Origin of the sequence: Massilia sp. TWR1-2-2, from assembly GCF_049897565.1 — a bacterium.
GTDB lineage: Bacteria > Pseudomonadota > Gammaproteobacteria > Burkholderiales > Burkholderiaceae_D > JAFCUW01.
In genome coordinates this window covers 115,343-173,013 of the sequence record NZ_JAFCWM010000010.1, presented here as the reverse complement: position 1 = coordinate 173,013, position 57,671 = coordinate 115,343, and the positions used below count along the sequence as shown (strand labels likewise).

Genomic DNA, 57,671 nt, shown 5'->3' with positions numbered 1-57,671 from the left:
TCTACGGCACGTTGCCCCTGCGACGCGACGGAGGACACAGCTGGCCATCGCCCTCGCGCTCGCCGACGACGGGAAAATACGGGAGAGTCACGCTGCGATAGTTGAAACCCTTGTCTTCACAACGGCATCACCTAATTTCTTGAGGTTATTACTACCTATTGGTGCACTTATTCTTAGGATGGACTTCAATCCAGTGGGCAATTGCTCAGCAACTACCATCCAACCTGGTCTGCCGGTGGGCGGAAAGGGGTTCCATTCTTCTCCGAGGCGGCGTGCAGTCGTATACGTATCCAAAAGATGTCCATATCGATTTTGTTCGAAGTTGAGGAAATTTCGATGAGCCTTAACGGCTGCGCTAACTCGCTGCAGAATATCGTCGCATGGGCGTTGCGCTGGGAGTCCAAACGTCTCCCGCTTCTGACGTTCACCGGTATAGTCATCTTTTCGAGCAAGCGTTTCGGCTGCGATGTGACAGTTGTCAATGGCGTCGATAAGCCAAAGCATTTCATTCAGCGACGGCCCATCGTCAGTCAAGCTAAACACGACATTAACGTCGTATATGGCATAAATGCTACCTTCGAATTCGATTTTAGAGCGTACCTCTTGCCAATCAATTAGCCAAGGAAGCAGGATGGCACGAATGGCTTGTGCGTCAGCTGAGCATTCACCGCGAAATTTGAAGAGGTCGTTAATTTTCATTGTGTTCCTTGTAGATACATTGGATGCATTAAATGCGTATTGGAGGTCGAGCCAACCGGAAACCCGGTTACCGGCCACTAACCGGCCACTAAATAGGTCGTCAGCCCAGCACTAATCTTGTGCCCGACAAATCGAACAGCCTCATTTGCGCGGAATTCGTCGCTTTCAGACAAGCGTAGCTCGAGAGCTGAAGTTAAGTTCGCGTACGAATCGAGATGGGTAAATGAGGCTCGCTACAAGGAGAGAATGTCGAGCGAATAGGCGCACATGGAGCGCCGCTCAATGAGAAAGATAGAGTGTTAAAAAATTTTATTGGCAACAGTGAATGCATGATGGCTCCTCGAAAAGACGTTATTAACTCCAAAATTGGAGTGGAATAACGTCGAGGAGCATGCGTTGCCAAGACGGTGGTTCGTTTAGTACAGGACCTAGAAAAATTCTTTCACCATAAGAGTTGGTACTCTTTGCAGCGGCAGGTCATTTAGTGTGAGCACTTAATGCCTTCAGTCCATAAGTTGAATCTTATCATCTTTTTTTAGTTGCCGTCAATCAACTTATAGAAGTTTTCTGGTTTTCTTTGATTTCTGATGAAAAAACATCAGAAACACTCCGAAATACTCATTCTTTTAATCGCCATGTAGTTACGCATTTCGACTTTAACTTTTTACTATCACTACCTACACATGACGAGGACAACCTAATTTCAGGTTCGTATCAATATCAGAGGACTGTAAATGAGTATCACAAAAGAAACCAATATTGGTCAAGACAACCTTAGTGAAGTAAGCAAATCGCTGAGACCGGACTACTCGACGCAATTTAAGCCGTGTGATTTGCTTGACGCATTAATCAACGAGCTTGGCCTGAAAAATGACGCCGCGCTCTCCCGCGCACTCGAACTAACGGCACCGTTGATAAGCAAACTGCGCAGCCAAGCGGCGCCTGTGAGTGCGTTCGTTCTGATTCGCATGCATGAAGTCTCGGGCCTGGGCATTGCCGAGTTGCGCGGGCTCATGGGAGACCACCGCAAGAAATTCGGCGTAAGCGGCGACGAGGCTAAAACGTCCGATTGCGGACGTGGGAAGCTCAAGCCTCAACAGGACATTTGCCGATAATTGCGATAATTTACCGAGCCGCCGCTCACGTATGGGTCGGCGGCTCTTTCTATACCTCTTCCGCTGGCGCCGAGGCGTCCCTTACTGACATTCAGGATTTTTAGTGCAGATGAAATGTCGAACGATTGGGCGCAAAACTGCCCGGAGGCCGCGGTATCGTATCGCTACGCCATGGCTCGTTTGTATTCCTGCCAGCGTCTTCAAGGGGCGGACCTACGGGCATGCCCGCGCCCCAGGCAACGCTACAAATGCCTAGGACACAGGTGGCAAGGGTCTGCATTCGCTAGCACCTCGGCAAGGCCGACGCCGACTACCTATTCCATGCTGCCCAAACATGCGTGAGACGAGGTGGACGAATGTGTAACGCGGCCGACGGTCGCGAGGTGCTCCGGCTCGGACACAACGCATTGCCAGACACGCCTGGTACGCCCTGCCCGGCAACGCACCCCGATGACCACGCGCACCCTGGTGTCACACCTCGCGATGGCTCGTCGAACATACAACTGCGAACGGCATGGCCCGAAGTCGAAGTGCGCAAAAGAGCACCTTGGCCAACCGTCATCTAAAAATGTATGCCGAGTGTACCGGTGGTGGACTGCCGGATGAAAAGAGAACCTCTCAGCAGTCATCTTCGCACGAGAGAAAAAGAGAAAATGCCGCTGACAGCGTTCACGACTCACACTCTTTGAATCAATAACGCCAGTTATTTATGATTTATATCGTTTATGCCATTGATTCCGCTATATTGCGTTGCATCTCATCGTCACCGTTGTAGCGAGTGCGCAGTTTTTTTTGCTTTAAGAGCTGCGCATTCTTCTACATCAGGAATCGACCCCCGCATGAGAATAACAACTATCTAGTGGTGCCGAGAAGCAACCACACAAGCTTTCCGAGCGAAAAAAAGCCCCCAAGTAGTTGGGGGCCGGAATTAAAACGAACGGTACTATCGATGCTTATCGTCATTACGCCCTCTTCGGTTACGGAGCGTTTCTTTGAAGATGGCCAGACTGTCCACCATGAAATCTATGGCGCCGAGCAACGCGAAAATAGCGATTATCAGGTATGCCATAATCATAAGTGCTTGCAGCACAGACATTGAATTGCTCCTTTCTCGTCTCACTCGACTTCTGACGTCCGAACTCCTCAAATTAATCAGCAGTAAGGGAAATAAACATAACGATTCCGATTCCGCAACTCTTTTTTGAATCCCTTCGGTGCCGGTGATAACGGAGCGATTCGGACAAGTGCCTCGTCCATGTGAAAAATTGCGGTGCGCAAGTGCAGGTCCGCCTGGTCGTCGAACGGCAAGGGGTGCAAAAAATCAAACCTGGAAAATGTTGCAAAACCACTCATGAAATCGGCTTGGTCCTGATTGCTCAGTAGCGACGCCAGCGCGACCAAATCCTCCGTTTTAATCGGAAACGTAAATTCCGCTTCACCCTTCTCGGATTTGAAAACTAACGTACACCCTTCCATTGCAAAAATTGAGGCAGCAATAGTCGCTGGATGAGTTGTCGCGAGTACTCTTTCCTTTCCATCTCTTACAAAAAGGTTCCCGATAACGGCATTACGGCTATTTTTGTAGAGCGAAAGTACAATTTTGTTGTCCATGATTTTCCTGTGATTTTATTGGCCTGAGCGGCGTGTGCGATTGACCTATGCGGAGAGATTTATCTGCTCCCCTTCCTCGTATAGGTACAAATTCGAATTCTTGTGGTGCAAGTCAAAAAAAGTTTTGCCCTCTCGCATGGATTGCGAAAATTAGAAGTAATCCCCCGTGCTCTTTACTGATTCTGCGTTTAATTCCGCAAATTCATTGATGCGAGAGTCAGATGTATGGCGGACGGAGCCGCTGCGCGAACGAGAATTCAATTGGCCATAAGTCACCGTGCCGATTTTTCTAGTTCTATTTTCCAGTGTTGCTCTTCCATGGAAGCACTTTCAGCGACACAAGCTGGGCTCTTCGGTTGCCGAAGTAGCGGGCAAATTGAAGGTAAAACAAAATGGTCCATTTCCCGCGCCGGGTCTGTAAACCTATTGCGCGTGGCTATCCATTCGCCTGGTTTTTAAAGAGCAAAAGCCACCGCATAAAAAAACGTGGACGAAAAAAAACCTCTATTGCGTTAGCAATAAAGGTTCTTTTCCCCAAACCCTATTGCACATGGCAATAGGACCTGGAAAAGTCCACGTCCGCTTTATGGGGGGACGCCGCATCGTTGTGATGCGATAAATGAAGTATTCCATGCGGCAACTTTATTGTCAAGTGTCGTTAGTTCCTTTCCCAACTCGTCGCTTGCTCTATGGACGTCGGCTCACCGCAGCACGGGCTGCCTCGCAACTTGGCATCACCTGTAGGTCGGCACATGGCGCTCGGCGCACGAAGAGCGCCATGAACATCCGGCTTCAGAGTTGGCCAGTACCAATTGCCGCCTGCCGTGGCGGCCGAGCCCGCATATAAATTCATTCCTTATACCGCTCAACAGTACTGCACGTACTGGCACGTAGGGCCTACACCATACCAATGCAGGCCTATACATCCACCGTCGCCAATGGGAGTTGCATGAACAACGCACTATTAGATTTGAACGAACTAGGCGCCTTACTTGGCCGCAGCCCGGAAACCATTAAGAAAGACATGAAGCGTAATCGGCTTGCTGTGCCGCCGCGGCTTCACATCCCGGGAACAAGGTTGCTGCGCTGGCGGCAAATCGATGTAGACCACTGGCTCGCCAGCCACGTTGAAAGCCGCCAGGGAGCCCTGGAATGAAGAAGATAATTCCGTTGGGAATACGCGCCGCCCTTAGCGCCAACGCACCCACACTCGACTTCGTTCTCCCCGGGTTAACAGCCGGGTCCGTCGGCACTGTGGTCGGTGCAGGGGGAGTAGGGAAAACGATGTTGCTCACCCAACTGGGGATGGCGGTGGCGACCGGTTCGCCGGCTTTCGACAATCCTCTGACGCCGCGCAGCACGCCGGCGCGCGTAGTGCTCATTGCGGCCGAAGAATCGTCCGACATCCTTCGAATTCGCCTACACGCGATTAAAAAATGGATGGACCTCCAACGTGAAAAGTCTTCGGCCTCGACTGTGGCTACCGAAAGCGAATTCACTGCTCTGCTAGAAAAGAATCTGCTGCTCGTGCCGGCGGCAGGACAGTCGGTTTCTTTGGTTAACAATGGCGCCACGACAGAATTTTTTGAGACCCTTTGTAAATTCTGCACAGGAGCGCGATTAGTCCTCATCGACCCTTTACGGCGATTGCATGACGGCGACGAGAACAGCTCTTCGTCGATGACCCACATCGTGCAGGTGCTTGAGGCGCTGGCGAGACACACCGGTGCCGCCGTGATTGTGGCGCATCACGTCAGCAAAGCCTCAATGTTCAACGCCGTCACCGACTCCGCCGCCGCTTCGCGCGGCTCCAGTGCGCTCACTGATGCGGTTCGTTGGCAGGCCAATCTGTCGGGCATGTCCGAAACCATAGCGCGAAAACACGGGCTAACGGGGCAGCACAAATCATACGTTTGCCTCGACTTCGCCAAGGCAAACTACATTGCGCCAGAATTGCCGTTGTGGCTCAAGCGGTTGGAAGGCGGAGTACTGACTCAAACGACTTCGAAGGGGGTATCGGCTGCCAAACAACATGACGGAACGGTAAGCAATATTGAGGGAACACGCGCTACAAAGGAGAGAAACTATGGCTGGTGAAATGCGTTTTGAGTTTGCCATTCAGGAGCCGGCATTGGCCATTGCTCCGGTGTTTTTGGTGCTGCAAAAAATCAAAATGCCGCGTGCAAAGCTGGACGTTACCCGCACGTTTGGCGACGCCACGCTGCAGTGGCGTGGCCCCGACGCATTAGGCATTCCGGAGCAATCAGCACTTCTAGCACTGCTGTCCATTGCGGGGCAACAGACGTTTTCCATTGACCCGAATAGTGCGGCAGGCGACAAGGCGAAGCTGTTAAATCAACTATCGTGCGAGGGGCCGCAATCTCATGTCGCCGTCGTAATAGCACAGTGGCGAAGAATTGAAATCGCAGCTGGCTACCGTTCCCACAGCGGAAAGAACATCACAAACATTAAACTCGCTGTCAAACGGCTGGCGGAAACCACTATTTGGGAATGCCGTGGCGGAATCCAGTATGAGTCGAGACTTCTGTCATGGATTCGCGGCAACGACAATGGTGTGATTATTGCGCTAAATCGACGAGCGACAGATGCTATCTGCGGCGGGCAGTTCATAAAAATCTCGCTGGACGAACGCAACGCGCTGCCGGACGAATCGACCAAGGCTTTGCACGCGTACCTCAGCGGTTCCATGCGTGCTGGCTCAACGCGGCGCCTGATTATTAGCAAGCTCCAGGCGCATATCTGGAGGGGCGAAGTGACGGGAAGCTCACGCCGCAGCAGGGAAGAGAAACTGCGGGCCGGGCTAAGCGCAATCGACCAATTGCCCGCTTGGCGTTGCATTCTGCTACCTCGCGGCCAGGTCGACATCCGGCGCATCAACGAGAGCACTATCGAGCGCAAAACGGCTGAGAATGACCGCGCGCCAAAAAGGCTTGGCAAGCGCGAAACGGCTCCGGTGCAATTGGTAACTGATGCTCTTTGATGACGCGCTGCGGCGGCGATTTCAGCCCGTGCCTTAAAAATGCCGCAGCTATCGCTGCGCCCTCCACCTGCGCGCGGACCGTAGTTAGCGCGGAGTGCCCGCAAGCCGAGCAAGGAGAGGCGGGTTCGCCTCTCCTCTTCAAACACAGTAGCTGTCGAAAAATATTATGCCGCCGGCGGCCGGACAGAACGAGCTTGTTGGGTCCGACGGGGCACTTACGCTGCGGAGCGAGCGCCGAGCTTTCGCCGCACGTGCCCGGCGAGCGCCTCCACCACGGTCAACCGCGGGTTGCCGGACGCCGGCGATAAAGCGCATCGTTGACTGGCCCGCGCGTAGCGGTCGTGGCGGGTGTGGCGCCGGTGTCAAGCCCACTGGGCGCCACTTATGTCCCTACCTTGCTTCGCCGCCGAGCGCCGCAGCTCCGCGCCAAGAGACGTGGTGCGTCGGGGTGCGCGAGCAACGCCTCGGTCAACTCGACCCTGAACACCCTTCACACCGACGTGCTCTTTCCACCGGTTCCATCGCCCACGCCTTGGCCAACCGCTCCCACTACCGGCTTCCGTCAAAGCCCCATCTAGCGACGCGGTGCTGCAGGCGTCGTCGTACAAAACGCGACCTCCAGCGAAGAGCAATAAAGGGGTGGGAACTATCGACGACAAAGCCGGAACTATCGCCGCGCCGGGAACTATCGAAGACGGCAAAAAAACCACGAAACACAAGAAAAACCACCCCGAAATAACGGCTGCGGGGCCGCTGCCGGGGCCTCACTAGGAATGACTAGGGATGACGCTTCGGTCCGCGCCTATTGGCGCTGCCCTCGCTGAAAAAACCGGCTTGCCTGACAACGAGACCCGTACTCAGAATGCTTCTTAAAAAACTTATCTTAAAAAATTATGAAAGTGGCGCTGGCGCTCAGTTGCCCAATGTGCCGCGTGCTGCAATTCCGCGTCCCGGCGCCGCTGCGGCATTCGCCCATAGATGACCGCTTGCGTACCTGACGGAACTGCGCGGCCTTCCTCGAAGTGGGATGCTGGACGCCGAGAAAAACGGGAACTATCGACGACAAAACCGGGAACTATCGCCGCGCGTCGGGAACTATCGACGACGGCAAAAAACCGCACGAAACACAGGAACCCCCCCCCAAAAAATTACGGCAGCAGGGCTACTGCCGGGCGTCCACTAGGAATGACTATGGTGACGCTTCGGTCCGCGCCTACGTCGCGCCGTCCTCGCTTCGAAAAACGGGCTTGCCTGGCAATGAAAGACGGGCCGGGACTTTCTTCTTATAAAACTTGTTCTGAAAAAAAAGTGCCTTAAATGCAGTTGGCCAGGTGCGTCCGGCACGCAAAGGAAGCCATCCGCAATCGATACCGCGACGCGCCAACGGGGGACTCAGGCCAGGGACCGAGAGATGCAGTGCGCCAATGCAGCACACGATTCCAGCGCCACCCACCTGCATCTGCCGCCCCTTGGCCAACGGAAGTGGCCTCCCCGTCGCACTGTAGCCTTGGCGCTACGGCGTGCCTCTCCCCCCACTCTTATCCCACATATTACTTCCACAGCCCTCAACCAACGATGCCGGGTGTCGTTCCGCAGCGCCCGTCCTAGAGTGCACGCGCGGCTCCACGGCGGGCTGACATCGCACAGAATCCCACACATGATTACCGGCGCCCATCGCTCCGGCGCTGACCAGTCAATGACACTGAATTGGCAAACACACTTAGGATTTTGAAATTATCATACAAACCATTGATATCGTTTATATTATTTATTCCATAAAAATAGTTCCATCCTGTCGCCGGGGTTGTATCGCAATAGATTGTTGCGTGTTGCTCCACTTCTGGCCGAGCCAATACCGTCTCTCAACTGTCATCGCTGCCACCTCCAGAAGTCAACTGTACATGGCCAGCCATTCGCAGCGTTATCCCTCTGCCCAAAATTTTATATTGCCAACGCTGTTTCCACAGCGCGTTCGCTATACATGCATAGGCCCCAAACGCGAACAGGATTTGTAACAAATCGGTATGCGCGCCATCGCGTTCTGTCATTGCCTTCCGCAGTCCCCCGGTTCGCTCCGAAGACAGTACCAGCTTGGGCCGCGTTCCACCGCCTATATAAATCCATTCGCTACATGTCAGTAGAACGAATACCTCCGTTCCAACCGTAAGCATCGTCAATAAAAGGAAAACTATATGCACAAACAAGCGTGGCTTATTGCCTTATGTCACCCCAAGGGAGGCGTCGGCAAAACAACCAGCACGATGGTCCTCTCGGGCGAACTCGCTGAGCGGGGGTACCGTGTTCTCGTGGCGGATTGTGATGCGCAGGCATCAGCGTCCGCCTGGGCAAATGCCGCACCGGAGGGCAAGCCGTTTCCAGCAGCAGTGGTCAACCTATCGGCGTACGCTGGAAAAGTGCATCGCGAGATTCAAAAGCATCTCGATAACTACGATTTCATCATCGTCGATTGTCCGCCGGGATTGGATTCGTTAAGCCCTCAGTCGGCGATTCTCGTAGCCGACCTGGTCATCGTGCCGTTGCCGCCCTCACCTGCAGACTTATGGGCGGCTCGTGGAGTCAAACGTTTGATTGAACGGGGGACAGATTTCAATCCAGCGTTGAAAGCAGTCATTTTGCCTAACAGGGTCGTAAGGACCTCGCTATCAAACGCCATCATGCAAGAATTGAGTGAGTTCGGCATCCCGCTAATGTCGTCGCGGCTGACGAATCGAACTGCCTATCAGGAAGCGGTCGTTAGCGGCGTATCGGTTTCGGCCCTAGGCCGGGACGCAAAGGCGGCGAAAGATGAGGTCAGCGCATTGGCCGACGAGGTGTTGGCGTTACTGGGAGAATGCAAATGACGAAGAAAATGTTCGATAATGTCAAGGTTCGCTCAACAGTCGCGCAACAGGATGTAGCCTTGGAGGACCGATTCGACAAGGCAGATTCTATCCTGCTAAAAGCTCCGGAACCCGCTTCGGCGCCGGCACCAACACTGCGGAAAACATCGGTAATTCGGGACACATTCTCCATGCCCCCGGATGACTATGCCCGAATCGAGGAGCTGCGAATCATTGCAAACAAGGAAGGTCGTAGTTCGACCAGCAAGAGCGAAGTCGTACGCGCCGGATTACAAGCGTTGGGCTTGCTCAATAGTCAACAATTGGTCGAGGCCCTTAACCGGCTTGAAAAGTTAGTCCCAGGCAGGAAAAGCTAATTCACTTTATACCGTTATAGCGCTCATCGCGCTATAACGGTATGTTTTTACATACCCTGAACACCCATATGGCCCCCTCGTGTTTTAGCGGGGGCTATCGGCTCAGCGCCGAAATGGCAGCATGCAAGTTACTTCATCGTCGAGCTGTTGTTGGTGTCGAGATGCGCTTTCAGGACCAAGAGGCGCTGGGCCGCTGCACTGCAATCTGCGGCGACCATCTTGCCCTGAGCATCGACCTGATAGAACGGATACCGGGTGGTGTAGAAGAGCGACGAACCGCTACGGCACGCGGCATCCATCACGAAGTCCGAAATCAGGTAGCGGCTCACCAGCTCAGCCAGGCGCGGCGCGACCTTGCCGCCGGTTGCCGTATCGGTGACCTTCTGCGAATCAGGGGTCTTTGCGTCCATCAGTGCCTTGAGCGTCATCGCCGCAGTTGGCACGAACACGCCATTGGCCCAGGCGCCAGCGTTGATGGCATTGCCTGTGCCGTCGACACCGCCAGCGGCATAACCGCCTTGAGCCGATGCACCGACCACCTTGGCCACCGTCGCCGAAGGCAGGTCCAGCATCACCCCCAGGTATTCCAGGCCGTTGAGTAGTTGCCAGCTTTGCAGCGACTGCGCATTGTAATATGTCGAGTCGCTCTTGACTGCACCCTTAAGCACGTTCAAGTAGACCGACTTGTCCTGCATCAGCAGCGCATTGGCGCTGTCCAGGGCCAACAGATTCTGCATGCCGGCCGAGAAGGCGAGCGCGAGGGTTGTGCCCTTGCTGGCCTGGTAGGCCATCGCGTTCGCGGCGATGTCCGTCAACGGACTGATTTTGAAGTCGTTGTATTCGGTCGTGACAAACGGCGCCACCAGGACCAGGGTGCCGCCGGGCTGCACGGTATTGTCTGCCGCACGGGTGACCTTGCCGCCGACGGCGACCAGGCGCACCATGCCCATCGGTGCCGAAGTGGTAGTGATGGCGAAGTAGCCGTTGAGGTCTGCCGTGACCGGCGTGCCCAGCGCGGCGCCGGCGCTGCCGTCCGGCTGCACGCCATACGCAGTCACGACAGCACCAGCGTAGGCCGCACCACGAATGCTGGTGGTGGCCACGCCGGGGGCGGCCGCGCCGGTCAAAGGGTTGGCGACGACCGTGGCCGCCGTTGTCGCGGGCATGGTCGGGGTTGTCGTGCCACTGTCGCCACTAGAACCACCGCCGCAGCCAGCCACCACGGCCGTCGCTACTACCGCCAAAATCTTCATTGTTTTCATTCGTGCCTATAGATATCAAGTACAAACATGGCCGCTTCAGCAGCGCCTAAAACTGCTCGCAAAACGTCATTAACTCTTGCCAACAAGTGCCCCACTTGGCAGCTCGGTCAGCTCCGGTTGCCCCTCCAAACGAACAGCTTTGGCGCCGGTCGCTTTTTCGATAGCGTGCACCGTATCCAGAATCGTCTTGTTGACCCATTGTTCCGGTGTGCCGACCAGCGAGTTCGCGATATCCCGCGAAACCTGGTAAAGGCCACCTTCGGTTTTATTGAACACTGCATAGGTGTCCAGTCGGTACCCGGCTTGATATTTGTACAGGCAGCTGTACAAAGTCAAATTGCTCGAGCCGGCGACGCTGCGCTGGGCGCGCGACGTCCACACCGCGTCGTCGCATTTCGCGGCCTTCATGCTCACTCCACCGTTCTGCATCGCGGCCATTTGCATCATCGCGCCCATGCCCGTGTTCGAACCCGCCAGCTTCGCACCTATGTCCTCGATGACAAAACGACCAGGTTCAACTGGAACCGTCTTGCCCATTTGCAGCGGCGTGACCTGGTGGATGTCACTTGTGTTTTGGGCCAATCCGTCGGCGGCGGCCTTGACCACGACGCCGGTGCTAGCCTTGGTTTTGATATCAAAGATGTGATACATCTCGACCGTGGTGCTTCGGTTGGCGAGATAGCTGTTTCCGGTGGCGCAGCCAGCGAGAATGGCAAACGCAGGAACAATAAATGCTAACTTTCTCATGCGACATCCTTTTGCAAAAAATTGAATTTCAAAAAATTACAGTGCTCCGTCTCTAGCAGCCATCAGCCTTCCATTCCCACTTGCCGGTTGCCGGGTCATGGCAATACGGCGCCTGAAATCGAACCTTGCATCCGTTCTCAAATGTCCTGGTGCAGTCACCGTTGTTACACTGGTACGTCGAACGAACCGTCCGGCCGGGCGGTGGACCGCAGGTCTTCGCAGAAGCCTCCTTCTTGGCAACTTGCTTCGGGTATCCCGCGTCGTCCCACCAACTTCTGATTTCAGTCTTTTGGCACTCGACGTAGTTTTGCACGCAGTGCTGATAGGCCCTATCCACCGCACCTTGTTCTGTATCGGAACCAGTGTGCATCGAACATTCATTTATTCCGCATACAATCGCCCCGCCCCCAGGGTGTTCTTGCCTGTGCTGCACCTGGCATTTCGACGCCACTTTCGATAGACCGCTTTCCGTCGCTGCCTTGCGACATCCATCCAAAGCAGTGGCGTCCGCAGCCTTCTGGGTAGGAAAATTCCAGCCCGCATAAATAGTGCTGACCGAATGACCTTGTACCCACGCCACGGCCGAATGCGCATGACTGACGCTGGGCAGCAGCAGGCATGTAAGCACCGAAAGAATGCTCAAAAATCCCCTCAGAAACTCTTCTATTTTTGTCGCCATCGTCGTGTTCCTTTTGTGATGAGGTCATGAAAAGTTTACCTAAAACAACATTTTACATCAAGTTTACTATCGTTTTATGTCATTTCTTTAAAGTACTTACCAGTTGACCATGTTGTATTTTCGTGAGAAGGCAACATGCCAAGGAAATCCAAGACGGATAGCGGAACCGCACTCTCTGTGCGCATAGGTCGCAACATCAAAGCGGCTAGAACTCTACTGGGGAAAACACAGGCTGAGCTCGGCGAAATTTCAGGAATCGAAAGTGTGACGGTGTCCCGCATCGAGACCGGCGCGCAACTGCCGTCCATCGACCGCTTGGACGAGATGGCCAAAGCCTTGAAGGTCTCTCTCACCACGCTTTTGGCAGATACAAGCAAGAGCAGCGCAATGGCCGACCTGCTGGTCGATGCCGTCAAGGAGCTGCCAGTCCGAGAGCAGAAATTCGTGCTTTCCTTCGCCTTGACTTACTCGGCGCATTATCGAGCTGGCAAGAAGAATTAACGATTTGCACGTCTGATTCTCTCGACACCCATCCCGCGATGCTGTCAGGGTTCTGCCTCGACCTTCAAATCCAGTCGGTCCGTTGAGACCTCGCCTCCCCTTCCAATGGGCGCCGCCATACCGCCGTTGACAGCGTGATGCGTCAAAACTATTTGCAGAATTGACGGACCCAGCCGAGTTCATCAAGTGAGATTCCGTGACTCGCAGCTGGCCGGGCGGAAGCAATCAAGCCATGCTTCGACCGCAGTGACTCGATGCAGCCGGCGCCATCATGGCGCGCGGGCTCGACATGAAGAGGGCACCATGCCGGTAGCTTTCCGAGTCTCCAAATCGTGCATGTCGGGCGCCGCCATTTGGTGCGTAGTCAGTCGTCGAAACCTATCCCGGTTGACGGCGAGCTACAGTCGAACATCGACCCGCTGTCGAACGACGTGCTATCGAACATGGAGCTGCTGTCAAATGAACCTGCAGAATGGTCAACTGACAAGTCGCAGCCATGGTCGCTGAACATGTCGGAATGGCCCCAGAGATTTCCCGTTACGTCGACACCACCGATACCGCCGCTGCCGTCAATCATCGGCATGCCGTTCGCAGGGTTGATTGCCGAGAACTCATGCTCAGAAAAATTGCCGTCAGCACTTGTATCCTCCGAACCCGAATCAGAATCGAAGGTGCCGGCTGGAGCGAACATGAAGTCGAATATTTCCGATAGAAAACTCATCTGATTTCCTTTATTCTTATTGTTGGAAATAGAATGTTAACACCGGATTTCCGACAAGTCTATGCCTAAATTTTAAGCAAATATAAAGAATGAGTTCTTTGGAGTCGATGAAATATTTTTAAACATTTTCCGGCACCGCGGCATTTCTATCTGGTCCATCGCTATACGGTTTAACAGCGCAGTGCTGCTAACTACAGGACATACGATATGACGTCAAAAAATGACATGTTTGAATTCACTAAATCAGGAAGAATCCTTGCCTTCATTCAGGCCAAAAGCAAAAAGCAGGCGCGCCGGCGAACACAACTCGTCAGCCATCTCGTCCGAATCCCAAAGGACTGCAAAGTGCGAGTCGTCGAGAAAGACACTCTCTGCAGGGCACCGATTTTCTTCGAGAAGCATTTACGCGCTTTGGAAGATGCAATCGAAGACGCCCTAGCTGAAGCATAGCGCCTGTGCCGTCATCCGTTTCTGACGACCTGACGCGAGCGCCGACCAACAAAATTGAGGACAAAAATCATGAGACCAATCGACGTCGGGGACATCGTTGAAAAACTTCTGGACTTGCGTACCTACAGCCCAGAGCTGGCTCAGCGGATGGAGCATGAGAAAGAACTTCCAGACGACGCTGTACCCTTCCTCGTGACAAGAATTGAGGACGCGTTCTCCGCTTGCGAAAACGTTACTGAGGAAAATAAATCGAAGGCTTTTTCTGAACTAGCGGCATGGCTGATTATCAGTTATCAGTTCTACCTGATGCGTCTCGCGCGGGAAGAAAACCCTTGGATGTTTACGTTTCCGAAGTCGGAGCTTCACACCCATCACTGATTGAACCAGGAACCAGGAAATTGAATTGGGAGAGCCGTTGCGCATATAGACGCTCGAACGAACGGACCGTATTTTTATTATTTTGATGGCGGAATCCTTTGCTGGTTTCCGCCATTTTTTCAGCTTATGCCTTTCGTACCGGCCAGGTCACCAATAGTTTTTTGGTCATCGCCTTAGATGGCCATCGTTTATGATGCATGGCCTGCGACGATTTCGCGGCAGGGCTTGAGTGCGTACCCAAAACTCCGGATACAGAGGAAAACGGGGGCAGTTTCGCCGCCCCCGTTTTAATCATAAGAATATCTACATATCATCAGTATCGCACCCGCCAAGGTGCTCAATACTATCCCAATTCCTGCCAAGGAATCAGAAACCTGGCCACCGCCAAGCAGCACAGGTATAGCCTTATATATCACACAGTTGACGCCTTTCGCGTCGGTTAAGACTTTCGTGCCGCTCCCAAGGGAGCAAGCAAACAGGTTTTCGTGCGAATCCTCTGTTTGCCGGGCTTTCGCCACTCACTAATCATCTTGCAGCCGTCGGCACGATACGGTTACCCGCATCTCGGTTGAAGCATTGCCTCAAGGGTAGTCAGCCCAATCATCGACAACGCCGTTTCCGGCCAACATTCACGTCTTCACAATGGAGTATCTACGAATAAGTAGCCGTGCTTAAAAATCATCGAATCCCGTTTCCAGCGGGCGAGCACCAAAGTGCCCCGTCACGCGACCAAGAGGCCCAAACGTCTGCGTTTCTTCGAAGTTTCATCAGTTCACACAAATGAGTGGCACTACCCACGTCATCCCACGGCAAGACCTTGCGGTCGATTTCTTACTCTCCCAATGCGACGCCTGGTCGGTGGCATCCCTGCCATCGACGTTAGTCGCAATTACACCCTTAAGCTCTCCCCGAACCCATTGTGCTTGCGCACGATGGTGCCCCGCGTTCATGCCGCGCTCTATCGAGCTCACGGACATGTCCCTTGGTTTGTTGAGATGCGCACCAAGCCCCTTACGGGTACTTGGCAGAGTTCTAGGTGTGGGTAGCTTGCGGACGCTTTCGCGCCCCGATACAAGTCCAGGATTCGATACCTGGTCTCTCCATAATTTCGGATTTCATCTGCTTTCACAAATCGGGAGCCCTGGTGGACACCGAATGTTCCTGCAGCGCCGCTCTCTTACGAGGCGGTCCTTTGAGACGGTCGCGCCCTCTCATGAATCATGAGATGGTGTGGGTCAACGAGAGGGTGGCGCCCTCTCGCTGCCCGTTATCGCCGGACGGGCACGATTATGTGCATCCGGCGGTCCCGACGCTACTGCAGTTTGCTCGACTAAAACAGACTGCAGTGCATCAACTGTGTGTAAGGCTCTGGGGGCGTTGGCGCGCCCCCAGAGCCAATGAAATTGGCTTGAGGGTGGCTGGCCCTGTCGTAACACTTACGATGAGTGTCCTGCCTGGTATAGCAACTTCGAAACAACCTTCGCAAAAATTTTCTTGGCCTCTTTTTAGGTGCCTTCGGCACAGGGGATGAAAACACGTGGCCCCAGCTGGAGCCACCACAAATCTAAGGCCGTCCTCCCTCTTTCTCGCTTCTTTAGTCTTGCATGCCGCCATGTCGCTATACGAAAGGAAATCAATTCGAAAGGAGTCGGAAAATGAGCCAAAAAGCCAACCCAGTACATGTCGCCGTGACCAAAACTGCCGCGATGCGCTATATCGCCGAGACGGCGGGACATGGCTATCACCTGTTTCAGTCCGGAACCGTTCCAGGGACTAAAGTGATTCAGCTAATCAAAAAGTTTGATGAAAGCTACCGTGTCCTGGCGACCCGCGGCATGCGGGATAACGACCGCTTACGAGGACGCTCTTGTGCTCGACTGGTGCTTTTCCCGAAGGTTAGCTTTCCTGAAGAGAAGCCGGAACGTGAATGGCTGTTTTGGCTCATGGCCACCGAAGGGGTCGGTGAGCTGCCGAAAGAAAAGCGAACCATGGATGCGCGCGAACCGGGCTTGCGTCTTGGGTGGGAAAACCAATACACCCTGGTTTCCCGTCCCGTTCGTCGCCGAAATGGTGACCTTGATTACGTCTGGACCTGGACCCTTCAGGAGGGTTTCCTATCACGTTGGCGTCACGCTTTTGGAAAAGCGGCGGGACGGGTACGCTCCAGCAGGGAAAGGAAGCCGGACTATCTCATCAAGCTAGTGGCGTCATTGCGCAGGCTCCCTGGCTTTCAGGGTATCAATCGCCAGAAGCGCGCGATAATTGTCGGCGCCGACATCCCAAGCCACTGGCATGCCGAATTGAACCTGAGACTACTGGGGACCGTCGTCAACAAAGCTCTGCCTGTGTTCCATCCCGAGCGAACAGTCGAAAACATGTTGAACGGCGCCTATACGCCTCCACTCTAACGACTTCAAGTCGGGACCGGCCGGATGGTCCACCCTGACCTCGCTAAAAGGATGGAAGCTGCCAGCGCAGTAACTGGCGGTAGCTCCCGGGACACGCCGACTGAAGTCGACGACACCGGTCAGCTCGACCGTATTTACGACATCTAATGTGGCAGATAAATGGCTGGCGCGCGAACTTGGACACGCCTCATATTCGTTTGCCCACAGACTGGGGCGCCCGCAACGACCGCACGGCGCTCGCGCTGCTCGGGGAATTTCAACGCTCGAGGCCCTGTCGTTGGAGGCTCGTTCCACATCGAGCTCTACCCCGGCCGCGCAAACCTGGCGGCAACAAAAGTTTCCTTAAGGAAATGCACTAAGATTGATTGCCTCGCGAAGGTCGCTATACGTGCTAGACCATATTACTTAGGATACTGAAAATGTCGACAAAGAAGAAGGCAGTGAAAAATCAAGATAGCGGTTACGTAGTACGCAAGGCTGTAGAACAGCTCTCACATGAGAGAAATGCCGCAAGTAGCGAGGAGCTTGCGAGTATCGAACGTTCGAAGCTATTCAGGCAGGCAAGTACTACGGAAGCCGGTCTGCTGGAGTATGAGAAGTACGCTGTTGAAGGACTCTGCGAAGTCATCACCACGGCTTACGCCGAGGTTGGCATGGGTGGTCTGCTGCGCTCGCTAATGGAGGTTGTTCAACAGTGCGACGCCGAAGCAGCTGACGCAGCCAAAGGGCGGGGATGACGAGCGTGATTCGAAAGCGCGATATGCCGTTGCTAGGCATCTACGCATGATGACGATGTTGAGCCGGCCGGAAGTCGTTGGCGCAATCGAGATGCTCGCGGCACAGCAAGCAACGTAGAATGAGTCATTGATTCAGCCCTCGCGGAGAAATCCTCGGGGGCTTTTTTTCGTCCCGCTACTTCGTTGGCCCTCCTTGTCCAACAAAGATGTTGTCAAAGACCGCCGGTTTCGTTGCTGGCGGTCTCCCCGTCGCCGGGTACTCCAAGAGAACTCCCAAGCTCGCCTTGTCGGTAGCGAGGGCGGCCGCGAGAGGGACTGCGACCGCGAGCGAAATGAAGACTGAATTTGCATAATAACGGCCAGCGGCTTAGCTGGGGATATTCCAGTCGCCGAACATCGCCGAAGATTCAGATTACGGTGACCTGGACGTCGTCAGGAGGGGCAAATCTGCTACACTAACTGCTACACATAGCTGTGTAACAACGCGCCGCAAACCCGCATGGATACTGGGGTCTGTGGGTGGGTGGTGGTTCCCCATCAGCCACCCCAAGAACATGTAGTAAATCAAAGGTTACACGCTTCGGCATGTAGCCTTTTTTGTCGATTGCCTTCGGTAAGCGGACCGAACCGAAGCCAGCAACAAGCCTTGAATTTGTGTCGAATGCTGAAACATTCAGTTACATTTGCGACGCCTGATTTACAAATTCCTAGCGGCAACATCGATGCAAGCCCATTACACTTGCCCATCTCCCAAAAATTGAGATGCACAGATGGATTTTCCCCTCGTTTTTCGCCCTTTGCTTGCTCCACTCAGTAAAAAAGCGCTGCAAGCGTTTCGTAAAGATGCCGGCTGGCCCCCAGTTGGCGACGAGCCCGGTGGCAGCAAGCCAACGCCCGGCAGAGTGCAATGGGTCACGGTCGACTGTTGTAACAAGATGGTTGGCATTGCACGACTGGAAATGGCGCCTCCGCAATTTTGTTACGTCTCTGACTTGATCATCTCTGATGCATATCGCCGCAAAGGTGTGGGCGATTGGTTCATGAAAAGCATCGAGCGCTATTGCATTCAATTCGGTGTTCCGCGCCTGCTGCTCGAACCTCGCGAAGGCACGCGGGGATTCTACGAGAAGATGCATTTTGTCGCCGATCCGTATGTTGGCGGCTTCCTCAAAAAAGACTTGAATCCCTTCCGGCTGCGCACGTTTGCATTGAGCCGCTGAGCACCGGCGCCGGCGTCGGATGCTGCCTGTCACTCCGCTTCGCGCAACTGCCGGAAGTAAGCGATTGTGCGCTCCAGCGCTGCTTGCATCGCCACCCTCGGCTCCCACCCCAGCTCTTGCCGTGCCAGCGAGATGTCGGGCCGCCGTCGCGCGGGGTCGTCGCTGGGCGCTACCCGAAATTCGATGCCTGAGCGCGAACCGGTCAGGTCGGCCACCATCGCCGCCAGTTCCAGCATCGTGCACTCCACCGGATTGCCAAGATTGACCGGTCCTGTGAATTCGTCGGCACTGCGCATCAAACGGTCGAAGCCGTCGACCAGGTCGTCGACATAGCAAAACGAACGCGTCTGCGTGCCGTCGCCATAGATGTGATCGGCCGCCCGTCCAGCGCCCGCATGATGAAATTCGACACCACCCTCCCATCGTTCGGATGCATGTGTGGACGGTAGGTATTAAATATACGGGCAACCTTCACGCGCATGCCGTGCTGGCGCCGGTCATCCATGAACAAGGTTTCGGCGCAGCGCTTGCCTTCGTCGTAGCACGAGCGCAGCCCGATCGGATTGACGTGGCCAACATAGTCTTCGGTCTGCGGATGCACCTGCGGGTCGCCATACACCTCGCTGGTCGACGCTTGCAAAATGGCTGCCTTCACGCGCTTGGCCAGCCCCAGCATGTTGATCGCGCCATGCACGCTCGTCTTGGTTGTCTGCACCGGATCATACTGGTAATGCACCGGCGAGGCCGGGCACGCCAGGTTGTAAATCTCGTCCACCTCGACATACAGGGGAAACGTAATATCATGGCGCAGCAGTTCGAAATTCGGCTCGCCGAGCAGCGAAGCGATGTTGCGCTTGCAGCCGGTATAGAAATTATCAAGGCACAGCACGTCATGACCTTGCGCCAGCAAGTGCGCGCACAGATGCGAGCCGAGGAAGCCTGCCCCCCCGGTCACCAGCACCCGCTTGCTGTGCTGCTCTTTCATGGCGTCATCTCCGGTGCGCGCACAGGGCAGCTGGCGCACAATGTCAGCGCTGCATCGAGCACGAGCTCGGCGCTCACGCCCAGCGCGCACGGGTGGCCGATCGGACACGCTCCGAACGCGCACGGACGGCACCCGGCAGCGGCATGCAGCACACGGTGGCGAGCGCGATCCAGCGGCGCCCAGCGGACCGGATCGCCGCCGGAACTGATGATGACGCCCGGCGTGCCGCTGGCCGCCGCCAGATGCGACAGCGCGGTGTCGTTGCTTGCAACCAGCCCGGCGCGCGCCACCAGCAGCGCCAGCGAACCTAACGTGGTGCGCCCGGTCAGGTCCAGCGCGGGCGCCGCCATGTGCGCCATCACCTCGGCCGCGACTGCTTGTTCCTCGGTGCTGCCGGTGAGCACCACCTGCCATCCGCGCGCGGCCAGGCCGTCGGCCACTTGCCCGAACCGCGCCGCCGGCCAGCGGCGCGACCGCATCCGCGCGCCGGCATGGATGCAAACAAAGCGCCGCTCCGGCGGCAGCGGCCCGAGTGCCGCCACTGCCGCCCGGTCCGTCACCTCGACCGGGAACTCGAGCGCCGTGTCGTCGGCGTTGCAGCCCAAGTGCTGCATCAGTCGCAGGTCGCGGGTCACTTCATGCTCGGGTTCGCCCCACGGCAAAAAGGCGGCCGGATCGGGGCGCCAGCCATCGGCTTCGTCGAATCCGGCCATGCGCCGCGCCCCCAGCAGGCCGACGATCGAATTGCTCAGTGCGCCGCTGCCGTGCAGCTGGATCGCCAGGTCGAAGCGGCGCAGGCGCGCATCGGTCAGGAAACGCGGCGGCGCGGCCACATCCGGAATGCGCTCGGGCAGCCCGGGAAAGCCGGGGAACACCATGAAGGCGTCGATGTAGTGACGGAAGCGGTCGGCAAATTCGCGCGCCCATGGCAGGCCGATAAGCGTGATCCGTGCCTGCGGGGCAGCGCGGCGCAAGGCCCGCAGGCATGGCACCACGCACAGCATGTCGCCCAGCTGCAGCGCGCGGAACACGGCAATGCGCCGCATTGCCGCCAATGGCGGAGGCGGGTATCCGGACATGTCGTCCATCACGCCCCTCCGCCTCCGGCGGCCACGCCGTGCTTCTCGAGCAGGAACGGACCGCCCGCCGCGTGTTTGCCCACATGCTGGACCTCGACGCCGGCTTTCACGCGCGCCGCCAGATCGGGCAACCGCGCCGGCTGCCGCAGCGTGCTGCTCGACAAGGGCCACGAAACCGAATGGCTGCCGGGCCCGCAGCGCACGCCGACTTACACGGCGCCCGACCTCGATGGCGCGGCGCAACTGATCGCCGCTGCGCACGGGGCGGGCCGATGAGCGCGCCTGGCTGGGACAGCGCAAGCAACATCGTGTGCGTGCGGCTCGACGCGCTCGGCGACGTGCTGATGTGTACGCCGGCAATGCGCGCGCTGCGGCAAGCCTGTCCAGGGCGCCGCCTGACGCTGCTAACTTCGCACAGCGGCGCCGCCGCCGTCCCCTTCATCGACGAACTCGACGCCGTCATCGCCTACCAGGCGCCGTGGATGAAAAGCAGCGCCGCGCATGCGCCGTCGAGCTGCGCCGCCTGCGCCGAGGCGCTGGCCGCGCAGCGTTTTGACGGCGCCGTCATCTTTACGTCGTACAGCCAGAGCGCGCCGCCGGCGGCCATGCTGTGCTACCTGGCCGGCATCCCCCTGCGGCTGGCCCACTGCCGCGAGAATCCCTACCAGCTGCTGACCGACCGGGTGGCCGACCCGGAGCCGGGCGCGACGGTGCGCCATGAAGTGCGCCGCCAGCTTGACCTGGTCGGCGCCATCGGCTGCCGCGGCGGCGACGGCCCGCTGTCGTTTCGCGTGCGCGAGCGCGACGCCGATGCGATGCGCGGCCGGCTCGATGCCGACGGCATCGACGGGCGCCGCCGCTGGATCCTGCTCCATCCCGGCGCCAGCGCGCCGTCGCGCCGCTACCCCGCCGACAAATGGAGCGCGGCGATCCGCGCGCTGGCCGCACGCGGCGCCGGCCCATTGGTGCTGAGCGGAAGTGGCGACGAAATGGCACTGGTCGAACAGATCCGTGCCGGCTGCGCGGTGCCGGTCCATTCGCTGGCCGGCCAGATCGATCTGGGCAAACTGGGCGCCGCGATCGGCCTCGCGTCGGTGATGGTGTCGAACAATACCGGGCCGGCCAACATTGCCGCCGCGCTCGGCACGCCGCTGGTCGACCTGTATGCGTTGACCAATCGGCAGCACACCCGATGGCAGGTCGAACACCGGCTGCTGTTCCACGACGTTGCCTGCCGCTTCTGCTACAAGAGCGTGTGTCCACAGGGGCATCATGATTGCCTCGCCAAGGTCGACCGGGACGATGTCGCCGACGCCGTGTGCAGCCTGCTCGAATCGCCCGTACAGCAGGCGCGCCAGGCACGCTAGCGGCGCGCGCCAGTCTGAGCGCTTCGGGCTACGAATTGGCGGAGCGGACCGGCTTGCCTTCCGCGTTGCTTGCCGGCACCGCCAGCCGCACGCTCCAGCCGCGCAGCCGCCAGCCGGCCCACGCCGACAGCAGCGCGCCGAGCAGCAGCACCAGCCGGGTGTCGACCAGCGTCAGCACCGAGCCGGCCAGCGCCATCAGGATGTTGGCCAGGCAGAAGATGGTCGACAGCAGCCCCATCACCGCGCCCTGCCCGTAGCTGCCGAAGCGTTCGGCGCACCAGCCAGGCATGATCGCGTTGTAACACGCATTCGGGATGCCAAACAGGATGATCGCCCCCATGCCGATCCAGAAGTTGCCGGCGGCGACCAGCGCCACCGCGCCGGCCACGCCGAACGCGTACCAGGCGGCGCGCCGCAGCGGCGCCACGCTGGCCGGGCCGCCGGCGAACACCAGCGAAGTCACTGTCATCAACGCGCACAGCCCGGCGGTGGTCCACGCAATGCCGCGCGCGTCGTAGCCGGCAACTTCCACCAGCCACAAGGGATAGAACTCGTAGAACGCGGTCACGCCGCAGGTATAGGCCAGTTGCACGATGAACAGCACGCGCATTTCCGGGTAGCGCAGCAGGTCGAACGAATGCTGGTTGCGGGCAACGTGCCACCACGACGTCGTCGCCGTCGACGGCGCCTCGCGCGGCAGCACCAGCGCCACCAGCAGGGCCATCAGCGAGAGCATTCCCACCGCCACCCAGAACGGCACCGTGATGCCCCAGCCGACCGTGACGCCGGCCATCAGCGGCCCTGCCAGCCAGCCCATGTAGAACGCGCCGTTGAGCCACGAGAAGGCGCGGATGCGCAGATCGCCTTCGAGCTTGTCGGCAAGCAGTGCGCGCGCGACCGAGCCGTTGCCCTGGAACAGGCCGGTACCGAAGCGCGCAAGCAAGAACAGCGGATACGACTCGGCCAGCAGCGCCAGCGCGGCGAGCGCATGGCCGGCGGCGCCGCCGAGGGCGGTAGCGAGCAGCACCGGGCGGCGGCCGTAACGGTCCGACAAGGGGCCGAGCAGGGCCGAACCGAGCATCATGCCGAGTGGATTGATCGCCAGCGCAACACCGAGCAGCAGCTTGGGCGGCAGGCCGAGAAAGTTGTTCAGGTCGGTGGCAGTGCCGGCGGCAAACAGCGGCGCCAGGATCGGATACGGCAGCGAGGCGCCGATGGTCGAGAACAAGGCGAGCAGGCACGCGGCGGCAATCAGGAGAACGGAAGTCATGCCGGGAATATACGGAATGACGTGTCTGGCGTAAACGAAAGAATCGCGCTCGCCCGCGGGGCAGGATGGTTTGGCGACGCCAATGGCCGCGCAACGAGCTGCTGCGGGCGGTTCGATGGCAAGAAAAACCCCGGCTGCGCAGGCGGCATGCCGGGGTCGTATGTCTACCGCTTAATCGAGCTTCCAGGCGTAGTCGACCTTGGTCCAGGTCTGCGCCGGCGAACCGTCCTTGGTACCCGGCTTGAACTTGCAGGCGCTGATCGATTTGATCGCCGCCTTGTCGAGGTTCTTGAAGCCGCTGGTCTTGTCCAGTTTCGACTCCGTCACCGAACCGTCCGACGCCACCAGGAACGACATCGACACGGTGCCCTGCTCCTCGTTCATCAGCGACGCTTTCGGATACTCGGCCTTGCAGGTCTTCGGATCGAAGACCGCCGGCACTTCAGCGGCCACTACAGCGACGGTCATACTGGACATCAGCACGGCAGCGAGGATACTCAGATAACGCGTATTTGTAGACATACCATTTCCCCAAAAAGATGAAACGCTCAACGATTACAGCTTCCAGACGTAGTCGACCTTGGCCCAGGTCTGCGCAGGTGCGCCGTCCTTGGTGCCCGGCTTGAACTTGCAGGCGCTCAGGCCCTTGACGGCGGCCTTGTCGAGGTTCTTGTGGCCGCTGGTCTTTTCGATCTTCGAGTCGACCACGGTGCCATCGGCCGACACCAGGAACGCCACTTGCACGTTGCCTTCTTCTTCGTTCATCAACGACGCTTTTGGATACTCGGCCTTGCAGCTCTTGGAGTCGAAGGTTGCCGCGACTTCTGCTGCGAAGGCGCTGCTGGCTGTTGCGGACAACAACATTGCTGCGATGAGACTGATAGAGCGCTTGTTCATGAGACGGTTTCCATTTCTTGTTAATAGATTCAAAAGGTGACGGTGTGACTTAAAACTCTTCCCATTCGTCGGCCGAGGCGGCGACGGCTTTTTTCGGCTTCGGTGCCGACGGCGCCGGTGACGGGGCTGCTGAAGGCGCCGGCTTTTTCAGCGCCGGACGGGTGCTGCGCAGTTGCGCCGGCCTGACGGCGGCGGCCTTGATCGCGCTTGGCGCAGCCACAGCGGCCGGCTGCACTGCCTGATGCGCCTCCTCGCCTTCGACGAGCTTGAAGATGCTGACCACGTGGGCCAGCTCGCTCGCCTGGTCTTGCAGGCTTTGCGCGGCGGCCGCGGCCTCTTCCACCAGTGCCGCGTTCTGCTGCGTCATGCTGTCCATCTCGATGATCGACAGGTTGACCTGTTCAATGCCGGCGCTTTGCTCCTGGCTGGCGTTGGCAATCTCGCTCATGATGTCGGTCACGCGCTTGACGCTGGCGACCACTTCATCCATCGTCACGCCGGCCTGGCCGACCAGCTTGCTGCCGCGCTCGACCTTCTCGACCGAGTCGCCGATCAAGGTCTTGATTTCTTTTGCCGCAGCCGCGCTGCGCTGCGCCAGGTTGCGCACTTCCGACGCCACCACCGCAAAACCGCGGCCCTGTTCGCCGGCACGCGCTGCCTCGACGGCCGCGTTCAGCGCCAGGATGTTGGTCTGGAAGGCGATGCCATCTATCACGCCGATGATGTCGACAATCTTGTTGGCCGACGCATTGATCGAACCCATCGTGTCGACCACTTGCGACACCACTTCGCCGCCTTTGCGGGCGACGTCCGACGCCGTTGCGGCCAGCAGGTTCGCTTCCCGTGCGTTGTCGGCGTTCTGCTTGACGGTCGAGGTCAGTACTTCCATCGCCGAAGCGGTCTTTTCCAGCGAACTGGCTTGCATTTCGGTACGCGACGACAGGTCGATGTTACCGGCTGCAATTTCACGCGATGCCGTGCCGATCGTCTCGGTGCCGACGCGCACCTGGCCGACGATGCTGACCAGGCTGTTACGCATTTCCTTCATCTCGACCAGCAGCGAACCCTTGTCCGAATCGGCGGTGTGAATGGCGATCGACAGGTCGCCGTGGGCGATGCTGCCGGCAATCTTGGCCGTGTAGTCCGGCTCGCCGCCCAGCTGCTTGAGCAGGCCGCGGGTGATCAGCACTGCTGCCAGGATGCCCATGCCGACTGCGAGCAGGCCCATCACGAGCATGAAGTTGCGCGCATTTTTGAACGCATCCTCGGCGTGGAGCTGCGACTGGGTATTGAGTTTGTCTTCCAGCGCGGCAAGCTGTTCCAGCGCTTCCATCCATTTTTTCTGCGCTGGACGGATTTCCTTGATCATCACGCGGGTCGCTTCTTCTGCCTTGCTGGCCAACCACAACTCGGACGCCTTGGCGATTGCCGGCATCGCCACCGCCTCGTGTTCCTTGACCTGTGCCAGCAGCGCCTTTTCCTGCGGCGACGATTCGGTCGCGAACTTGTCGGTAAGCTTCTTCTCGATTTCGTCGTACTTGGCCGTTTGCGCCTTGATGCGGTTCATGTCCGCTTCCATCTCGTCCGGGCTCGACATCATGGTCAGGATGCGCAGCGAGTTGATGCGATCGCTGACGTTGCCGCGCATGTCGATGACGAGGCGCGTGACGACGTTGTTGACGCCGACGACGTGGTCAAGACGGTCCTGGATCTGCGCCATGCGCACGATACCGATGGCGGTGACGGCAACAAGGAAGAACAAGACCAGAGCGAATCCGAGGCCCAGGCGCGTTCCCACTTTCATGTTCGATAAATTCATTGCGTGTCTTTTTATAAGTAATACGATTAGTCGATCCGCCTGTGCCACCGGCATCCGTCATCCCATTTACCGCCGCACCATTGGACGCAGGCGGCAAGTATTGCTGTCAGGATAGAACAAAAAAAGACTGCGGATGCAAAAATGTGAAGCTGCGGAGCAATTGTTTCACGAGAACAACAGTTTTAATCGAAAAGCTGCGGTAAATCGATACTGAGGAGTAATTATAGAGCGGAAATTTGCTCTGATGCAAGAATAATGCTGATTGTCTATGAGCGCGCTGTTTCTATGCGGCAATTTAATGACTGTATGCGGCGTTCTTGTCTATACCGCCTGCGGTGGCTGCGGCGTACAGGCAACAGCAGGGGTCTGACCCGGCTCGTTGGGGTCAGACCCCGGATTCGCGGGCGTCAACTGATTCAGGGTCTGACCCCAAAAGAAAAACCGGGTCAGACCCCTGCTGCGACGCCGCGTGGCCCACGACGATCAGGCCGCTTGTTGCATGCGCGCAGCTGCCTCGAGCAGCAGGTGGGGGTCGGCGCTGGCCAGCTTTTTCGGATCCGACATCATCTGCCGGAAGCTGCGCGCGCCGGGCAAACCGGCCATCAGCCCGAGCATGTGGCGGGTGATGCTGTTGAGCTTGAGCCCGCGCGCGGCGTGCGCATCGAGCTGCGCTTGTATATACGGGATCATCGCCGCCAGCACTTCCTGGCGCGTCTTCACTGCCGAGTCGTCGCCGTAGAATCTGGCGTCGTAGTCGGCCATCGCGTACGGGTTGTGATACGCCTCGCGACCCAGCATCACGCCGTCGACGTGCTCGAGGTGCAGCGCGACCTCGTCGCTGGTCTTGATGCCGCCGTTGATGATGATTTCCAGGTCGGGGAACTCGCGCTTGAGCGCGTACGCCACCTCGTACTTGAGCGGCGGGATCTCGCGATTTTCCTTCGGCGACAAGCCTTTCAGGATGGCGTTGCGCGCGTGGACGATAAACGTGTTGCAGCCGGCATCGGCGATGGTGCCGACAAAGTCGCGCACGAAACTGTAGTCGTCGACCTTGTCGATGCCGATGCGGTGCTTGACCGTCACGTCGATCGACACCGAATCGCGCATTGCCTTGACGCAGTCGGCCACCAGTTGCGGTTCGGCCATCAGGCAGGCGCCAAAGGCGCCCTTCTGCACCCGCTCGGACGGGCAGCCGCAGTTCAGGTTGATTTCGTCGTAGCCGTACTGCTCGCCCAGCCTGGCGGCAGTGGCGAGGTCGGCCGGGTCGCTGCCGCCCAGTTGCAGCGCGACCGGATGTTCTTCGTCATTGAAGCGCAGATGGCGCTCGACGTCGCCGTACACCAGCGCGCCGGTGGTCACCATCTCGGTGTACAGCCAGGTGTGGCGCGTGATCTGCCGGTGGAAGACGCGGCAGTGGCGGTCAGTCCAGTCCATCATCGGGGCGACCGACAGGCGGCGGGAAGGTAGTGTGGTGTGGGTCATAGGAGAAACAAAAAAGGGCGCCGAAGCGCCCCTTGTGAATTACGCTTCGCGACCGGCGCGTTTGCGCTCGTTCTCTTTCAAGTAACGCTTGCGCAAGCGGATCGACTTCGGCGTGATCTCGACGAGCTCGTCGTCGGCGATGAATTCGACCGCGTACTCGAGCGACATCTGCACCGGCGGCACCAGGCGCACCGCTTCGTCGGTACCGGACGAACGCACGTTGGTCAGCTGCTTGCCCTTGATCGGGTTGACGACCAGGTCGTTGTCGCGCGAGTGGATGCCGATGATCATGCCTTCGTAGACCGGATCGTTGTGCACGACGAACATGCGGCCGCGCTCCTGCAGTTTCCAGATCGCGTAGGCAACGGCAGCGCCGTCGTCCTGCGAGATCAGCACGCCGTTACGGCGGCCGGCCATTTCACCGCGGGTGTTGTCGACCGGTGCGTACTCGTCGAACACGTGGCTCATCAAGCCGGTGCCGCGCGTCAGGGTCATGAATTCGCCCTGAAAGCCGATCAGACCACGCGCAGGAATCTTGTACTCGAGGCGTACGCGGCCCTTGCTGTCCGATTCCATGTTCTGCAGGTCGCCGCGGCGACGGCCCAGTTCTTCCATCACGCCGCCCTGGTTGGCTTCTTCGACGTCCACCGACAGTTGCTCGAACGGCTCGTGGCGCACGCCATCGACCATCTTGAAGACCACGCGCGGACGCGATACGGCCAATTCAAAACCTTCGCGGCGCATGTTTTCGATCAGAATCGTCAGGTGCAGTTCGCCGCGGCCCGATACTTCAAAGATCGTGTCGTCGTCGGTCGGCGCCACGCGCAGAGCAACGTTGGCTTTCAGTTCGCGGTCGAGACGGTCGCGCAGCTGGCGGCTCGTAACGAATTTACCCTCTCGGCCAGCCAACGGCGAGTTGTTGACCATGAAGTTCATCGTCAGGGTCGGCTCGTCGACTGTCAGCATCGGCAGCGCTTCCGGGGTGTCCGGCTGGCAAATGGTCGAACCAATGCCGATTTCGTCGATACCGTTGATCAGCACGATGTCGCCGGCGACGGCTTCGTCGACCAGCACGCGCTCGAGGCCCTTGAAGTTCAGCACCTGGTTGATGCGGCCCTTGATCGGGGTCGAATCAGGACCGTTCAGGACGATGACGTCCTGGCCGGACTTGATGCGCCCGCGCGAGATGCGGCCAATGCCGATCTTGCCGACGTACGACGAGTAGTCGAGCGACGTGATTTGCATCTGCAGCGGACCGTCCGGATTGTCGTCGCGCACTGGCACGTGCTTGAGGATCGCTTCGAACAGCGGCGTCATGTCGCCTTCGCGCACTTCCGAGTCGAGGCTGGCATAGCCGTTCAGTGCCGATGCGAACACGACCGGGAAGTCGAGCTGCTCGTCGGTGGCGCCGAGCTTGTCGAACAGTTCGAACGTGGCATTGATCGCCCAGTCAGGACGGGCGCCCGGACGGTCGATCTTGTTGATGACGACGATCGGCTTCAGGCCCAGCGCCAGCGCCTTGCGCGTGACGAAGCGGGTCTGCGGCATCGGGCCTTCCTGGGCATCGACCAGCAGCAGCACCGAGTCGACCATCGACAGCACGCGCTCGACTTCGCCGCCGAAGTCGGCGTGGCCTGGGGTGTCGACGATATTGATGTGGGTACCTTCGTACTCAACAGCGCAGTTCTTCGACAGAATGGTGATGCCGCGTTCTTTTTCGAGGTCGTTCGAATCCATCACGCGGGTCTCGACCTGCTGGTTGTCACGGAAAGTACCGGATTGGCGCAGCAGCTTGTCCACCAGCGTGGTTTTGCCGTGGTCAACGTGGGCGATAATGGCGATGTTACGAATTGCGCGTTTTTGAGTAGACATGGTCGTAATGAACTGAGAAGGTACGTACTGAGGTACGAGGTGTACGAAGGTGTACGGTGTTTCTGATTTCTGGAACCCACTAGTATAGCACGCTTATCCGCACTATCCGACGCCGATGGCGGCAAATAGCTGGCGTTCGCGGCACAGTCCGCATCAACGGCGCGACGGCGCCGGGCGCACCGCCGGCTCCTGGCAGCGGCGTCAGCAATGATTCGCAGAAATGGGGTCCCCGCGTGCGCGAGGACGACGGCGGTGGGCAACAGTCCCGTACTCGGGAAGAGTGGCATGATCGGCCGGCAGCCAGGCAATTGCTATCTCAGCGTTTGTGGCCCAAGGTGCTATTTGGGATCGTCCTCGTATTGCGCCTTCAGTCTCGACATCTCACGCTGGAACGAGTCCCCGGCGCCTTCGGCGTCGCCGCTGGCGCGTTTGGCCAGTATGTTGTCGAGATCGGCGCGAGCGCGCTGGGTGGCGGCGATGAACGCGCGTCCGCTCGGCGAATCCTGGAACGCGATCACGTCGCGCAACTCGGCGGTCGACATGTTCTCGGCATAGCTGCGCGCGAGAATTGCCGTTGGCGAGTCGCCGCCGCAGCGGTCACCACGGTAGGCATGCCAGGCGCGCACCACATCCGGCCAGTAGGCCGATTGCGGTGAGATGCCGTGGAAGTCGCCCGGGCGCGTGCGATACGCCGCCGCCAGGTTGGCGCGGATTTTTTCGGACGCCGCGGCGCATGATGCGTCCGGCTGCGCCTCGCCGGCATTCTTCTGTCCCAGCACGGACAGCTGCCGCGCCAGCACCATGTGCTCGTCGGGATGCTCGGCGGTGCGCTCCTCAGGCTGTTCCGGCTGCGCCGGAACTTCTGTGCTCTGCTGCCGAACTTCATCGGTCTGCGCGGTGCGCACACCGCGCTCGTCAGTCTGCGCGGCCGCCGCGCAGGAACAAAATAAAAGGCTAACTGCAAGCAGGCGACGCATGACGACCTCCGATCTGGACTAACACGATAGTGAAGATCAAATCGTACAACCGGCCCTGTCGCCTCGATTGATCTAGTCAGGCGCGGATGCGATCAGAACGACACGTCAGCTGATCGGAAGCGTTGTACTCGATTGCGACGATCCGTCCATTAACGCGGGTCGGCCTTATATTTTTGGCTGAGTTGAACCATTGCCTCCGTAAAGTTCGCCCGGGCGCGCGACAGCTCCTCGCTTGCCTAAACCTTGTTTGAAAATGCGTTCGCGTCCGCCAGAATTTTCTTCTGCAAAAGTTGCATCGCACGCCCTGCTGGCGATGCATAAAATGCTAGCGCAGCATGCAGGTCGGCCGGCGACATCGTCGCGTAAGCCTTTACCGTCACGTCTTCGAGGCCGCCTAACATGCTGGGCGCGCACGCTACCGCATAAAGGTCGCGGTAGGTTTTTTCCACCGCCGGCCAATATATTGACTGCGGCGAGATGCCACTGAAGTTAGCTGGATTGCGCAAGTAGAGCGCGACGATTTCCTTCGACGAGTCTGCAGCGACCCTGTCGCACTGCTTCGCGTCGAGCTTGTATTCTTTCACCTGCAACAGCTGTGCCAGGCGACGAGCGAGGACGTCGCGCTCGTCACGATCCTGCGCGGACACGTTTGCACACAATAAGAGTAACAGGACGACGAGAGTTCGCATGGTCGGCCCCAACCGCTGAGGGTTGCGTAATTGATAATTCTCGATCGTAGCGACTAAGGCTGCCTCATGCAAGCGCACGAACCACCTTTCATGCGACCGCTCATGCGCGTCCCATGCTCAGCGATGCAGAGTTGCGCTGGCGATTCGCGCTTCGACATCTTGCCACTGCGGATCTATGCAGGCTTGAACGCTATTAGTCGTTCCGGCGCCAGGATCGAGAACTCCTGCAAGATGGCGGTGCCGAGCAGCGCGGCGCCGTGATACACGCGCACCCTGCCCTGCTGCTCCGGCACGGCAACGTCTTCCTTGCCGAGCGCGAGACGCTGGCCGTTGAGGAATCGCTTGGCCAGCTCGTCGGTGAGCTGCACCGCCGGGAACGACGACAGCAGCGCGTCGACCGGCGCCAGCATCGACAGCGGCGCGGCATTGGCCTGCAGCGTTTCGAGCGTGACCATGCCGTCGACCGTCAGCGCGCCGACCTGGATGCGACGCAGCGCGTTGAGGTGGGCGCCGCAACCGAGCGCGTTGCCGATGTCTTCGCCGAGCACGCGGATGTAGGTGCCCTTGCTGCAGGTAACGAGCAGCTTCAGGAACGGCGCCTCGTAGGCGACGAACTCGAGTGTGTAGATGGTGACCGGGCGCGCCTCGCGCTCGAGCGTGATGCCTTCGCGCGCATATTCGTAATACGCCTTGCCGTCGCGCTTGAGCGCCGAATACATCGGCGGCACCTGCATGATCGGCCCGCGGAACTGCGCCAGCACCGCCTCGATCTGCGCGCGCGTCACGTGGACGTCGCGCGTGGCGATCGCTTCGCCTTCGGTGTCGCCGGTATTCGTGCTGATGCCCAGGTGGACCGTCGTCTCGTACGTCTTGTCCGCTTCCAGCAAGTCTTGCGAGAACTTGGTCGCTTCGCCGAAGCACAGCGGCAGCAAGCCGGTGGCGAACGGGTCGAGCGTGCCGGTGTGGCCGGCCTTCTTGGCGTTGAGCACGCGCTTGGCCTTGATCAGCGCATCGTTCGACGACAGGCCGACCGGCTTGTCGAGCAGCAGCACGCCGTCGACCAGGTCGCGCACGCGCTTCACATGAGGCTGCTTCATCAACGTTCTTGCGGTGCGTCCGGATCGGCCGGCACGGGATCGGGCTCGGCATCGGCGGCGCGGGTGGCGTTGGCCTGGTCGATCAGCAGCGACATTTCCATGCCGCGCGAGGTCGACGTGTCGTGCACGAAATGCAGCGCCGGCAAGGTGTGGATGTGCAGCAGCTTGCCCAGCTGGTTGCGGATGAATCCGGACGCGGCCTGCAAGCCGTCGTTGGTGTTCTTGATCGCTTCCTTCTTGTCGTTGAGCATGGTGTAGAACACCTTGGCATGCGCGTAGTCGGGCGTGATCTGCACTTCGGTGATGGTGACCATGCCGATGCGCGGATCTTTCAAGCCGGAGGCGAGGATTTCGGCCAGGTCGCGCTGGATCTGGTCGGCCACGCGCAAGCCGCGGGCGGGGATGTTTTTGCTGTGTTTAGCCATGATGAATAGAGCTTCTCATAAAAAACGCAGGGCGCCAATCAGCGTGTGCCGATTGACGCCCTGCGGTGCTGCGTAACAGCAAAATTACAGCGTCCGGGCGATTTCCTGAACTTCGAACACTTCCAGGGTGTCGCCAACCTGGATGTCGTTGTAGTTCTTCAGCGACAGGCCGCACTCGAGGCCGGCACGTACATCCTTGGCATCGTCCTTGAAGCGCTTGAGCGAATCGATCTCGCCGGTCCACAGCACGATGTTGTTGCGCAGCAGGCGTACCGACGAGGTCCGCTTGACCACGCCATCGGTGACCAGGCAACCGGCAACGGCGCCGACCTTCGACACCAGGATGACCTGGCGAATCTCGACCTGGCCGATGATGGTCTCGCGCTTTTCAGGAGCGAGCATGCCCGACAGAGCGGCACGGACTTCATCGATCGCATCGTAGATGATGTTGTAGTAGCGAATGTCCACGCCGTTCGACTCGGCCAGCTTGCGCGCCTGGGCATCGGCCCGGGTGTTAAAGCCGATGATGACCGCTTTCGAGGCCACTGCCAGGTTGACGTCCGACTCGGTGATGCCACCGACCGCGGCGTGGACGACCTGGACGCGCACTTCGTTGGTCGACAGCTTCTGCAGCGAGCTGACGAGCGCTTCCTGCGAACCTTGCACGTCGGTCTTGACGATGACCGGCAGGTTCTTGACTTCGCCTTCGCCCATGTTGTCGAACATGTTCTCCAGCTTGGCCGCCTGCTGCTTTGCCAGCTTGACGTCGCGGAACTTACCTTGACGGAACAGACCAATTTCACGCGCCTTGCGCTCGTCGGCCATGACCATCACTTCTTCGCCGGCAACCGGCACCTCGGTCAGGCCCTGGATCTCGACCGGAATCGATGGACCGGCTTCGGTGATCGGCTTGCCGTTTTCGTCGAGCATCGCGCGAACGCGGCCGAACGACGAGCCAGCCAGAATCACGTCGCCGCGGCGCAAGGTACCGGACTGGACGAGGATGGTCGCGACCGGGCCCTTGCCCTTGTCGAGACGACCTTCGACCACCAGGCCGCGCGCCGGCGCATCGATCGGCGCCTTCAGTTCGAGCACTTCGGCCTGCAGCAGCACTTGCTCGAGCAGTTCGTCTATCCCCTGGCCGGTCTTGGCCGACACCGGCACGAATGGCGACTCGCCACCGTATTCTTCCGGCAGCACTTGCTCGGCGACCAGTTCCTGCGTCACGCGGTCAAGGTTGCCGCCCGGCTTGTCGATCTTGTTGATCGCCACCACCAGCGGCACGCCGGCAGCTTTCGCGTGGGCGATCGCTTCCTTCGTCTGCGGCATGACGCCGTCGTCCGCCGCCACCACCAGGATGACGATGTCGGTTGCTTTCGCACCGCGCGCACGCATGGCCGTAAATGCTTCGTGGCCTGGCGTGTCGAGGAAGGTGATCATGCCGCGCGGCGTTTCGACGTGGTAAGCGCCGATGTGCTGGGTAATGCCGCCCGCTTCGCCAGATGCAACCTTGGCGCGGCGGATGTAGTCGAGCAGCGACGTCTTGCCGTGGTCGACGTGACCCATGACGGTGACAACCGGTGCGCGCGCAACCGACTCGAAGTGGGTGTGCTCGCCCTGGTCGGCCAGCAGCGCTTCCGGATCGTCCTCGGCCGCGGCAAATGCCTTGTGGCCCATTTCCTCGACGAGAATCATCGCCGTTTCCTGGTCGAGCACCTGGTTGATGGTGCACATCTGGCCCAGCTTCATCAACTGCTTGATCACTTCGGATGCCTTGACGGACATCTTGTGCGCCAGTTCGGCGACCGTGATGGTTTCAGGGACGTGAACGTCCTTGATGACCGCTTCGGTCGGCGCCTGGAAATTGGTTTCGCGGTCTTCGTTGTGCGAAGGACGGCGGCCCTTGGCGCCACCGCGCCAGCCATCGCGTCCGCCGGTACCGACGTTGCCGCGTGGCTTGATCGAGCCTGGCGCGCCGCGTTTCTTGGCGTCGTCCGACCAGGTCGACGACACATTGGCCGACTTGATCGACTTCTTGTCGGCGGTGACCGGCTTCTTGTCGGCAGCTTTCTCGCCTGGCTTCTTGTCGGCCGGCTTGTGCAGCGTGCCTTCTGGAACCTTCGGCTTCAGCGCGGCGACCGGCGGCGCGACTGGCTCGGGCGCCTTGATCGCGCGGCGCGGCGCATTCATCATCGCCTTGATCTGGGCAACTTCGTCGGCGACGGCCTTGCGTGCCTTGTCGTTCGCCTCGGCGCGGTCGGCAGCTTCCTTGGCGGCAACGGCGGCCTTGGCCTTCGCTTCGGCGGCGGCAGCTTTCTTCGCTTCGTCGTCGGCGGCAACGCCGGCGCTCGCAGCTTGCGCGACGTTGCGCTTGGCTTCCTCGGCCGCTTCTTTCTTGGCGTCGGTCTCGGCCTGCTTGGCCTGGGCTTCTTTTTCAGCGTCGAGCTTGGCGAGGCGATCCTGCTTTTCGCGCAGGTCAGCTTCCTGGCGCGCGATCAGCTCGGCCTGGCGGCGCGCGTCGTCTTCGCGGCGCGCCACTTCGGCGGCATCGATGACCGGCGCCACAGGGGCGGCCTCGACTACTGGCGGCGCGACCGGCTCGTCGCGCTGCACGAAGGTGCGCACTTTCTTGACAGCTACCTGGATCGTGCGTGACTTGCCCGAAGCGTCAGCCTGTTTGATCTCGGTGGTTTCTTTGCGCGTCAGCGTGATCTTCTTCTTTTCGGTGTCGCCCGCGGCGCCGTGGGTACGGCGCAGGTGGGACAACAACTTATCCTTATCATCTTTCGACAATGGATCTGACGTCGAACTTTTTTCGACGCCGGCAGAACGCAGCTGCGTCAGCAGCAAATCTGCAGGCATCTTCAGTTCGGTGGCAAATTGGGCTACATTGTTACTCGCCATTCAGTCCTCTTTTCTATGTGTCGCGGAGATGATAAAGATACTCAAATTAAGCCTTGGCCACTTCTGCCAGGCTCCAGGCTTTCGCCTGCAATGCCTTCGCGCGGTCATCGTATTTTGAGTCGACCAGCTTCATCTCATCGTCGGTCACATCATTAAATTCATTTGTGATCAGGTCACGCGCGCGCTCGGACGGCAACGCCAGGATGGCGCCGAATTCGTCGTACGCAAGGGCAGCAAAGGCGTCCAGGTTCTTGATGCCTGCCAGGCCCAGCTTGCCGGCCGTGGTGCGGTCCATGCCTTCCAGGTTGACCAGCTGCTCTTCCATGCCTTCGAGGCCTTCTTCCGACGCGATCGCTTCGGTCACCAGCGCATCACGGGCACGAGTGCGCAGCTCGTTGACGGTGTCTTCGTCGAACGATTCGATGTCGAGCATTTCCGAGATCGGCACGTAGGCGATTTCTTCCAGCGAGGCAAAGCCCTCTTCCACCAGGATGTCGGCCACTTCCTGGTCGACGTCGAGCTTTTCCATGAACAGCGCGCGCACCGCCGCAGTTTCCTGCGCCGATTTGTTTTCCGATTCCTCGGCCGTCATGATGTTGATCTTCCAGCCCGTCAATTCGGCTGCCAGGCGCACGTTCTGGCCCGAGCGGCCGATCGCGATGGCCAGGTTCTCTTCATCGACGACGACATCCATCGCGTGCTTTTCTTCATCGACCATGATCGACGACACGTTGGCCGGAGCCAGCGCGCCGATGACGAATTGGGCCGGATCGTCCGACCACAATACGATGTCGACGCGTTCGCCGCCGAGCTCGCCGGTGACGGCCTGCACGCGCGAACCGCGCATGCCGACGCAGGTGCCGATCGGGTCGATCCGCTTGTCGGCGGTGTAGACGGCGATCTTGGCGCGCACGCCGGCATCGCGGGCAGCCGATTTGATTTCCAGCAGGCCCTGCTCGATCTCAGGCACTTCGAGTTCGAACAGTTTCATGATGAAGTCAGGCGCGGTGCGCGACAGGATCACTTGCGGGCCGCGCATGTTGCGGTCGATGCGCAGGATGAAGGCGCGGACGCGGTCGCCAATGCGCAGGTTCTCTTTCGGGATCATCTGGTCGCGCGGCAGGCGCGCTTCGATCTTGCCCGATTCGACGATCGCGTCGCCGCGTTCCATGCGCTTGATGGTGCCGGTCACGAGGGCGTCGCCGCGCTCGAGGAAGTCGACCAGGATCTGTTCGCGCTCGGCGTCACGCACGCGCTGCAAGACCACTTGCTTGGTGTCCTGGGCGAAGCGGCGGCCGAACTCGACCGACTCGATCGGCTCTTCGATGTATTCGTCGACTTCGATGTCGGGGATCTGTTCGACCGCCTCGAAGTGAAGGATTTCCTGGTCCGGCAGCTGCAGGCCGGCGTCGTCCTGCACGACGTGCCAGCGACGGAAGGACTCGAACTCGCCCGACTCGCGGTCGATGGAGACGCGAATGTCGACTTCGCCTTCATAGCGTTTCTTCGTGGCCTGGGCCAGGGCGAATTCGAGCGCGCCGAAGACGACATCCTTATCGACGTTTTTCTCGCGCGCCAGCGCATCTACCAACAACAATACTTCGCGACTCATGCTTTGCCCTTCTTAAAATCCACCTGCGGCACCAAGCGTGCCTTATCCAAGTCGGCGAGCGTAAACTCCAACAGCGCCGGACCATCCTTACTTTCAAATTCCAAACCGATTTTGTCGCCTTGCGGCGCCTGCAGAACCCCGGTGTAGGTCTTGCGGTTGGCACTGCCGGCAAACGCGGTGCGCAGCTTGACGGTGCACTCCTCGCCGGCGAAGCGCTCGAAGTCGGCCATCGTGCGCACCGGGCGATCGAGCCCAGGCGACGAAATCTCGAGGCGCTCGTAAGCGACGTTCTCGACCGTCAACACGTGCGACAGCTGATGGCTGACGGTGGCGCAATCCTCGACCGTGATCAGGCCTTTTTCAGCCGCGTCCTCTGCAGTGAAGTCGATGTACACGCGCAAAATCCCGCGCTCGCCCCGCTCCACATCCACGAGGTCGTAGCCCAGGCCAGCTACTGTCTTGGCGATTAAATCAAACTGCTGCAATCGGCTCTCCAGATCCCAGGTCCGCGCACGGACCGCTAATACGATTTACCAAAAAAAAAATGGGCATCTGCCCATCTTCTTATATTCCTGCCAGATGAAAGCACTTGCATCAGACTGACGCTGAGCGGCGAAGAACTTTTATTCAGCTATAGATTATAACGCTTTTCACTTCGCCCCGCAATCGCTCGCGGTTCAAATGAACATTCAAACAACACTCGCCCAAACCAGGCCCGCGCCTTCCCGACATCGCTCCCGCGCAGGCGCGACCCCCTACCGAGCCGGATTGCTGAGTTAAACCCAAGCTCACCCTCGGCAGGGATTGCCGCCTTCGCGGGAAGTCAGGTCCGCCAATGGCGGGCATGACGGTTTTGCGGCTAACGAAGCTTTTAACCGCGGCGGCCGCGGCGCGGCAGGCCGTGGTCGGCGCCGCGCGGACCTTGCGGGCCCTGCGGACGGCGTGCCGAACCGGCGTTGCCGAACCCGAAGGTCGTCTGCAGCGGATCCGGCTGGCGCGCGCCTTTCGGTCCGCCAGCGCCACCGCCACCTGCCGACTGGCCGGGACGCCCGCCCGGACGCCCCGGCCCCTGCGGCCGGCCACCCTGGCCACCACCTTCAGGACGGCCCTGGCCCTGCGGCCGGCCACCCTGGCCGCCGCCTTCGGGACGGCCCTGGCCTTGCGGCCGGCCCTGTCCCTGCCCCTGCGGGCGGCCCTGGCCGCCGCCGGCGGTCGGATGGCCGCCCGGCATGCCGCCGAATCCGGCGCCGACCGGTGCTGCCTGTGGACGCCCGCCCGGACGGCCACCGCGGCCACGGCCGTTCGGCGGACCGAAAGGATCGGCATTGCGGTTGGCGTCGACACGGTCGATGCGGTTGCCGTCGTTGCGCATGTCTTCGTCGAGCACGCGCGGGCTGGCCGGGCCGCGGCCCTTGGCGCCGGAACTGCGCGCCTCGGGCGCGGCGCGCTCACCCTTGTCGCCTTTTTTCTCGACGCCGAACGCGGTCAACAGCGCGCGCACGTCGTTTTCTTCCAGCTCTTCCCAGCGGCCGCGTTTCAGGCCGCTTGGCAGGGTCATCGCGCCGTAGCGGGTACGGATCAGGCGCGACACGGTCAGGCCGATCGCTTCGAACATGCGGCGCACTTCGCGGTTGCGGCCTTCGCCGATGACCACGCGGTACCACTTGTTGATGCCTTCGCCGCCGCCATCGGCAATCTTGGTGAAGGACGCCACGCCGTCGTCGAGCTCGACGCCGGCCAGCAGCTTCTGGCGCATGCCTTCTTCCAGTTCGCCCAGTGTGCGCACGGCGTATTCACGGTCGATGTTGTAGCGCGGGTGCATCAGCCGGTTGGCCAGGTCACCCGAAGTCGTAAAGATCAGCAAGCCTTCGGTGTTGAAGTCGAGGCGGCCAACGGCCAGCCACTTGCCGGCCTTCATGGTCGGCAGGCGGTCGAACACCGATGGCCGGCCTTCCGGATCGTCATGGCTGACGATTTCGCCGGCCGGCTTGTGGTACACCAGCACGCGCGGCGGCTTGGTGCTCACCTTGCGGTGGACCAGCTTGCCGTTGATGCGCACCGCGTCCGACGGCAGGATGCGCTGGCCGATGTGGGCCGGCTCGCCGTTGACCGACACGCGGCCGGCGACGATCATGTCTTCCATGTCGCGGCGGGAACCCAGGCCCGCTTCGGCCAGCACCTTGTGCAGTTTCGGCGCGTCATCGTCGCTCGTCAGGTCGCGCTTGGCAGGTTTGGACGGCTGCACACGGCCGCCGTCGTTGGCGTCGTAGGCATCGGAAGTGACGTACGAAAACGCCGCATCGGCATCGTACGAGCTCGATTTTTTATGGTGCTGCAGGCCGGGATTGCCCTTCTTGTTCTTTTTTTGACGGATCTTGCCGTCGGAAATGCGCTCCGGGCGCGGGCCGCGCGGCGGGCGCGCTTCGGCGCCTTCGACCGGCTCGGCGGTAGCGATCGCCTCGGCACTGTTGTCAGCTGGCGCAGGCGCGAGGCGCGGTTCGCGCATCTGGCGCTCGGCGCGCATCTGGCGCGGGCCGCGCGGCGGACGCGGGCCACGCTCCTGGCGCATTGCATCGGCGCTGTCGCCGCGCTCGGCCGACTCGGTGATGGCTGCGGCGGATACTTCTGGCTTGGCAACCTGCACCTTGACGTTGCGCGGCTTGCGGGCAACGACGGGCATGTCCGCCGCGGCCGCGGCCGGCTGCGCCGTCGCCGACGCGTCGCCGTCGGCGGGCGCCGCTTTCGGCGCGGCGGCCTTGCGGGCGCGCGGCGGCGCAATGCCTGCCGCGGTATCGGCCTCGATCTGGGCCTTGGTGCGGCGCTTCGGCTTGGCCGCTACGGCCTCGTGCTTGCCGGCCATGTCGGCGGCAACTGTCTCTGTTGGTTTAGTTGGATTCATCGTTCGTTCTTGGTTGTTGACCAGTCGCAGCGTCAACCGGATTCTCTGGCGCGCGGTCGTGTGTTCGGACTTCAACCGGAATTTCCAGCGGTGAAGTGTCAAGGCCGGGCGTATCGTCACTGCCGCCTGCGCCGTCGGTGGCGGCCACCGGGGCCGCCGCTTTGTCAAAATTTTCCTGCAAGGCCGCTTCCAGCGCCTCCATCTCGAGGCCGCTGCCGCGCATGGCGGCCACTTCCTGCAACGGCGGCAATTGCGACAGTGTCGCCAGGCCAAGGTCGTCGAGGAACTGCCTGGTGGTGCCCAGCAACGCCGGGCGGCCGATCACTTCGCGGTAACCCAGCACGTCGACCCAGCCGCGGTCTTCCAACATCTTGATCGTCTGCGAGTTGACGGCCACGCCGCGAATCTCCTCGATGTCGCCGCGCGTGACCGGCTGGCGGTACGCGATGATCGCCAGCGTCTCGAGAGTGGCGCGCGAATACTTCGGCGGCTTTTCCGGGCTCAGGCGATCGAGGTACTGCTTCATTTCCGGCCGGCTCTGGAAGCGCCAGCCGGTCGCCAGGCTGACGACCTCGATGCCGCGCTGGTCCCAGTCGCGGCGCAATTCTTCGAGCATCAGCTTGATGGTGTCGGCGCCGACACCGGCGGCCATCGGGCGGCCGTTGTCGTCGACATCGACGAACAGCTTTTTCATGCCGTGGATCGACAGCGGCTCGCGGGCGCACAGCAAGGCGGTTTCGAGGACTTTTTTAGCCTCATCAGTATTCATAACGATGTCGTCAGCGGACCTTGCAATGCCATGGAAAGAAAATATCAAACAAAAACCACTCAACGAACCGCGGGACCGTCATCGAATGAGGCCGATTGGTAAAGAAAATTCGTTGAAACTGGAATCCGTTGCCGGGGCCGGAATGCGGCTGGCAGGATGGTACTGGTGGCGAGATCCGTACTCGGCCACACGGCTTTCCGCACACCTGGCGGGTCGCAAGCCGTTGATTTTCAAGCGAAACGCTTCGTCATGCGAGGCGCCGGGAGACCAGGCTCAGGGAGCGCGCCGCATCAACGATCGACATCGTCTCTTCAAAACTGCCGCCATTGTACCTGATAAAACGGCAGATGTGACAATCGGCGCGCTAGCACGCGCTGGGGGTTGTTGCAAGCTTGTCGGCGAGAATTGCCGATACGCCGAGGAAAGCCGGGTACTCGGCAGTGATGACGAAGGTCGGCACTTGTGCCAGGTAGTTGACGAAGCGCCCCTTCTGCTCGAAGCGGGCGCGAAACGACGAGCGCGCGAAGCGCTCGCCCAGGCGCGGCACGATGCCGCCGCCTATATAGATGCCGCCCTGCGCGCCGAGCGTGATGGCGAGGTTGCCGGCAACCGTGCCGAGCATGCCGCAAAATGCCTCGATGACCCGGTCGCACAGCGCGCATTCGCCGGCCAGCGCGCGCCGCACGATCTCGGCCACGCCGAGCCGGTCGTCGGGCTGGCCGCCGTGGTGGGCCAGCGCCCGGTAGATCAGTTCGATGCCGACACCCGACAGCAGCCGCTCCGCCGACACGTGGTCGAACTCGGTCCAGGCGAAGCGCAGGATCGCCACTTCGGCGTCGCTGGCGGGCGAAAACGTCACGTGGCCGCCTTCGCTGCGCAGCGCGCTCCAGCCGTCGCCGGCCGGAATCAGCCCGGAAACGCCGAGCCCGGTGCCGGCGCCGAGCAAACCGAGCGCGGCATGCGGGCGGGCCACGCCGCCGCCGACCTGGCGCTTCTGCTGCGCGCGAAGGTGCGGCAAGGCGCAGGCCAGTGCACTGAAGTCGTTGACGACGAGCAGCGTGTCGAAACCGCATTCCTGCTGCAGGCCGGCGATCGAAAACTCCCAATGGTGGTTCGTCATGCGCACCAGGTCGGCGTCGACCGGGTTGGCGATGGCGATCGCGGCGTGGCGGATCTGCCCGGCGCCGGCCAGCTCCGGCAACTGCAGGTAGGCGCGCAGTGCCGCGGCCAGGGTCGGGTAGCCGCCGCACGGCAACACGGCGATGCGCTCGATGCTGCCGGCGCCCGTTTCCAGCGCGAAGCGGGCGTTGGTGCCGCCGATATCGGCCAGCAGGCGCGGGCCGTCGGCATAGGAAATGGGGGTAACGGATGGCGGCGGCGCGGCCTGAAGCTGAACGGTCATGGTCGAAAAGGAAAAAGTGACCACCAAGCTTAAGGACTTATTGCCGCAGATGCAAGCAATCTTTGTACTTAAGGTACAACTTTGCAAAGGAGCAGCGCTGAACTCTCTCAGGCGACAGCCAAAAATCCGTAGTCAAGTTACGTTCCGGTCGCCTTATGGTGCGCGTTCCAGGCGTCGAGCCCGCCGTGCAGCGCCCGGGCCCGGTGAAAGCTGTTGGCAAGGAATTGCCGGGCGACCTGGGTGGCCGTGACATCGTTGGGGCAGCTGCAATAGACGACGATGTGGCTGTCCTTGTCGAGTGCGGTCATCAGTTCGCCGGTTGTGCAGTCAAGGTAGTTCAGCGCGCCGGGGATTGCCGCCTCGAGCTGTTGCGCGGTCAGGCTGCGGGCGTCGATGATCACCGGCGCGTGGCCGCCATCGAGCAAGGCGTGCAATTCCTGCAACTCGATGCGCTCGACCGGCTGCAGGCGCAGGAAGCGGCGCCGTTCGACATACTTGTACAGCACTAACAGCACGAGCAGGCCGGCCAGCGTCGACAAGGCGGCGCCGCCCATTGTCTCGAGTGACGCCAGCAGCCGGTCGACGCTGTTGTGGAACAACATGCCGGCGCCGACGCCGACGCTGCTCCACAACAGGCTGCCGGTAAAGCTGAACGCCAGGAAGCGCGGCGCGCTGGTGCCCATCGCACCGGCCAGCGGCGGGCCGACCGCATTAAATCCGGGGATGAACTTGGCGACGATCAACGACTTGACGCCGTAGAGGCGGAACTTGTCTTCGGTCTGGCTGACGCAGACATCGGGCGACAACGATATCTTGCACAGCAGCCGCAGCACGCGCTTGCCGTAGAAGCGTCCGGCGCGGAACCAGAAGAAGTCGCTGAGCATGCAGGCGGCCAGGCTGGCGGCAAGGCAGGCGGCCCAGCTGATCTCGCCGCCGGCCGCGAGCGCGCCGGCCACGATCAGCAGCGGCATCGCCGGAATCGGCAGGCCGATCTGCTCGACGAGCACGACGGCGAATACGATCAGCACGCCGTATTGCTGGATCAGGAGGACAAGTTGGGACATCACACCATGGTAACGGAATCTTCAAAGCGGCGTTCTAAAGCCGACGTCAGACCCCAGTTTTGAAACTCAGATGCCGCGCGGGATCGCACTGAGCAAGGTCTTCGTGTACGGGTGCTGCGGGTTGCGGTACAGCTCGTCGGAGTCGGCGAGCTCGACCACGCTGCCCTGGTGCATCACCATCACCTGGTCGGCCATGTACTTGACCACCGACAGGTCGTGCGAGATGAAGATGTAGCTCATGCCGAGCTCATCTTGCAGATCCTGCAGCAGGTTCAGCACCTGTGCCTGCACCGACACGTCAAGCGCCGACACCGATTCGTCGCACACCAAAATCTCCGGCTTCATCGTCAGGCAGCGCGCGATCGCGATACGCTGGCGCTGGCCGCCGGAAAACTCGTGCGGGTAGCGGTGGAACGCCTGCGCCGGCAAGCCGACTTTTTCCAGCAGCGCCTGCGCCATCGCGATGCGCTCGCTGTCGTTTGCGCCAATCTTGTGGATCCGCATCGGCTCGAGCAGGATCTGGCCGACGGTAAAGCGCGGATTGAGCGACGCGTACGGGTTCTGGAAAATGATCTGGATGCGCCGCTTGTACGGCATGTAGTCGCGCGCCGCCATCGAGATCAGGTCGCGCCCTTCGAACATGGCAGTGCCGGCGGTGGCCTGGTGCAGCCGCAGCAACGTCAAGCCGACGGTGGTCTTGCCGGAGCCCGATTCGCCCACCACGCCGAGCGTCTTGCCGCGCGCCAAGGTGAACGAGACGTCCTTGACGGCCTTGAACTCGCGCTTGCCGAACAAGCCTTCGCGCGTGAAGAAACTTTTCGCCAGCTTGTCGACCACCAGCAGCGGCACGTCGCCAGGCTCGCTGCCGCGCGCACGCTGCGGCTGGTCCGCCACGGCGGCGCCGCCGGCGATGTAGTCGTCGATGACCGGCAGGCGCATCGGCCGCTCGTCGAGGTTCGGGCGGCAATGCAACAGCGCTTTCGTGTAGTCGTCGGCCGGGAGCTCGAAGATCTGGCGCACCGGACCATCTTCGCGCACCACGCCGTGGCGCATGACGATGACGCGGTCGGCGATTTCGCCCACCAGGCCGAGGTCGTGGGTGATGAACAGCACCGACATCTGGCGTTTTTTTTGCAGGTCGGCGATGAGGCCCATGATCTGCTTCTGGATCGTGACGTCGAGCGCGGTGGTCGGCTCGTCGGCGATGAGCAGCTTCGGCTCGCAGGCGATCGCCATGGCGATCATCACGCGCTGCTGCTGGCCGCCCGACATCTGGCTCGGATAGGCGTCGATCTTGCGCTCGGGCTCGGGAATGCCGACTTCGCCGAGCAGCGCCAGCGTGCGCGCCCTCGCCTGCCGCTTGTTCATGCCCATGTGCAGGCGCAGCACTTCACCGATCTGAAAGCCCACCGTAAACACCGGGTTCAGCGACGACATCGGCTCCTGGAAGATCATCGAGATGTCCTTGCCGCACATGTTGCGCCGCTCGGCGGGCGACATCTTGAGCAAGTCGCGGCCGTCGAAGACGATGCTGCTGGCCGGGTCGACGACGCTGTTTTCGCGCGCCAGCAAGCCCATCACCGCGAGCGAGCTGACCGACTTGCCGCTGCCCGATTCGCCCACCAGCGCGACGGTGGCGTTGCGCGGCACGTCGAACGAGATGCCCTTGACGGCCTCGAAGCTGGTCTTCTTGTCGAGCCGGAACGAGACGCGCAGATTGCGCACTTGCAGCAGCATGTTGGTGTCGTTAGTCATGTGCCGCGCCTCATTTCAGTTTCGGGTCGAGCGCGTCGCGCAGCGCATCGGTAAACAGCGAGAACGCCGTCACCAAGAGCGCCATCGCGGCGGCGGCGGCGGTCAGCTGCCACCACTTGCCGAGGATCAGTTCGTTTTGCGCCTCGTTCAGCATGCTGCCCCACGACACGACGCCGACCGGCACGCCGAAGCCGAGGAAGGACAGGATCACTTCGGCCTTGATGAAGCCGACCACCAGGATCGACAACTGCACCAGCGCGACGTGGCTGACGTTGGGGAAGATGTGCGAGAACATCTTGCGCCAGATCGAGGCGCCGATGGCGTCGGCCGCCATCACGTATTCGCGCGCCTTGTGTTTCATGTACTCGGCGCGGATCAGGCGGTACGGCCCGGTCCAGCCGGTCAGGCCCAGGATCAGCACGATCGTGGCGACGCCCTTTTGCTGCAGCACCGCGGCGACCGTCAGGATCATCAGGATCGACGGGATCGACGTGAAGATGCTGTAGAACCAGTTGAAGAAATCGTCGACGACGCCGCCGTAGTAGCCGGACACGGCGCCGAACATTGTGCCGAGCGCGACAGCCAGGGTGGCGGCCACCAGGCCGACGACGATCGACGTCTCGGCACCCTTGATGGTTTTCTTGATGATGTCGTGGCCCCACTTGTCGGCGCCGAACGGCAGCGTTTCGCGGCGCGCGGCCTGGGCGCCGGCAGCGCCGGGCGTGGCAGCGCGCAGTTCGGCCATCTCGGCGGCGAGCGGATCGGTGACGCCGTACATGTCGGGCGCAGCCGAACCGGACTGCGCGCGGATCGCCTTGATGTCGGCGGCCAGCGGGTCGAACGGGTTGTCGGGCACGGCTGCTTCCTGGGCGCCTGGCGACTTTTGCGCCAGGCCGCCGGCAGCGCCGGCGAAGTGCGGCGGCGCATAGTTGACGCCGACTTCCCGTTCCCAGTCGGCCACGATCAGGCCGGTCGACGACAGCACCAGCATCGCCAGGAATGCCGCCACCACCGCCAGCGACACCATGGCGACCTTGTCGCCGCGCAGCCGGCGCCAGGCAAGCGCCCACAGGCCGGGCGACGTTGGTTGATTGGTCATGGGTTGTTGGGACATCAGGAAAGTTGAACGCGCGGATCGACCGCCTGGTACATCAGGTCGGTCAGCAGGTTGAAGATCATCGTGGCGGCGGCGACGTAGACGGTGATCGCCTTAATCACCGGAAAGTCGCTGCGCTCGACGGCCAGGATCACTTCGCGGCCGATGCCGGGAATGCCAAAGAAGCGCTCGAGCAGGAAGGCGCCGATCAGCAGCGCCGGCAGATTCGACATGACGTGGGTGATGATCGGAATCGACGCGTTGCGCAGCACGTGGACCCACATGATGCGGCGCTCGCCCAGACCCTTGGCGCGCGCGGTGCGCACGTAGTCCTGGTTGGCCTCGTCGAGCACGAAGCTGCGGTACAGGCGCAGGGTCGGCGCGATCGACACGGCCAGGCCGATCAGGATCGGCAGCAACGAATAGCGCAGCAGGTTTTCGCCGAAGCTCTCGCCCCAGCCCTGCACCGGGAACAGCCCGAGCTTGTAGGCGAAGCCGTACTGGAACACGATGATGTAGACCAGGATCGAAATCGACATGCCGACGGTGCAGGCAATCATCACCGCGCGGTCGGTCAGCGAGCCGCGCACGAAGGCGATCGCCAGCGCCAGCGCGATGCCGAAAAACGTTTCCAGGATCGTCAGCGGAATGAGTACCGTCAGTGACGGCCCCAGCCGGGTGGTGATGATGTTGGCGACCGATTCGCCGGTGGCCCACGAATTGCCGAAGTCAAAGGTGAGGATCTGCTTGACGAAGATACCGAGCTGCACGTAGTACGGCTGATCGACGCCGAGTTGCTTGCGGATGTTCGCGATCGCCTCCGCGTTCGACATCTTGCCCGCCAAAATATACGCGGGGTCGCCGCCGACCCAGTTAAACAGCACGAAGACGAGCACGACCACGCCGGCCATGGTGGGCAGCATCTGCCAGAGGCGGCGCAGGATATAGGCAAACACGATACGTGCTCCAATACAATTTGGGGTCAGACCCCGTTTAAATTCGACGAAAACCCGGCAGCACCTGTTTTTATCGGGGTCAGACCTAGGTCTGACCCCGATGGAATGGTGGCGTTACTTGAGGTCGATGTACTGCCACTCCTGCTTCATGATCGGGTGCTTCTTGTAGCCGAGCACGTTTGGCTGGGCCAGCATGTTGCGGTAGCGCGCGTAGCCCATCCGCGAGGCGCCGGTCACTTCGATGCGGCGCGCCATCTTGTGGTACAGCGCGTCGCGCTCGGCGCCGGCCTGCATCTTCTGGGTCCGCGCATACATCCGGTCGAATTCGGCATCGGCGAAACAACCGGCGTTGTTCTGGTGGATGTTGGGGCCGTAGTACAGCTGCATAAAATTGTCGCCGTCCGGATAGTCGGCCATCCACTGGTAGTTGCGGCTCTGAACCTTGCATAACTGCTCGGCCTTGAGCAAGTCGCTGAAGATCATGCGGTCGTTTTCCATGCGGATGCCCAGCGACGTATAGGTCTTGCGCCAGACCTCGGCCTGCAGCACGCCGCTGGCCTCGTTGCGCGACACGTAACGAATCACCAGCGGCTTGCCGTCCGGTAGCGTGCGCCAGCCGTCCTTGCCTTTCTTGTAGCCAAACCGGTCAAGCATGCGGTTGGCCAGCGCCGGATCATATTGCAGCAGGCTCTTGTAGGCGGGGTCGTGCCCCACGACGCCGGGGGGAATCGGATAATCGACCCGCTCGGCCTGGCCGTTCCAGACAATGGCGATCTCTTCGTCGATGTTGTGGGCGATCGCGATGGCGCGCCGCAGCGCGATTTTTTCGTTCGACATGCCGCCAAGGACTGGGTCCTTCATGTTCCAGTAGTAATAGGTCACTTCCGGATCCATCAGGCGCGACAGCTGCACGCCCTTGGCCGCCAGTTCCGGCCGCAGCTTGCCGTCCAGCAGCGCTTTCGGCGCCAGCGGGCCATCCAGCCAGAACAGGTCGGTGCCGCCGCTCTGGAACGACAGCCAGCGCGACTGGTCTTCGACCATCACCGAAATCTCGACCCGGCCAATCTGCGGAATCTGCTTGCCCTTCATCTGCGCAATGATGCGCAGATCGTCAGGCGTGCCGTTGCCCTTGAAGTCCCAGGTTTCCGGCAGGTGATCGGTATTGCGCTCGAGGACGATGCGGTTGCCGCGCACCCACTGGCCCAGCTTGTAGTGGCCGGTACCGACCGGGTTCGACGAGACGTCGCCGCGCGCGTCGCCGTAGGCGGCGACGACTTCGCGCGCCAGCGCCGACGTCGGCTCGTGCGCGAGAATCATGCCGAGGTTGAAATCGGTCTGGGTCAGGTGGATGCGCAAGGTGTACGGATCGACCACTTCGAAGCCGTCGACCTTGGCGTCGTAGTCGAGGCGCCCGGTTTTCCTGGCGTCGGCAATGAGCTTGTCGAGGCCGACGACCTTGCCCTCGAACAGCCAGGCATGCGGCGACGCCAGTTTCGGGTCGAACAGGCGCTTCCACGAATAGACGAAGTCGGCGACGGTCAGTTCGCGGCGGCGGCCCTTGAACGCCGGGTCCGGCGTAAACAGGATGCCGCGCTTGAGCTCGATCGTGTAGGTCTTGCCGTCGGCCGACACCTGCGGCAGCGCGGCGGCGGCGAGCGGCGCCAGCGTCGCCGGGCGCGCCAGGTAATCGTAGGTATACAGCGTTTCGAACACCGCCTGCAGCACGTGGCCCGAATACAGGTCGCGCGCGACGGCCGGATCGAAGCCGGTCTCGGCCGCGGGAATAATGTAGCGCAGCGTCTTGACCGGCTCGGCGGCAAGCGCCGGCGCCGCCGCCGCCGCGGCGCTGCCGCACAGCACGCCAAGGCACATCAACCAACTTACCACCGGTGATTTCATCGACTACTTCCTTTGCCGCAGGCAGGGTCCGAAAAAGGCGTAACGATAGCGCATATTTGCGCTGCTGGGCGGCAATTCCTCAGCGATCAGGACGCTATGCAGCATAAATCAGCTGCCAGCGGTTGAACAAAAGAAACTTGCGCTCAATCTGTTGTAATGGCAGCACCCTATATTGACTAAACGGTAAGTCGATGGTCAGATAGCAAAGCCCTGAAAATGCTTGTCGTCAATTTTTCGATAGATTCACAAGGGCGCCGTCGACGCCATCCCGTCCCCGCTGCCCCCGCCTTGCACAACTAAAAATGACGTGTATCCCGCGTCTTCCGCCCTTTCTCTGGAGTGTTCATGTTCAAAAAATCCGTGTTGGTACAGGCGTTATCCTTGGCATTTGCCACCGCCGCCCTGACCGCTGCCGTCGTGCAGCCGGCGATGGCGCAATCGAACGCCAGCGGTACCATCTTCGGCAAGGTCGATACGGCCGGCGCGACCATCAGCATCAAGAACATCGACACCAACTTGCTGCGCAAGGTCACGCCCGACGCGACCGGTCGCTACACCGCCACCGCGCTGCCGCCCGGCCGCTACCAGGTTGAACTGCTGCAAGGGACCAGTGTCGTCGCCACCAGCGAAGTGGAAGTGACGATCGGCCAGGGCGCCGAGGCATCGTTTTCCGCCGCCGCCGTGCAGAAAGTGCAGATTTCCGGCCAGCGCACCCGTATCGACGTGTCCAGCGCCAACAACGGCGCCACCTTCACCGCGCGCGAACTGGCGCGCCTGCCGATCGCGCCGACGCTCGACGCCATCATCCAGCTGGCGCCGAACACCACGCGCCCGGATTACCGCTATCTCGGTTCCAGCTTCGGCGGCAGCGGCCCGTCGGAAAACTCGTACTACATCAACGGCTTTCCAGTGACCAACGCGCTGACCGGGCTCGGTTCCTCCGAGCTGCCGTTTGGCGCCATCGCCCAGGCGCAGATCCTGACCGGCGGCTTCGGCGCCGAGTTCGGCCGTTCGATCGGCGGCGTCGTCAACATCACCACCAAGAGCGGCACCAACACGTGGGAAACGGGCGCGATGGCCAGCATCACGCCGAAGAAGCTGCGCTCGTCGTACAAGGACATGTATTACGCCAAGACCGGCGCCTCGACCAACACCGCCACCGACGGCACGATCTTCCAGCGCCGCGGAGACAATACGCGCCAGGACACGCGCGTCGGCGCCTACGTCGGCGGCCCGATCATCCAGGACAAGCTGTTCATGTTCGTCGCGCTCGAACAAAGCCAGATCGAGCAGAGCCGCGTGGCGCGCAACAGCGCGGAAACGGCTGCGGCGCTGGGCAAATGGGGCTGGGGCGAAGTGACCGACAAGAACCTGCGCGGCCTGGCCAAGTTCGACTGGAACCTGACCGACGCACACCGCCTGGAACTGACCTACATCCACGATGACGCCAAGCGCGACGCCTACTACTACGGTTACGACTACGCCACCCGCGCGCGCGGCAGCGTCGTCAATTCGGGCGAGCACTATCGCAACGATCCGGCCAACAACACCGGCGTCGGCTCGACGACGACCTTGCTCAAGTACACCGGCAACCTGACCGACGCGCTGACCCTGACCACCGTCATCGGCCAGCTCAAGTCGCCGCACACCAACACGTACGATGGCTACGACGTCTACAACCCGGCGACGGCGATCCCGCAAGTGGCGTCGACCCCGGCCACGCGCGCCCCTGGCCTGGTCTACAACAACAACCAGCCGATCGTCGGCAACATCCTGCCGAAGGGCGCGGAAGACACGGTCAAGTCGTTCCGTCTCGACCTCGAGTACAAGATCGGCACCCACACGATCCGCGTCGGCGGCGACCAGAACAAGCTCGATTCCGTGGCCGGCTTCTTCCGCGCCGGCGGCAGCAGTTGGACCTTCCAGCGCCAGTCGAACCCGACTGTGGCAGCACCGCTGGTCGGCTCCGGTCCGACCCCGATCGCCATCGCCAACACCGGTAACGGCCCGCTGGCGGCGCAAGGCTACTGGGCCAGCCAGGTGGTGTTTAACAGCGGCACCACGATCGCGTCGGAACAGACCTCGCAGTACATCGAAGACCGCTGGCAGATCACGCCGAACCTGCTGCTGTCGCTGGGCCTGCGCGACGAGCAGTACAAGAACATCAACAGCGAAGGCGACGCCTTCCTCGACATGAAGAAGCAGTACGCACCGCGCCTGGGCGCCGTGTGGGACGTCAACGGCGACTCGTCGCTGAAAGTGTTCGGCACGGCCGGCCGCTACTACCTGCAAGTGCCGACCAGCATTTCGGTGCGCGCGCCTAGCCGCTCGATCAACACCACCCAGGCGTTCACTTACACCGGTGTCGATGCAAACGGCGCGCCGACGGGCGTCGTGGCGCTGGCCGCACCGTTCTCGGCCAACAACGAGTACAACGTAGCGAAGGACGCGAAGGTGCTGGCCGCGCAGGGCCTGAAGCCGAACTTCCAGGATGAAATCACGCTCGGCTTTGAAAAATCGTTCTCGCCGGCGCTGAACTTCGGCGTCAAGGGCACCTACCGCAAGCTGCAGTCGACGCTCGACGACTACTGCGATCCGGACGTCATGAAGCGCTGGCTGGCGGTCAACCCGACCTTCAGCGCGTCGAAGATGCGCGCGCGCGGCTGCACCTTCATCAACCCGGGCGAAGACAACACCTTCCTGGTCGACTTTTTCGACGCCGATCCTTTACTGGCTCGCAAGACCTACACGCAAGTGACGTTCACCAAGGAAATGCTGGGCCTGCCGAAGGCGGAACGCAACTACGCCGCAGTCGACATCTTTGCCGAGCATCCACTGCGCGGCGGCTGGTACGGCAAGGTGAACTACACCTGGTCGCGCAGCAAGGGCAACACCGAAGGCCAGAGCCGCTCGGACAACGGCCAGAACAATCCTGGCGCGACGACAACGTGGGATCGCCCGCAACTGTCGGAATACGCCAACGGCCTGCTGCCGAACGACCGTACCCATCAGCTCAAGGGCTATGGTTTCTATGAAGTCACGCCACAGGTTATGGTCGGCGGCAACTTCCTGGTCGCATCGGGCCGTCCGCTCAGCTGCATCGGCAACCACCCGACCGACACTGCCTACCAGTCGAACTACTTCTACTGCGACGGCAAGCCGGTGCCGCGCGGCTCGCTGGGCAAGCTGCCGACCGACGTGCGCCTCGACCTGAACCTGGTCTACAAGCCGGTCCAGCTCAACGGCTTCGCCTTCAAGGTCGACGTCTTCAACGTCACCGACCGTCAGACGGTGCAGGCGATCAACGAGACGTACAACTCGGGCACCGGCGTCATCAACGCCGGCTATGGCCGCGTTGCAAGCTACAGCGATCCGCGCTCGGTGCGCCTGACGGCCGAGTACAACCTGAAGTTCTAAGCCGGCGCCGCCATGAAAAAACTCGCGGGCATGATGCCCGCGGGTTTTTTTTCGTCTTGGTCAGCCGGCGCAGGCGCACCGCTTGCGCAGAGAACAGCTAGAAACACGGGGGTCAGGTCTGACAATCCGACAAAAATCTGGGGTCAGGTCTCTTAAGCAAACACCATAAGAGTGGTGCTTCCTAGAACCAGCAGTAATAAAGGTGTTTGCTTCGGGGCGATCTTCGGCGCCCGCCGCCGCTTATTGCGCTGACATTCGGACAAAAGGCCGAGTTCATGTCTCAATCGGACAATGCTCGCGTGATCGGCTCAGCACCGTTGTTTACTGGTTGCATCTTACTGTTCGTCCCAGAATTCGGAATAACCGAAAATGTCCGATTGCCAGACCTGACCCCAGAAAAATGTCCGATTGTCAGACCTGACCCCAGCGTTGTTTTTAGTTTCCGATTAGTCCTTGGTCAGCCGGCGCTGGCGCACCGCTTGCGCCAGGCCGTCAAGCACCTGCACGCTCTGCTCCCAGTCGATGCAGCCGTCGGTGACCGACTGGCCGTACAGCAAATCCTTGCCCGGCACCAGGTCCTGGCGCCCGCCGACCAAGTTCGACTCGACCATCACGCCGACGATGCGGTCCTCGCCGGCGGCGACCTGGCCGCCGATGTCGGCACACACCGGCACCTGGTTCTCGGGCTTTTTCGAGCTGTTCGCGTGCGAGGCGTCGATCATCAGGCGCGCGGCCAGGCTCTGTGCGCCCATCTGGCGGCACGCTTCCTCGACACTGGCGGCGTCATAGTTCGGCGCCTTGCCGCCGCGCAGGATGATGTGGCAATCCTCGTTGCCGTTGGTCGACACGATCGCCGAGTGGCCGCCCTTCGTCACCGACAGGAAATGGTGCGGCTGCGACGCCGCCTTGATTGCCTCGACGGCGATCTTGATGTTGCCGTCGGTGCCGTTCTTGAAGCCGACCGGACACGACAGCCCGGACGCGAGCTCGCGGTGCACCTGCGACTCGGTGGTGCGGGCGCCGATCGCGCCCCAGCTGATCAGGTCGGCGATGTACTGCGGGCTGATCACGTCGAGAAACTCGGTGCCGGCCGGCAGGCCCATCTCGTTGATGTCGCGCAGCAGTTCGCGCGCCATGCGCAGGCCGTCGTTGATGCGGAAACTGTTGTCCATGTACGGGTCGTTGATCAACCCTTTCCAGCCGACGGTGGTGCGCGGCTTTTCGAAATACACCCGCATCACGATCTCGAGGTCGCCGGCCAGGCGCCGGCGCTGTTCGGCCAGCCGGCGCGCGTATTCCATCGCCGCCTTGGGGTCGTGGATCGAGCACGGGCCGATCACCACCATCAGGCGGTCGTCCTGGCCATGCAGGATGCGGTGCAGCGCCACGCGCGCCGCCGACGCGGTCTGGCCGGCTGCCTCGCTGCAGGCAAACTCGCGGATCAGGTGCGAGGGCGGCGTCAGTTCCTTCATTTCGCGGATGCGTAGATCGTCGGTGCGGGGCATGCGGTTCTCCGGTGTTTAAATGGTCAAGGCTGAAAATAAAAAAACCGCCATCGCTGGCGGTTTCTAGGATTTGCTGGATCTCGTTGTTGCTGCCACGTGAACCTGCCGCTACTCCACCGCCTTGGGGCTGGAATGGCTAAAGTAAAAAAAGCAGGTAAACAAGACGACTTGGTGCATGGCAAGGATCCGAATGGGTTGCAACGACTATAGCAACAACCTGCGCCCTTTGGCAAGCGCTTTGTCCGGGCAACTTTCCACACGGCTTTTGCGGCGAGTGCGGCGCACTCGCTTGGCGAGGCGGTTGCGAGAATCGCACACTTCGCGCCTCGGCGTTGACAGGTTTGATATACCTCAGTCGAATCGCGGCGTCGGATGCAAGACTCAGCCACTGACACCCCAGCCCGATCCGCGCGGATGTGCTTGACGAAGAACAATTTTTCCTGTGGGACTGATTGAACTCGATCAAGGTTATTGCACCCCGACCTCGTCAGGGACGCGATCCGGGATGACATTGGCCCTCTACCCTTGGAGTTCGACATGAAAGAAACTGTCTTGTCCCGATCAATGCGCGTTATTTTTGCCGGCGGCGCGGCCGGCATCAGCTTGCTCACGGCGCTGCCGGCGCAGGCCCAAGCGGTGCCGCCAGCGGAGAGCCAGCGGCCCGTCGCGCGGGTCGAAATCACCGGCTCGAACATCCGCCGCGCGCAGGCCGAAACCGCCTCGGCGGTGCAAACCCTGAACCGGGCCGACATTGAAAAATCGGGGCGCACCACCGTCGCTGAACTGCTGCAGACGCTGGCCGTCGACAACCAGGGATCGGTGCCGACGAGCTTTGGCAACGGCTTCGCCCAGGGCGCCTCCGGCATTTCGCTGCGCGGCCTCGGTTCGGCCTCGACCCTGGTGCTGATCAACGGGCGCCGGGTCGCCCCGTACGGGCTGGCCGACGATGGCCAGAAGGTGTTCACCGACCTCAACATCATCCCGACGGAAGCGGTCGAACGGATCGAGATCCTGAAGGACGGCGCGTCCGCCATTTACGGCTCGGACGCCATCGCCGGCGTCGTCAACGTCATTCTGCGCCGCGACTTCCAGGGCACCACCGCGCGCGCCAGCTACGGCAAGTCGAAGTATTGGGACGGGCGCGACGCGCGCCTGTCGATCACCCACGGCATCGGCAACCTCGACACCGACCGCTACAACGCGCTGTTCAGCTTCGAATTCGGCGGCCGGCGCGAAGTATTCAACCGCGACCGCGACGACCGCGAACAGGTTGGCCGCGGCGACCTGCGCCCATGGGGCTTCAGCGCGCTCGAAGGCCTTGGCGGCACCGGCGCCATCACTACCAACAACGCCGCCGGCAGCGCCATCAACGGCAACGTGCGCAACCCGACCACGCTCGACTACTACAACCGCGGCAATCCCGCCGGCCTCGGCTTCACCCGTCCCTTTCCCGCAGCCGCCTGCAGAAACTTCACCAGCCACCCGCAGGGCGACCCGGGCGGCGGCTGCCTGATCGACGCCGACCAGTCGTACGAACAGATCCAGCCGCGGCAAAATTCGTACAACTTGTTTACCCGCGGCACGTTTCAATTCACCCCGCAGATGCAGGGCTATGTCGAGGCGAACTACTACTGGACCGAGTCGGAGTCCTCGGGCACGCCGTCGGGCATCAACGCCAACGTCGGCCACCCGGGTGGCCCGGTCAGCAATGCCGGCGCGGCGCTCGGCGCGGCCCATCCGGACAACCCGTACTTCGGCACCGCCGCGCGGCTGCGCTACCTGGCCACCGACGTCGGTCCGCGCACCAGCTCGATCAATTCGAAGTTCGGCCGCCTGGTGGTGGGCGTCAAAGGCACGATGTACGACTGGGACATCGACAGCGCGCTGCTGTTTTCCGGCAACAAGGTCTACAACAAGCGGCGCAACTACCTGCAGCGCGACGTCGCGTTCGCCCTGCTCAATCCGACGCCGGCCAACGTCGCCGTGGCCACCGCACGCAGTCCGGCGTACGCCGCGCTGCCGCCTGGCACCGTGTGGCGCATCGCCGAAAACGCCGGCCTCAATTCGCCAGCCCTGTACGCTGCGCTGTCGCCGGTCATTTCGAACGACGCCGAGACGCGCATCAGCCAGATCGACTTCCGCGCCACGCGCGAAATCGGCCAGCTGCCGGGCGGGCCGATCGGCATGGCCGCCGGCGCCGAGTTCCGCCACGAACGCACCGAACTGGCGCCGACCACCGGCACCGAAATGGGCAACATCATTGGCCTGGGCTACTCGGCCTATTCCGGCCGGCGCGACGCCACCGCGCTGTATGCGGAGGTACTGGCGCCGGTGATCAAGCAAGTGGAGGTGTCGGGCGCGCTGCGCTACGACCACTTCTCCGACGTCGGCAATTCATGGACGCCGAAGGTCGGCGTCAAGTGGAACCCGACGCGCCAGCTGGCGCTGCGCAGCACGTTCGCCAAAGGTTTCCGCGCGCCGAGCTCGGCCGAGAACGGCGTCGGTGGACTGGCCGCGTTTTCCACCGCCGCCGATCCGCTGCGCTGCTCGCTTGGCGTGGCCTCGGCGTGCGACGCCACCTCGATCGCGATCATCACGTCGCCAAATCCGGCGCTCAGCCCTGAGCGGTCGAAAAACTGGTCGGCCGGCGTGATCTGGGATCCGACTGCGCGCACCAGCATCTCGCTCGACTACTGGCAGATCAAGCGCAAGAACGAGATCAACCAGCAGCAGACCGACGCGGCGATTGCCGCCGGCCAGGTGTCGCGCGACCCGTCGACGGCGACCACCATCCCGGGCGACCCGGGCGCCATCACGGCGGTGCTGGCGCGCTACGTCAACTCGGCCCAGACCAAGGTGCGCGGCGTCGACGTCGACGCGCGCACGGCATTTAACCTTGGCACCGGCCGCGGCACCCTGGCAATGGACGCGAAGTGGACGCACCTGTTCAAGTGGATCCGTACCGAGCAGGACGGCAACGAGCGCGATTTTGCCGGCACCCACGGCAACTGCGACGTTACCAATTGCATCGGTACGCCGGACGACCGCGTCAACCTGGGCGCGACCTGGGACCTGGCGCCGCTACGCGTGTCGGCCACGCTCAACTACCGCGCGCCGATCAAGAACACGCTGTTCAACGATGATCCGGAAGGCTGCGCAATTCACTTTGCCAACGGCCAGGACGCACCGAACGGCTGCGAGATCGCCTCGTTCACGACGTTTGACGTCACCGCGCGGTATAACCTGACGGCTCGCACCGAGCTGTTCGGCACCATCCAGAACCTGTTCGACAAGGTGGCGCCGCTCGACCCGCTGACATACGGCGCGCAGTCGTACAATCCGCTCGACTACAGCGGCGCAATGGGACGGTTCTTCAGCGTGGGCCTGCGCCACCGGTTCTGAGGGACGCTGTGGATGTGGACAACAAGCCCAGCAATGCCGAGCTTGTTGTCGGTATCGCGGCCATCGGAGACCAAGTACGCAATAGGTGGAAACTCAGCGCTACCAAGGCTTATCAGGTGATTGCGCTGGCAGCGCGCAGCACATAAAAAAGAGGCGCCTTAAAAGCCGATGTTCTACAGGACTGCTTGCGGCTCGACCAGACCCGAAACTGACATTCTTGGGGACGAACCGGTTACGTTCTGGGACGATTCGCGGCATGAGTGAGCGACCTGCATTGCGAGGCCAC

The 57,671-nt window shown here is 60.9% G+C and carries 45 protein-coding genes and 2 pseudogenes (1 of these 47 cut by a window edge); 16 read left to right on the top strand and 31 right to left on the bottom strand.

Features of this window, described 5'->3' with window-relative positions:
• Positions 1-87: 87 nt before the first annotated feature.
• Positions 88-699, bottom strand: coding sequence for a hypothetical protein (locus tag ACP7DD_RS11890; protein WP_426175010.1), 612 nt, complete (start codon positions 697-699; stop codon positions 88-90).
• 734 nt (positions 700-1,433) lie between these two features.
• On the opposite strand from ACP7DD_RS11890, the gene ACP7DD_RS11885 reads away from it, so the two are divergent.
• Entirely contained in the window at positions 1,434-1,814 is a 381-nt protein-coding gene (locus ACP7DD_RS11885) for a hypothetical protein (RefSeq protein WP_426175009.1), read from the top strand.
• Positions 1,815-2,966: 1,152 nt separating this feature from the next.
• On the opposite strand, the gene ACP7DD_RS11880 is transcribed toward ACP7DD_RS11885, so the two are convergent.
• On the bottom strand, positions 2,967-3,425 hold the full coding sequence (locus tag ACP7DD_RS11880) for a hypothetical protein (RefSeq protein WP_426175008.1): 459 nt from the start codon (positions 3,423-3,425) through the stop codon (positions 2,967-2,969).
• 949 nt (positions 3,426-4,374) lie between these two features.
• Between ACP7DD_RS11880 and ACP7DD_RS11875 the strand changes: the two genes are divergently transcribed.
• The 5 genes from ACP7DD_RS11875 (at position 4,375) to ACP7DD_RS11855 (ending at position 9,643) form a co-directional block, all read left to right on the top strand.
• Positions 4,375-4,581 carry a helix-turn-helix transcriptional regulator gene (locus ACP7DD_RS11875; protein WP_426175007.1) on the top strand — a complete coding sequence of 69 codons (207 nt, stop codon included), beginning with the start codon at positions 4,375-4,377 and terminating at the stop codon, positions 4,579-4,581.
• Positions 4,578-5,522 carry an AAA family ATPase gene (locus tag ACP7DD_RS11870; protein WP_426175006.1) on the top strand — a complete coding sequence of 315 codons (945 nt, stop codon included), beginning with the start codon at positions 4,578-4,580 and terminating at the stop codon, positions 5,520-5,522. Before ACP7DD_RS11875 ends, ACP7DD_RS11870 begins: the two co-directional genes overlap by 4 nt.
• Positions 5,512-6,426 (top strand): replication protein C, IncQ-type, encoded by a 915-nt coding sequence (gene repC, locus ACP7DD_RS11865; protein WP_426175005.1) that lies wholly within the window; start codon positions 5,512-5,514, stop codon positions 6,424-6,426. The genes ACP7DD_RS11870 and repC overlap by 11 nt, the downstream gene beginning before the upstream one ends.
• 2,192 nt (positions 6,427-8,618) lie before the next feature.
• Positions 8,619-9,287: a ParA family partition ATPase gene (parA, locus tag ACP7DD_RS11860; RefSeq protein WP_426175004.1), complete on the top strand. Its 669-nt coding sequence runs from the start codon at positions 8,619-8,621 to the stop codon at positions 9,285-9,287.
• Positions 9,284-9,643 carry a hypothetical protein gene (locus ACP7DD_RS11855; RefSeq protein WP_426175003.1) on the top strand — a complete coding sequence of 120 codons (360 nt, stop codon included), beginning with the start codon at positions 9,284-9,286 and terminating at the stop codon, positions 9,641-9,643. Before parA ends, ACP7DD_RS11855 begins: the two co-directional genes overlap by 4 nt.
• A gap of 128 nt (positions 9,644-9,771) precedes the next feature.
• Here ACP7DD_RS11855 and ACP7DD_RS11850 read toward each other — a convergent pair whose 3' ends face one another.
• The 3 genes from ACP7DD_RS11850 to ACP7DD_RS11840 all read right to left on the bottom strand — a co-directional run bounded on the left by ACP7DD_RS11850 (position 9,772) and on the right by ACP7DD_RS11840 (position 12,331).
• Complete coding sequence (locus tag ACP7DD_RS11850; protein ID WP_426175001.1) at positions 9,772-10,905, bottom strand: hypothetical protein; 1,134 nt, start codon at positions 10,903-10,905, stop codon at positions 9,772-9,774.
• A gap of 69 nt (positions 10,906-10,974) precedes the next feature.
• Positions 10,975-11,652: a hypothetical protein gene (locus tag ACP7DD_RS11845; RefSeq protein ID WP_426175000.1), complete on the bottom strand. Its 678-nt coding sequence runs from the start codon at positions 11,650-11,652 to the stop codon at positions 10,975-10,977.
• Between the two features lie 52 nt (positions 11,653-11,704).
• Complete coding sequence (locus tag ACP7DD_RS11840) at positions 11,705-12,331, bottom strand: hypothetical protein (protein ID WP_426174999.1); 627 nt, start codon at positions 12,329-12,331, stop codon at positions 11,705-11,707.
• A gap of 135 nt (positions 12,332-12,466) precedes the next feature.
• Between ACP7DD_RS11840 and ACP7DD_RS11835 the strand changes: the two genes are divergently transcribed.
• A complete protein-coding gene (locus ACP7DD_RS11835) occupies positions 12,467-12,832 on the top strand; it encodes a helix-turn-helix domain-containing protein (RefSeq protein ID WP_426174998.1) in 366 nt (121 codons plus the stop codon).
• Positions 12,833-13,196: 364 nt separating this feature from the next.
• Here ACP7DD_RS11835 and ACP7DD_RS11830 read toward each other — a convergent pair whose 3' ends face one another.
• Positions 13,197-13,553: a hypothetical protein gene (locus tag ACP7DD_RS11830; RefSeq protein WP_426174997.1), complete on the bottom strand. Its 357-nt coding sequence runs from the start codon at positions 13,551-13,553 to the stop codon at positions 13,197-13,199.
• A gap of 207 nt (positions 13,554-13,760) precedes the next feature.
• Between ACP7DD_RS11830 and ACP7DD_RS11825 the strand changes: the two genes are divergently transcribed.
• The 5 genes from ACP7DD_RS11825 to ACP7DD_RS11805 all read left to right on the top strand — a co-directional run bounded on the left by ACP7DD_RS11825 (position 13,761) and on the right by ACP7DD_RS11805 (position 18,746).
• The gene (locus ACP7DD_RS11825; RefSeq protein ID WP_426174996.1) at positions 13,761-14,003 is read left to right on the top strand and encodes a hypothetical protein; all 243 of its coding nucleotides are present in this window, start codon (positions 13,761-13,763) and stop codon (positions 14,001-14,003) included.
• Positions 14,004-14,072: 69 nt separating this feature from the next.
• Entirely contained in the window at positions 14,073-14,381 is a 309-nt protein-coding gene (locus ACP7DD_RS11820; RefSeq protein ID WP_426174995.1) for a hypothetical protein, read from the top strand.
• Between the two features lie 1,655 nt (positions 14,382-16,036).
• Positions 16,037-16,789, top strand: coding sequence for a hypothetical protein (locus tag ACP7DD_RS11815; RefSeq protein ID WP_426174994.1), 753 nt, complete (start codon positions 16,037-16,039; stop codon positions 16,787-16,789).
• Between the two features lie 419 nt (positions 16,790-17,208).
• Positions 17,209-17,526, top strand: coding sequence for a hypothetical protein (locus tag ACP7DD_RS11810; RefSeq protein ID WP_426174993.1), 318 nt, complete (start codon positions 17,209-17,211; stop codon positions 17,524-17,526).
• 770 nt (positions 17,527-18,296) lie between these two features.
• A complete protein-coding gene (locus ACP7DD_RS11805; RefSeq protein WP_426174992.1) occupies positions 18,297-18,746 on the top strand; it encodes a GNAT family N-acetyltransferase in 450 nt (149 codons plus the stop codon).
• 29 nt (positions 18,747-18,775) lie between these two features.
• On the opposite strand, the pseudogene ACP7DD_RS11800 reads toward ACP7DD_RS11805, so the two are convergent.
• Both ACP7DD_RS11800 and ACP7DD_RS11795 read right to left on the bottom strand, forming a co-directional pair.
• A pseudogene (locus tag ACP7DD_RS11800) lies at positions 18,776-19,731 on the bottom strand (UDP-glucuronic acid decarboxylase family protein).
• Positions 19,728-20,777, bottom strand: coding sequence for a glycosyltransferase family 9 protein (locus ACP7DD_RS11795; protein ID WP_426174991.1), 1,050 nt, complete (start codon positions 20,775-20,777; stop codon positions 19,728-19,730). Before ACP7DD_RS11795 ends, ACP7DD_RS11800 begins: the two are co-directional and overlap by 4 nt.
• 156 nt (positions 20,778-20,933) lie before the next feature.
• On the opposite strand from ACP7DD_RS11795, the pseudogene ACP7DD_RS11790 reads away from it, so the two are divergent.
• Both ACP7DD_RS11790 and ACP7DD_RS11785 read left to right on the top strand, forming a co-directional pair.
• Positions 20,934-21,086: pseudogene (locus ACP7DD_RS11790) on the top strand (HAD family hydrolase); the annotation flags it as partial.
• Positions 21,083-22,177, top strand: a complete 1,095-nt coding sequence (locus ACP7DD_RS11785) for a glycosyltransferase family 9 protein (RefSeq protein WP_426174990.1) — start codon at positions 21,083-21,085, stop codon at positions 22,175-22,177. The pseudogene ACP7DD_RS11790 and the gene ACP7DD_RS11785, both read left to right, overlap by 4 nt.
• Before the next feature lie 28 nt (positions 22,178-22,205).
• Here ACP7DD_RS11785 and ACP7DD_RS11780 read toward each other — a convergent pair whose 3' ends face one another.
• From ACP7DD_RS11780 to ACP7DD_RS11680, 21 genes are all read right to left on the bottom strand, one after another.
• Positions 22,206-23,447 carry an MFS transporter gene (locus tag ACP7DD_RS11780; protein WP_426174989.1) on the bottom strand — a complete coding sequence of 414 codons (1,242 nt, stop codon included), beginning with the start codon at positions 23,445-23,447 and terminating at the stop codon, positions 22,206-22,208.
• 171 nt (positions 23,448-23,618) lie between these two features.
• Positions 23,619-23,924, bottom strand: coding sequence for an energy transducer TonB (locus tag ACP7DD_RS11775; protein WP_426175027.1), 306 nt, complete (start codon positions 23,922-23,924; stop codon positions 23,619-23,621).
• Between the two features lie 78 nt (positions 23,925-24,002).
• Complete coding sequence (locus ACP7DD_RS11770; protein WP_426174988.1) at positions 24,003-24,344, bottom strand: energy transducer TonB; 342 nt, start codon at positions 24,342-24,344, stop codon at positions 24,003-24,005.
• A gap of 49 nt (positions 24,345-24,393) precedes the next feature.
• A complete protein-coding gene (locus ACP7DD_RS11765; RefSeq protein ID WP_426174987.1) occupies positions 24,394-26,163 on the bottom strand; it encodes a methyl-accepting chemotaxis protein in 1,770 nt (589 codons plus the stop codon).
• Positions 26,164-26,646: 483 nt separating this feature from the next.
• Entirely contained in the window at positions 26,647-27,645 is a 999-nt protein-coding gene (dusA, locus tag ACP7DD_RS11760) for a tRNA dihydrouridine(20/20a) synthase DusA (RefSeq protein ID WP_426174986.1), read from the bottom strand.
• A 39-nt stretch (positions 27,646-27,684) separates the two neighbouring features.
• Positions 27,685-29,517: a translational GTPase TypA gene (typA, locus tag ACP7DD_RS11755; protein WP_426174985.1), complete on the bottom strand. Its 1,833-nt coding sequence runs from the start codon at positions 29,515-29,517 to the stop codon at positions 27,685-27,687.
• Positions 29,518-29,855: 338 nt separating this feature from the next.
• Positions 29,856-30,494 carry a DUF2059 domain-containing protein gene (locus ACP7DD_RS11750; RefSeq protein ID WP_426174984.1) on the bottom strand — a complete coding sequence of 213 codons (639 nt, stop codon included), beginning with the start codon at positions 30,492-30,494 and terminating at the stop codon, positions 29,856-29,858.
• 236 nt (positions 30,495-30,730) lie between these two features.
• On the bottom strand, positions 30,731-31,183 hold the full coding sequence (locus ACP7DD_RS11745; RefSeq protein WP_426174983.1) for a DUF2059 domain-containing protein: 453 nt from the start codon (positions 31,181-31,183) through the stop codon (positions 30,731-30,733).
• A 173-nt stretch (positions 31,184-31,356) separates the two neighbouring features.
• Entirely contained in the window at positions 31,357-32,280 is a 924-nt protein-coding gene (gene truB / locus ACP7DD_RS11740) for a tRNA pseudouridine(55) synthase TruB (protein WP_426174982.1), read from the bottom strand.
• A complete protein-coding gene (gene rbfA, locus ACP7DD_RS11735) occupies positions 32,280-32,705 on the bottom strand; it encodes a 30S ribosome-binding factor RbfA (protein WP_099787974.1) in 426 nt (141 codons plus the stop codon). The genes truB and rbfA overlap by 1 nt, the downstream gene beginning before the upstream one ends.
• Before the next feature lie 84 nt (positions 32,706-32,789).
• Positions 32,790-35,609 (bottom strand): translation initiation factor IF-2, encoded by a 2,820-nt coding sequence (infB, locus tag ACP7DD_RS11730; protein WP_426174981.1) that lies wholly within the window; start codon positions 35,607-35,609, stop codon positions 32,790-32,792.
• 46 nt (positions 35,610-35,655) lie between these two features.
• Positions 35,656-37,221, bottom strand: a complete 1,566-nt coding sequence (gene nusA, locus ACP7DD_RS11725) for a transcription termination factor NusA (RefSeq protein ID WP_426174980.1) — start codon at positions 37,219-37,221, stop codon at positions 35,656-35,658.
• Positions 37,218-37,706 (bottom strand): ribosome maturation factor RimP, encoded by a 489-nt coding sequence (rimP, locus tag ACP7DD_RS11720; protein ID WP_099787977.1) that lies wholly within the window; start codon positions 37,704-37,706, stop codon positions 37,218-37,220. The genes nusA and rimP overlap by 4 nt, the downstream gene beginning before the upstream one ends.
• Before the next feature lie 386 nt (positions 37,707-38,092).
• Positions 38,093-40,120, bottom strand: coding sequence for a 23S rRNA pseudouridine(2605) synthase RluB (rluB, locus tag ACP7DD_RS11715; RefSeq protein WP_426174979.1), 2,028 nt, complete (start codon positions 40,118-40,120; stop codon positions 38,093-38,095).
• Positions 40,107-40,889 (bottom strand): SMC-Scp complex subunit ScpB, encoded by a 783-nt coding sequence (gene scpB / locus ACP7DD_RS11710; RefSeq protein ID WP_426174978.1) that lies wholly within the window; start codon positions 40,887-40,889, stop codon positions 40,107-40,109. The genes rluB and scpB overlap by 14 nt, the downstream gene beginning before the upstream one ends.
• Positions 40,890-41,253: 364 nt before the next feature.
• Positions 41,254-42,291, bottom strand: a complete 1,038-nt coding sequence (locus tag ACP7DD_RS11705) for a glucokinase (RefSeq protein WP_426174977.1) — start codon at positions 42,289-42,291, stop codon at positions 41,254-41,256.
• 137 nt (positions 42,292-42,428) lie between these two features.
• The gene (locus tag ACP7DD_RS11700) at positions 42,429-43,355 is read right to left on the bottom strand and encodes a VTT domain-containing protein (RefSeq protein ID WP_426174976.1); all 927 of its coding nucleotides are present in this window, start codon (positions 43,353-43,355) and stop codon (positions 42,429-42,431) included.
• A gap of 66 nt (positions 43,356-43,421) precedes the next feature.
• A complete protein-coding gene (locus ACP7DD_RS11695; protein WP_426174975.1) occupies positions 43,422-45,110 on the bottom strand; it encodes an ABC transporter ATP-binding protein in 1,689 nt (562 codons plus the stop codon).
• A gap of 10 nt (positions 45,111-45,120) precedes the next feature.
• Positions 45,121-46,209 carry an ABC transporter permease gene (locus ACP7DD_RS11690; RefSeq protein WP_426174974.1) on the bottom strand — a complete coding sequence of 363 codons (1,089 nt, stop codon included), beginning with the start codon at positions 46,207-46,209 and terminating at the stop codon, positions 45,121-45,123.
• 14 nt (positions 46,210-46,223) lie between these two features.
• The gene (locus tag ACP7DD_RS11685) at positions 46,224-47,162 is read right to left on the bottom strand and encodes an ABC transporter permease (RefSeq protein ID WP_426174973.1); all 939 of its coding nucleotides are present in this window, start codon (positions 47,160-47,162) and stop codon (positions 46,224-46,226) included.
• A 114-nt stretch (positions 47,163-47,276) separates the two neighbouring features.
• Complete coding sequence (locus ACP7DD_RS11680; protein ID WP_426174972.1) at positions 47,277-49,061, bottom strand: ABC transporter substrate-binding protein; 1,785 nt, start codon at positions 49,059-49,061, stop codon at positions 47,277-47,279.
• Between the two features lie 345 nt (positions 49,062-49,406).
• Between ACP7DD_RS11680 and ACP7DD_RS11675 the strand changes: the two genes are divergently transcribed.
• Positions 49,407-52,478, top strand: coding sequence for a TonB-dependent receptor (locus ACP7DD_RS11675; protein WP_426174971.1), 3,072 nt, complete (start codon positions 49,407-49,409; stop codon positions 52,476-52,478).
• Positions 52,479-52,924: 446 nt separating this feature from the next.
• On the opposite strand, the gene aroG is transcribed toward ACP7DD_RS11675, so the two are convergent.
• A complete protein-coding gene (gene aroG, locus ACP7DD_RS11670) occupies positions 52,925-53,983 on the bottom strand; it encodes a 3-deoxy-7-phosphoheptulonate synthase AroG (protein ID WP_426174970.1) in 1,059 nt (352 codons plus the stop codon).
• A gap of 537 nt (positions 53,984-54,520) precedes the next feature.
• Here aroG and ACP7DD_RS11665 point away from each other — a divergent pair.
• Positions 54,521-57,385: a TonB-dependent receptor gene (locus ACP7DD_RS11665; protein ID WP_426174969.1), complete on the top strand. Its 2,865-nt coding sequence runs from the start codon at positions 54,521-54,523 to the stop codon at positions 57,383-57,385.
• 232 nt (positions 57,386-57,617) lie between these two features.
• Here ACP7DD_RS11665 and ACP7DD_RS11660 read toward each other — a convergent pair whose 3' ends face one another.
• Positions 57,618-57,671 carry the final stretch of a hypothetical protein gene (locus ACP7DD_RS11660; RefSeq protein ID WP_426174968.1) on the bottom strand. The gene runs 309 nt beyond the window's last position, so the window shows 54 of its 363 coding nt (coding positions 310-363); its start codon lies off the right edge, out of view; it ends in the stop codon at positions 57,618-57,620.

What these genes read in the sequence shown, in the direction of transcription:
- ACP7DD_RS11890 (WP_426175010.1), bottom strand. Translation starts at nt 699, where the DNA reads ATGAAAATTAACGACCTCTTCAAATTTCGCGGTGAATGCTCAGCTGAC.
- ACP7DD_RS11885 (WP_426175009.1), top strand. Translation starts at nt 1,434, where the DNA reads ATGAGTATCACAAAAGAAACCAATATTGGTCAAGACAACCTTAGTGAA.
- ACP7DD_RS11880 (WP_426175008.1), bottom strand. Translation starts at nt 3,425, where the DNA reads ATGGACAACAAAATTGTACTTTCGCTCTACAAAAATAGCCGTAATGCC.
- ACP7DD_RS11875 (WP_426175007.1), top strand. Translation starts at nt 4,375, where the DNA reads ATGAACAACGCACTATTAGATTTGAACGAACTAGGCGCCTTACTTGGC.
- ACP7DD_RS11870 (WP_426175006.1), top strand. Translation starts at nt 4,578, where the DNA reads ATGAAGAAGATAATTCCGTTGGGAATACGCGCCGCCCTTAGCGCCAAC.
- repC (WP_426175005.1), top strand. Translation starts at nt 5,512, where the DNA reads ATGGCTGGTGAAATGCGTTTTGAGTTTGCCATTCAGGAGCCGGCATTG.
- parA (WP_426175004.1), top strand. Translation starts at nt 8,619, where the DNA reads ATGCACAAACAAGCGTGGCTTATTGCCTTATGTCACCCCAAGGGAGGC.
- ACP7DD_RS11855 (WP_426175003.1), top strand. Translation starts at nt 9,284, where the DNA reads ATGACGAAGAAAATGTTCGATAATGTCAAGGTTCGCTCAACAGTCGCG.
- ACP7DD_RS11850 (WP_426175001.1), bottom strand. Translation starts at nt 10,905, where the DNA reads ATGAAAACAATGAAGATTTTGGCGGTAGTAGCGACGGCCGTGGTGGCT.
- ACP7DD_RS11845 (WP_426175000.1), bottom strand. Translation starts at nt 11,652, where the DNA reads ATGAGAAAGTTAGCATTTATTGTTCCTGCGTTTGCCATTCTCGCTGGC.
- ACP7DD_RS11840 (WP_426174999.1), bottom strand. Translation starts at nt 12,331, where the DNA reads ATGGCGACAAAAATAGAAGAGTTTCTGAGGGGATTTTTGAGCATTCTT.
- ACP7DD_RS11835 (WP_426174998.1), top strand. Translation starts at nt 12,467, where the DNA reads ATGCCAAGGAAATCCAAGACGGATAGCGGAACCGCACTCTCTGTGCGC.
- ACP7DD_RS11830 (WP_426174997.1), bottom strand. Translation starts at nt 13,553, where the DNA reads ATGAGTTTTCTATCGGAAATATTCGACTTCATGTTCGCTCCAGCCGGC.
- ACP7DD_RS11825 (WP_426174996.1), top strand. Translation starts at nt 13,761, where the DNA reads ATGACGTCAAAAAATGACATGTTTGAATTCACTAAATCAGGAAGAATC.
- ACP7DD_RS11820 (WP_426174995.1), top strand. Translation starts at nt 14,073, where the DNA reads ATGAGACCAATCGACGTCGGGGACATCGTTGAAAAACTTCTGGACTTG.
- ACP7DD_RS11815 (WP_426174994.1), top strand. Translation starts at nt 16,037, where the DNA reads ATGAGCCAAAAAGCCAACCCAGTACATGTCGCCGTGACCAAAACTGCC.
- ACP7DD_RS11810 (WP_426174993.1), top strand. Translation starts at nt 17,209, where the DNA reads ATGTCGACAAAGAAGAAGGCAGTGAAAAATCAAGATAGCGGTTACGTA.
- ACP7DD_RS11805 (WP_426174992.1), top strand. Translation starts at nt 18,297, where the DNA reads ATGGATTTTCCCCTCGTTTTTCGCCCTTTGCTTGCTCCACTCAGTAAA.
- ACP7DD_RS11795 (WP_426174991.1), bottom strand. Translation starts at nt 20,777, where the DNA reads ATGCGGCGCATTGCCGTGTTCCGCGCGCTGCAGCTGGGCGACATGCTG.
- ACP7DD_RS11785 (WP_426174990.1), top strand. Translation starts at nt 21,083, where the DNA reads ATGAGCGCGCCTGGCTGGGACAGCGCAAGCAACATCGTGTGCGTGCGG.
- ACP7DD_RS11780 (WP_426174989.1), bottom strand. Translation starts at nt 23,447, where the DNA reads ATGACTTCCGTTCTCCTGATTGCCGCCGCGTGCCTGCTCGCCTTGTTC.
- ACP7DD_RS11775 (WP_426175027.1), bottom strand. Translation starts at nt 23,924, where the DNA reads ATGTCCAGTATGACCGTCGCTGTAGTGGCCGCTGAAGTGCCGGCGGTC.
- ACP7DD_RS11770 (WP_426174988.1), bottom strand. Translation starts at nt 24,344, where the DNA reads ATGAACAAGCGCTCTATCAGTCTCATCGCAGCAATGTTGTTGTCCGCA.
- ACP7DD_RS11765 (WP_426174987.1), bottom strand. Translation starts at nt 26,163, where the DNA reads ATGAATTTATCGAACATGAAAGTGGGAACGCGCCTGGGCCTCGGATTC.
- dusA (WP_426174986.1), bottom strand. Translation starts at nt 27,645, where the DNA reads ATGACCCACACCACACTACCTTCCCGCCGCCTGTCGGTCGCCCCGATG.
- typA (WP_426174985.1), bottom strand. Translation starts at nt 29,517, where the DNA reads ATGTCTACTCAAAAACGCGCAATTCGTAACATCGCCATTATCGCCCAC.
- ACP7DD_RS11750 (WP_426174984.1), bottom strand. Translation starts at nt 30,494, where the DNA reads ATGCGTCGCCTGCTTGCAGTTAGCCTTTTATTTTGTTCCTGCGCGGCG.
- ACP7DD_RS11745 (WP_426174983.1), bottom strand. Translation starts at nt 31,183, where the DNA reads ATGCGAACTCTCGTCGTCCTGTTACTCTTATTGTGTGCAAACGTGTCC.
- truB (WP_426174982.1), bottom strand. Translation starts at nt 32,280, where the DNA reads ATGAAGCAGCCTCATGTGAAGCGCGTGCGCGACCTGGTCGACGGCGTG.
- rbfA (WP_099787974.1), bottom strand. Translation starts at nt 32,705, where the DNA reads ATGGCTAAACACAGCAAAAACATCCCCGCCCGCGGCTTGCGCGTGGCC.
- infB (WP_426174981.1), bottom strand. Translation starts at nt 35,609, where the DNA reads ATGGCGAGTAACAATGTAGCCCAATTTGCCACCGAACTGAAGATGCCT.
- nusA (WP_426174980.1), bottom strand. Translation starts at nt 37,221, where the DNA reads ATGAGTCGCGAAGTATTGTTGTTGGTAGATGCGCTGGCGCGCGAGAAA.
- rluB (WP_426174979.1), bottom strand. Translation starts at nt 40,120, where the DNA reads ATGAATCCAACTAAACCAACAGAGACAGTTGCCGCCGACATGGCCGGC.
- scpB (WP_426174978.1), bottom strand. Translation starts at nt 40,889, where the DNA reads ATGAATACTGATGAGGCTAAAAAAGTCCTCGAAACCGCCTTGCTGTGC.
- ACP7DD_RS11705 (WP_426174977.1), bottom strand. Translation starts at nt 42,291, where the DNA reads ATGACCGTTCAGCTTCAGGCCGCGCCGCCGCCATCCGTTACCCCCATT.
- ACP7DD_RS11700 (WP_426174976.1), bottom strand. Translation starts at nt 43,355, where the DNA reads ATGTCCCAACTTGTCCTCCTGATCCAGCAATACGGCGTGCTGATCGTA.
- ACP7DD_RS11695 (WP_426174975.1), bottom strand. Translation starts at nt 45,110, where the DNA reads ATGACTAACGACACCAACATGCTGCTGCAAGTGCGCAATCTGCGCGTC.
- ACP7DD_RS11690 (WP_426174974.1), bottom strand. Translation starts at nt 46,209, where the DNA reads ATGACCAATCAACCAACGTCGCCCGGCCTGTGGGCGCTTGCCTGGCGC.
- ACP7DD_RS11680 (WP_426174972.1), bottom strand. Translation starts at nt 49,061, where the DNA reads ATGAAATCACCGGTGGTAAGTTGGTTGATGTGCCTTGGCGTGCTGTGC.
- ACP7DD_RS11675 (WP_426174971.1), top strand. Translation starts at nt 49,407, where the DNA reads ATGTTCAAAAAATCCGTGTTGGTACAGGCGTTATCCTTGGCATTTGCC.
- aroG (WP_426174970.1), bottom strand. Translation starts at nt 53,983, where the DNA reads ATGCCCCGCACCGACGATCTACGCATCCGCGAAATGAAGGAACTGACG.
- ACP7DD_RS11665 (WP_426174969.1), top strand. Translation starts at nt 54,521, where the DNA reads ATGAAAGAAACTGTCTTGTCCCGATCAATGCGCGTTATTTTTGCCGGC.